52 protein-coding genes and 1 riboswitch (1 of these 53 running past the window's edge) are annotated in these 56,795 nt (G+C 70.9%); of the genes, 26 read left to right on the top strand and 26 right to left on the bottom strand.

Annotated features, from left to right (window positions below; all coding sequences use genetic code 11):
* The 5 genes from FLV34_RS24290 to FLV34_RS24270 form a co-directional block, all read left to right on the top strand.
* Positions 1 to 21, top strand: the 3' end of a protein-coding gene (locus FLV34_RS24290) for an STAS domain-containing protein (RefSeq protein ID WP_147944127.1). It extends 345 nt beyond the left edge of the window; only the last 21 of its 366 coding nucleotides appear in the window; the start codon falls outside the window, past its left edge; its stop codon occupies positions 19 to 21.
* A 65-nt stretch (positions 22 to 86) separates the two neighbouring features.
* Positions 87 to 1,139: a quinone-dependent dihydroorotate dehydrogenase gene (locus FLV34_RS24285; RefSeq protein WP_142650614.1), complete on the top strand. Its 1,053-nt coding sequence runs from the start codon at positions 87 to 89 to the stop codon at positions 1,137 to 1,139.
* Positions 1,140 to 1,169: 30 nt separating this feature from the next.
* Complete coding sequence (locus FLV34_RS24280) at positions 1,170 to 1,367, top strand: heavy-metal-associated domain-containing protein (RefSeq protein WP_142561071.1); 198 nt, start codon at positions 1,170 to 1,172, stop codon at positions 1,365 to 1,367.
* A 155-nt stretch (positions 1,368 to 1,522) separates the two neighbouring features.
* On the top strand, positions 1,523 to 1,993 hold the full coding sequence (locus FLV34_RS24275) for a hypothetical protein (RefSeq protein WP_142650615.1): 471 nt from the start codon (positions 1,523 to 1,525) through the stop codon (positions 1,991 to 1,993).
* 308 nt (positions 1,994 to 2,301) lie between these two features.
* Positions 2,302 to 3,384 carry a DUF4037 domain-containing protein gene (locus tag FLV34_RS24270; RefSeq protein WP_142650616.1) on the top strand — a complete coding sequence of 361 codons (1,083 nt, stop codon included), beginning with the start codon at positions 2,302 to 2,304 and terminating at the stop codon, positions 3,382 to 3,384.
* A gap of 100 nt (positions 3,385 to 3,484) precedes the next feature.
* On the opposite strand, the gene FLV34_RS24265 is transcribed toward FLV34_RS24270, so the two are convergent.
* The 4 genes from FLV34_RS24265 to FLV34_RS24250 form a co-directional block, all read right to left on the bottom strand.
* Entirely contained in the window at positions 3,485 to 5,140 is a 1,656-nt protein-coding gene (locus tag FLV34_RS24265; protein ID WP_147944126.1) for a beta-N-acetylhexosaminidase, read from the bottom strand.
* Positions 5,141 to 5,303: 163 nt separating this feature from the next.
* Positions 5,304 to 6,251, bottom strand: coding sequence for an N-acetylmuramoyl-L-alanine amidase (locus tag FLV34_RS24260; protein WP_142650618.1), 948 nt, complete (start codon positions 6,249 to 6,251; stop codon positions 5,304 to 5,306).
* 66 nt (positions 6,252 to 6,317) lie between these two features.
* Complete coding sequence (locus FLV34_RS24255; protein WP_030508794.1) at positions 6,318 to 6,584, bottom strand: hypothetical protein; 267 nt, start codon at positions 6,582 to 6,584, stop codon at positions 6,318 to 6,320.
* 115 nt (positions 6,585 to 6,699) lie between these two features.
* Complete coding sequence (locus tag FLV34_RS24250) at positions 6,700 to 7,803, bottom strand: LacI family DNA-binding transcriptional regulator (RefSeq protein ID WP_142650619.1); 1,104 nt, start codon at positions 7,801 to 7,803, stop codon at positions 6,700 to 6,702.
* Between the two features lie 219 nt (positions 7,804 to 8,022).
* Between FLV34_RS24250 and FLV34_RS24245 the strand changes: the two genes are divergently transcribed.
* Complete coding sequence (locus tag FLV34_RS24245; RefSeq protein WP_261985879.1) at positions 8,023 to 8,745, top strand: TetR/AcrR family transcriptional regulator; 723 nt, start codon at positions 8,023 to 8,025, stop codon at positions 8,743 to 8,745.
* Positions 8,746 to 9,109: 364 nt separating this feature from the next.
* Here the strand turns inward: FLV34_RS24245 and bldC are convergent, their stop codons facing one another.
* On the bottom strand, positions 9,110 to 9,313 hold the full coding sequence (bldC, locus tag FLV34_RS24240) for a developmental transcriptional regulator BldC (RefSeq protein ID WP_013133571.1): 204 nt from the start codon (positions 9,311 to 9,313) through the stop codon (positions 9,110 to 9,112).
* A gap of 420 nt (positions 9,314 to 9,733) precedes the next feature.
* On the bottom strand, positions 9,734 to 10,600 hold the full coding sequence (locus tag FLV34_RS24235) for a hypothetical protein (protein WP_142650620.1): 867 nt from the start codon (positions 10,598 to 10,600) through the stop codon (positions 9,734 to 9,736).
* A 134-nt stretch (positions 10,601 to 10,734) separates the two neighbouring features.
* Here FLV34_RS24235 and FLV34_RS24230 point away from each other — a divergent pair, with 134 nt between their 5' ends.
* Both FLV34_RS24230 and FLV34_RS24225 read left to right on the top strand, forming a co-directional pair.
* Entirely contained in the window at positions 10,735 to 11,853 is a 1,119-nt protein-coding gene (locus tag FLV34_RS24230) for a Glu/Leu/Phe/Val dehydrogenase (RefSeq protein WP_260617447.1), read from the top strand.
* 151 nt (positions 11,854 to 12,004) lie between these two features.
* A complete protein-coding gene (locus tag FLV34_RS24225; RefSeq protein WP_079315184.1) occupies positions 12,005 to 12,235 on the top strand; it encodes a DUF3073 domain-containing protein in 231 nt (76 codons plus the stop codon).
* A gap of 713 nt (positions 12,236 to 12,948) precedes the next feature.
* Here FLV34_RS24225 and purM read toward each other — a convergent pair.
* Together purM and purF are read right to left on the bottom strand one after the other, a co-directional pair.
* Entirely contained in the window at positions 12,949 to 13,977 is a 1,029-nt protein-coding gene (purM, locus tag FLV34_RS24220; RefSeq protein ID WP_142650622.1) for a phosphoribosylformylglycinamidine cyclo-ligase, read from the bottom strand.
* The gene (gene purF / locus FLV34_RS24215; RefSeq protein ID WP_147944125.1) at positions 13,974 to 15,410 is read right to left on the bottom strand and encodes an amidophosphoribosyltransferase; all 1,437 of its coding nucleotides are present in this window, start codon (positions 15,408 to 15,410) and stop codon (positions 13,974 to 13,976) included. Before purF ends, purM begins: the two co-directional genes overlap by 4 nt.
* 183 nt (positions 15,411 to 15,593) lie before the next feature.
* On the opposite strand from purF, the gene FLV34_RS24210 reads away from it, so the two are divergent.
* A complete protein-coding gene (locus FLV34_RS24210; protein ID WP_147944124.1) occupies positions 15,594 to 16,241 on the top strand; it encodes a DUF4190 domain-containing protein in 648 nt (215 codons plus the stop codon).
* A gap of 86 nt (positions 16,242 to 16,327) precedes the next feature.
* Here the strand turns inward: FLV34_RS24210 and FLV34_RS24205 are convergent, their stop codons facing one another.
* Positions 16,328 to 16,768: a sterol carrier family protein gene (locus tag FLV34_RS24205; RefSeq protein WP_142650625.1), complete on the bottom strand. Its 441-nt coding sequence runs from the start codon at positions 16,766 to 16,768 to the stop codon at positions 16,328 to 16,330.
* A gap of 58 nt (positions 16,769 to 16,826) precedes the next feature.
* On the opposite strand from FLV34_RS24205, the gene FLV34_RS24200 reads away from it, so the two are divergent.
* On the top strand, positions 16,827 to 17,288 hold the full coding sequence (locus FLV34_RS24200) for a hypothetical protein (protein ID WP_147944123.1): 462 nt from the start codon (positions 16,827 to 16,829) through the stop codon (positions 17,286 to 17,288).
* 41 nt (positions 17,289 to 17,329) lie between these two features.
* Here the strand turns inward: FLV34_RS24200 and FLV34_RS24195 are convergent, their stop codons facing one another.
* Positions 17,330 to 18,754, bottom strand: a complete 1,425-nt coding sequence (locus tag FLV34_RS24195) for an MFS transporter (protein ID WP_147944122.1) — start codon at positions 18,752 to 18,754, stop codon at positions 17,330 to 17,332.
* A 109-nt stretch (positions 18,755 to 18,863) separates the two neighbouring features.
* Between FLV34_RS24195 and FLV34_RS24190 the strand changes: the two genes are divergently transcribed.
* The gene (locus tag FLV34_RS24190) at positions 18,864 to 19,559 is read left to right on the top strand and encodes a TetR/AcrR family transcriptional regulator C-terminal domain-containing protein (protein ID WP_142650628.1); all 696 of its coding nucleotides are present in this window, start codon (positions 18,864 to 18,866) and stop codon (positions 19,557 to 19,559) included.
* Here FLV34_RS24190 and FLV34_RS24185 read toward each other — a convergent pair.
* Positions 19,466 to 20,917, bottom strand: a complete 1,452-nt coding sequence (locus tag FLV34_RS24185; protein WP_147944121.1) for an MFS transporter — start codon at positions 20,915 to 20,917, stop codon at positions 19,466 to 19,468. The genes FLV34_RS24190 and FLV34_RS24185 overlap by 94 nt on opposite strands.
* A gap of 378 nt (positions 20,918 to 21,295) precedes the next feature.
* On the opposite strand from FLV34_RS24185, the gene FLV34_RS24180 reads away from it, so the two are divergent.
* Positions 21,296 to 22,120 carry a collagen-like protein gene (locus FLV34_RS24180; RefSeq protein WP_222709602.1) on the top strand — a complete coding sequence of 275 codons (825 nt, stop codon included), beginning with the start codon at positions 21,296 to 21,298 and terminating at the stop codon, positions 22,118 to 22,120.
* Positions 22,121 to 22,280: 160 nt separating this feature from the next.
* The gene (locus tag FLV34_RS24175) at positions 22,281 to 22,937 is read left to right on the top strand and encodes a class I SAM-dependent methyltransferase (protein WP_142650630.1); all 657 of its coding nucleotides are present in this window, start codon (positions 22,281 to 22,283) and stop codon (positions 22,935 to 22,937) included.
* Positions 22,938 to 22,974: 37 nt separating this feature from the next.
* Here the strand turns inward: FLV34_RS24175 and FLV34_RS24170 are convergent, their stop codons facing one another.
* Positions 22,975 to 23,154: a helix-turn-helix domain-containing protein gene (locus FLV34_RS24170; protein WP_142650631.1), complete on the bottom strand. Its 180-nt coding sequence runs from the start codon at positions 23,152 to 23,154 to the stop codon at positions 22,975 to 22,977.
* A gap of 59 nt (positions 23,155 to 23,213) precedes the next feature.
* Complete coding sequence (locus FLV34_RS24165; RefSeq protein WP_187280712.1) at positions 23,214 to 24,383, bottom strand: CdaR family transcriptional regulator; 1,170 nt, start codon at positions 24,381 to 24,383, stop codon at positions 23,214 to 23,216.
* A 108-nt stretch (positions 24,384 to 24,491) separates the two neighbouring features.
* Here FLV34_RS24165 and FLV34_RS24160 point away from each other — a divergent pair, with 108 nt between their 5' ends.
* Positions 24,492 to 26,600 carry a M6 family metalloprotease domain-containing protein gene (locus FLV34_RS24160; RefSeq protein WP_261985878.1) on the top strand — a complete coding sequence of 703 codons (2,109 nt, stop codon included), beginning with the start codon at positions 24,492 to 24,494 and terminating at the stop codon, positions 26,598 to 26,600.
* 2 nt (positions 26,601 to 26,602) lie between these two features.
* Here the strand turns inward: FLV34_RS24160 and FLV34_RS24155 are convergent, their stop codons facing one another.
* The 6 genes from FLV34_RS24155 to FLV34_RS24130 all read right to left on the bottom strand — a co-directional run bounded on the left by FLV34_RS24155 (position 26,603) and on the right by FLV34_RS24130 (position 32,760).
* Positions 26,603 to 26,836 (bottom strand): hypothetical protein, encoded by a 234-nt coding sequence (locus tag FLV34_RS24155; protein ID WP_147944118.1) that lies wholly within the window; start codon positions 26,834 to 26,836, stop codon positions 26,603 to 26,605.
* Positions 26,837 to 27,010: 174 nt separating this feature from the next.
* The gene (purL, locus tag FLV34_RS24150; RefSeq protein ID WP_142650634.1) at positions 27,011 to 29,263 is read right to left on the bottom strand and encodes a phosphoribosylformylglycinamidine synthase subunit PurL; all 2,253 of its coding nucleotides are present in this window, start codon (positions 29,261 to 29,263) and stop codon (positions 27,011 to 27,013) included.
* Positions 29,264 to 29,947: a phosphoribosylformylglycinamidine synthase subunit PurQ gene (purQ, locus tag FLV34_RS24145; protein WP_142650635.1), complete on the bottom strand. Its 684-nt coding sequence runs from the start codon at positions 29,945 to 29,947 to the stop codon at positions 29,264 to 29,266.
* A gap of 180 nt (positions 29,948 to 30,127) precedes the next feature.
* Positions 30,128 to 30,577: an ATP-binding protein gene (locus FLV34_RS24140; RefSeq protein WP_142621993.1), complete on the bottom strand. Its 450-nt coding sequence runs from the start codon at positions 30,575 to 30,577 to the stop codon at positions 30,128 to 30,130.
* Positions 30,578 to 30,751: 174 nt separating this feature from the next.
* Positions 30,752 to 30,997, bottom strand: a complete 246-nt coding sequence (gene purS / locus FLV34_RS24135; RefSeq protein ID WP_142561095.1) for a phosphoribosylformylglycinamidine synthase subunit PurS — start codon at positions 30,995 to 30,997, stop codon at positions 30,752 to 30,754.
* A 188-nt stretch (positions 30,998 to 31,185) separates the two neighbouring features.
* Positions 31,186 to 32,760, bottom strand: a complete 1,575-nt coding sequence (locus FLV34_RS24130) for a PucR family transcriptional regulator (RefSeq protein WP_168066365.1) — start codon at positions 32,758 to 32,760, stop codon at positions 31,186 to 31,188.
* Positions 32,761 to 32,875: 115 nt separating this feature from the next.
* On the opposite strand from FLV34_RS24130, the gene FLV34_RS24125 reads away from it, so the two are divergent.
* From FLV34_RS24125 to FLV34_RS24100, 6 genes are all read left to right on the top strand, one after another.
* Entirely contained in the window at positions 32,876 to 34,192 is a 1,317-nt protein-coding gene (locus FLV34_RS24125; protein WP_142650637.1) for an MFS transporter, read from the top strand.
* Between the two features lie 20 nt (positions 34,193 to 34,212).
* The gene (locus tag FLV34_RS24120; protein WP_142650638.1) at positions 34,213 to 35,826 is read left to right on the top strand and encodes an amidohydrolase; all 1,614 of its coding nucleotides are present in this window, start codon (positions 34,213 to 34,215) and stop codon (positions 35,824 to 35,826) included.
* Between the two features lie 206 nt (positions 35,827 to 36,032).
* Entirely contained in the window at positions 36,033 to 37,124 is a 1,092-nt protein-coding gene (pdhA, locus tag FLV34_RS24115) for a pyruvate dehydrogenase (acetyl-transferring) E1 component subunit alpha (protein ID WP_260617451.1), read from the top strand.
* Positions 37,121 to 38,095, top strand: a complete 975-nt coding sequence (locus FLV34_RS24110) for an alpha-ketoacid dehydrogenase subunit beta (RefSeq protein ID WP_142650640.1) — start codon at positions 37,121 to 37,123, stop codon at positions 38,093 to 38,095. The genes pdhA and FLV34_RS24110 overlap by 4 nt, the downstream gene beginning before the upstream one ends.
* A gap of 17 nt (positions 38,096 to 38,112) precedes the next feature.
* Positions 38,113 to 39,543 carry a dihydrolipoamide acetyltransferase family protein gene (locus FLV34_RS24105; RefSeq protein ID WP_142650641.1) on the top strand — a complete coding sequence of 477 codons (1,431 nt, stop codon included), beginning with the start codon at positions 38,113 to 38,115 and terminating at the stop codon, positions 39,541 to 39,543.
* 539 nt (positions 39,544 to 40,082) lie between these two features.
* Positions 40,083 to 40,376, top strand: coding sequence for a Dabb family protein (locus tag FLV34_RS24100; protein ID WP_142650642.1), 294 nt, complete (start codon positions 40,083 to 40,085; stop codon positions 40,374 to 40,376).
* 166 nt (positions 40,377 to 40,542) lie between these two features.
* Here the strand turns inward: FLV34_RS24100 and FLV34_RS24095 are convergent, their stop codons facing one another.
* Positions 40,543 to 41,001 carry a MarR family winged helix-turn-helix transcriptional regulator gene (locus tag FLV34_RS24095; RefSeq protein ID WP_147944117.1) on the bottom strand — a complete coding sequence of 153 codons (459 nt, stop codon included), beginning with the start codon at positions 40,999 to 41,001 and terminating at the stop codon, positions 40,543 to 40,545.
* Between the two features lie 133 nt (positions 41,002 to 41,134).
* Between FLV34_RS24095 and FLV34_RS24090 the strand changes: the two genes are divergently transcribed.
* Together FLV34_RS24090 and FLV34_RS24085 are read left to right on the top strand one after the other, a co-directional pair.
* On the top strand, positions 41,135 to 42,298 hold the full coding sequence (locus FLV34_RS24090; RefSeq protein ID WP_142650644.1) for an MFS transporter: 1,164 nt from the start codon (positions 41,135 to 41,137) through the stop codon (positions 42,296 to 42,298).
* A gap of 311 nt (positions 42,299 to 42,609) precedes the next feature.
* Complete coding sequence (locus tag FLV34_RS24085; RefSeq protein WP_147944116.1) at positions 42,610 to 44,121, top strand: sodium:solute symporter family protein; 1,512 nt, start codon at positions 42,610 to 42,612, stop codon at positions 44,119 to 44,121.
* Between the two features lie 109 nt (positions 44,122 to 44,230).
* Here the strand turns inward: FLV34_RS24085 and FLV34_RS24080 are convergent, their stop codons facing one another.
* Entirely contained in the window at positions 44,231 to 46,054 is a 1,824-nt protein-coding gene (locus tag FLV34_RS24080) for an acyl-CoA dehydrogenase (protein WP_147944115.1), read from the bottom strand.
* Between the two features lie 148 nt (positions 46,055 to 46,202).
* Positions 46,203 to 46,274, top strand: a riboswitch (guanidine-III (ykkC-III) riboswitch).
* A 5-nt stretch (positions 46,275 to 46,279) separates the two neighbouring features.
* On the opposite strand from FLV34_RS24080, the gene FLV34_RS24075 reads away from it, so the two are divergent.
* A complete protein-coding gene (locus FLV34_RS24075) occupies positions 46,280 to 46,537 on the top strand; it encodes a hypothetical protein (protein WP_142650647.1) in 258 nt (85 codons plus the stop codon).
* 41 nt (positions 46,538 to 46,578) lie between these two features.
* A complete protein-coding gene (locus FLV34_RS24070; RefSeq protein WP_142650648.1) occupies positions 46,579 to 46,956 on the top strand; it encodes a VOC family protein in 378 nt (125 codons plus the stop codon).
* Positions 46,957 to 46,959: 3 nt separating this feature from the next.
* On the opposite strand, the gene FLV34_RS24065 is transcribed toward FLV34_RS24070, so the two are convergent.
* Positions 46,960 to 47,409 (bottom strand): hypothetical protein, encoded by a 450-nt coding sequence (locus FLV34_RS24065; RefSeq protein WP_147944114.1) that lies wholly within the window; start codon positions 47,407 to 47,409, stop codon positions 46,960 to 46,962.
* An 86-nt stretch (positions 47,410 to 47,495) separates the two neighbouring features.
* Between FLV34_RS24065 and FLV34_RS24060 the strand changes: the two genes are divergently transcribed.
* Positions 47,496 to 47,945, top strand: a complete 450-nt coding sequence (locus FLV34_RS24060; protein WP_147944113.1) for a GNAT family N-acetyltransferase — start codon at positions 47,496 to 47,498, stop codon at positions 47,943 to 47,945.
* Here the strand turns inward: FLV34_RS24060 and FLV34_RS24055 are convergent.
* Both FLV34_RS24055 and FLV34_RS24050 read right to left on the bottom strand, forming a co-directional pair.
* Complete coding sequence (locus FLV34_RS24055; protein ID WP_147944112.1) at positions 47,913 to 49,964, bottom strand: molybdopterin-dependent oxidoreductase; 2,052 nt, start codon at positions 49,962 to 49,964, stop codon at positions 47,913 to 47,915. The two genes, FLV34_RS24060 and FLV34_RS24055, sit on opposite strands and share 33 nt — an antisense overlap.
* A gap of 35 nt (positions 49,965 to 49,999) precedes the next feature.
* Complete coding sequence (locus FLV34_RS24050) at positions 50,000 to 50,437, bottom strand: RpiB/LacA/LacB family sugar-phosphate isomerase (protein WP_142650652.1); 438 nt, start codon at positions 50,435 to 50,437, stop codon at positions 50,000 to 50,002.
* A gap of 49 nt (positions 50,438 to 50,486) precedes the next feature.
* Here FLV34_RS24050 and FLV34_RS24045 point away from each other — a divergent pair, with 49 nt between their 5' ends.
* Positions 50,487 to 52,892 carry a lysylphosphatidylglycerol synthase transmembrane domain-containing protein gene (locus tag FLV34_RS24045; protein ID WP_260617449.1) on the top strand — a complete coding sequence of 802 codons (2,406 nt, stop codon included), beginning with the start codon at positions 50,487 to 50,489 and terminating at the stop codon, positions 52,890 to 52,892.
* 398 nt (positions 52,893 to 53,290) lie between these two features.
* Here the strand turns inward: FLV34_RS24045 and mgrA are convergent, their stop codons facing one another.
* Together mgrA and FLV34_RS24035 are read right to left on the bottom strand one after the other, a co-directional pair.
* The gene (gene mgrA / locus FLV34_RS24040; protein WP_147944111.1) at positions 53,291 to 54,316 is read right to left on the bottom strand and encodes an L-glyceraldehyde 3-phosphate reductase; all 1,026 of its coding nucleotides are present in this window, start codon (positions 54,314 to 54,316) and stop codon (positions 53,291 to 53,293) included.
* Entirely contained in the window at positions 54,313 to 56,370 is a 2,058-nt protein-coding gene (locus FLV34_RS24035; protein ID WP_261985877.1) for a S9 family peptidase, read from the bottom strand. The genes mgrA and FLV34_RS24035 overlap by 4 nt, the downstream gene beginning before the upstream one ends.
* Positions 56,371 to 56,795: the final 425 nt, after the last annotated feature.

The raw sequence follows: 56,795 nt of genomic DNA, 5'->3' as shown, positions 1-56,795 counted from the left end.
GCCCGTCCCCGGCCCGACTGACATGGCGTACGGCACCGGACCCTGCGGGCCGAAGTGCGAGGCGACCGGGCGATAGTCTTTCCGTGATGTATCGACTCGTGTTCACGCAGGTCCTGAGCCGCCTCGACGCGGAGGCCGTCCACCACCTCACGATCAGGCTGCTCCGCCTGCTCGGGATGTTCCCGCCCCTCGTGCGGCTGCTGCACCGTTTGCTCGCGCCGAAGGCGGAGTCGCTGCGCGTCCAGGCGTTCGGCGTCCACTTCGCCTCGCCGTTCGGGCTCGCCGCCGGGTTCGACAAGGACGCCGGGTGCGTCGAGCCGCTGTCGGCGCTCGGATTCGGGTACGTCGAGGTGGGCACGATCACCGCGCACGCCCAGCCGGGCAACCCCCGGCCGCGGCTGTTCCGCCTGATCGAGAGCCGGGCGATCATCAACCGGATGGGATTCAACAACGCCGGGGCGGCGGCCGCCGCCAAGCGGCTGCGCCGCGTGCGCCACATCCCGGCCGTGGTCGGCGTCAACATCGGCAAGACCAAGGTCGTGCCCGAGTCCGAGGCCGTGCGCGACTACGTGGACAGCGCCCGCAGGCTCGCGCCGCTCGCCGACTATCTCGTGGTCAACGTCAGCTCGCCCAACACCCCGGGCCTGCGCGACCTGCAGGCCGTCGACCGCCTGCGCCCGCTGCTGTCGGCGGTGAAGGAGGCGGCCGGGCGCACCCCGCTGCTCGTGAAGATCGCGCCCGACCTGGCGGACGAGGACGTGGACGCCGTGGCCGAGCTCGCCACCGAGCTGGAGCTGGCGGGCGTCATCGCGACCAACACCACGATCAGCCGCGAGGGCGTCGCGAGCACCGAGACCGGCGGCCTGTCCGGACGGCCGCTCAAGGCCCGCTCACTGGAAGTGCTGCGCCGCCTGCGCCAGAAGGCCGGAGACCGGCTCACGCTCGTCTCGGTCGGCGGCGCGGAGGACGTCGACGACGTCTGGGAGCGGCTGCTGGCCGGTGCCACCCTCGTGCAGGGATACACCGGCCTCATCTACGAAGGTCCCCTGTGGCCGTCGCGGATCAACCGTCAGCTCGCCCGCCGGCTGCGGCGGCACGGCTACGGCTCGGTCCGCGAGATCGTCGGCCGCACCGCATAAGTCCCCATTCCCCTGGAAACGGAGAGCGCCATGAGCGTCAAGACCTACACCGTGCAGGGCATGACCTGCGGCCACTGCGTGAGCTCGGTCAAGGAGGAGGTCGGCGAGATCCCCGGCGTCACCGGCGTCGAGGTCGACCTCGACAGCGGCCGGCTCGACGTTTCCGGCGACGTCGCCGACGACGCGGTGCGCAAGGCCGTCGAGGAAGCCGGCTACACCCTCGTCTGAGCCACGCCCGCGCTCGGACGGTCGCTCACGCGGTGCGTTCGCCGAGGTCGTCGCCCGGGGTAGGGCGAATCACGATCATGCGCTCCGAAAGTACGAGATCATGCATGAGCGGAGTCTCGCAGCCCGCCCCGACAAAGCTAAGCGAGCGACCCCTCATGAGCGCCATCTACGACCAGGCCGACGGCGAGCGGATCGCCGTGGCCGACAGCGGTGATTCCGTGAGCATCATCAACCGCTCCGGAAGGATCGTCGTCGGTAAGAAGGACGTACGCAGGCTCGCCGAGCGGATCCTCGCCGCGGCGGGCCGGGTGGCCGTCGTCCTTTTCCCGCCGGCCCTGCGCAAGGACACGCTGTCGGTCGCCGGCCCGTCCGGGCGGTGGAAGGTCCGCGTCTCGCCGAAGAACGGCGCCCGCGTCCTCGTCGAGGTCGATCCGCAGGGCATCGGGCCGGCCGAGGCCTACGAGCTCGCCGCCGCCGTCGCGGTGGCCGGGCGCCACATCGGCGACGCGGAACAGGCGGACCAGCGCCTCACCGCGAGGATCCGCGAGGTGATCGACACCTATCAGGGCCTCGACCCGGAGAAGATCGCGGCCGCCATCGTCGCCGAAGTCCTCGACGGAGCATGACCCCCCGCCCTCCGCGTCCCCCGAGCGCCTGTCCCTCCGCCCTCCGCATCCCCGCGCGCCCGACCACAACGCGCCCGCCGCGCCCCCACACGCCTGACCCCCGCCCTCCGCATCCCCGCGCGCCCGACCACAACGCGCCCGCCGCGGCCCCGCATGCCCCGCCTCCGCGCCGTGCCCGCCGCGCCCCCACACGCCTGATCGTGCCGTTGCCAGCCCCGTCTTCACCGGCTCCTGCGTCCCGCGCGGACGCCCGGTGACGTGGGAAAGCCGGTTGCTCCGCCCGACGGTGCCTGTGGAGGATGCCGGTCATGCGAGACGGGAACGTGCGTGGGCTGGAGCTGTCGCGGCGGTTTTACCTGGAGGCGGTGGCACCGCTGCTGGCGCGGCACTTCGGCGGCCTCACGCACTCGGCGGCACTCCTCGGTCCGGGCTCGGAAGTGCTCGGATACGACACCGTGCGATCCACCGACCACGACTGGGGCCCACGGCTGCAGCTCTTCCTGAGCCCCGAGGACGCCGCCGCCCACGGTGAGGCCGTACACGCCATGCTCGCCGGGAGCCTGCCGCCGCGGTTCCTCGGCTATCCCACACACTTCCGCTCGGTCGGCCGGACCCGGCACATGGAGACGACGGACGGCCCGATCCGGCACGGAGTGGTGGTGGCCGACCTCGCGGCATGGCTCACCGGGCATCTCGGGTTCGACCCGATCGCGGGCGTCGGCCTGTCCGACTGGCTGGCGACGCCCACCCAGACGCTCGCGGAGATCACGGCGGGGGAGGTCTTCCACGACGGCCTGGGGCTGCTCCAACCGGTCCGGCGGCGCCTCGCCTGGTATCCCGGCGACGTCTGGCGCTACGTCCTCGCCTGCCAGTGGCGGCGGATCTGCCAGGAGGAGGCGTTCGTGGGCCGCGCCGGTGAGGCCGGTGACGAACTGGGCTCGGCCGTCACCTGCGCCCGTCTGGTGCGCGACCTCATCCGGCTCGCCCTGCTCATGCACCGCCGCTACCCGCCGTACGGCAAGTGGCTGGGCAGCGCCTTCGCCGCCCTGCCGTGCGGCCCGGATCTGGCACCCGTGCTCATGGCGGCCGTGTCGGCCACCGGCTGGCGGGAGCGTGAGCGCCACCTGGCCGGCGCCTACGAGGCTCTCGCGGCCCTGCACAACGACCTCGGCCTCACCACGCCCGTCGATCCGCGCACGCGGCGCTACCACGGCCGCCCCTACCGGGTGCTGCACGCCGAGCGCTTCACCGAGGCGCTGCTGGGGACCATCGCCGATCCCGAGGTGCGGCGGCTGCCTCTCACGGGTGCCGTGGACCAGTACATCGACAGCACCGACATGCTGGGCGACCGCTCCCGCGTACGCCGCATCGCCGGCCCGGCACGGCCCTAGAGCCCGAGCCGGGGGCTCAGTGGACCGGGCCAGGACGTGTAGAGACCAGGCCGGGACCCTCAGAGACCACGGCCGGGACCGTGAACCCCGGGCGGGGGTCTCAGAGACTGGGCCGGGTGGAGTCGGCGGACAGGCTGAGCTCGTGCAGGTGGCGCATCACGTCCTGGACGTCGACGGCGCCGGGGCGGTGACGCCGCCATCCGGTGCCGCCCCGCTGCCAGGGCCGGGGGCCGGACAGCGGGCGATACTCCACGCCGAACGCGTCGAGCCGGGCCAGATGGGCCTCCAGGCGGGGGAAGAAGTCCTCGGGCGCGGCAGGGCCGCCGGTCCACGCGACTTCGGCCGCCGCGCAGCCCCGGGGCCAGGCGCGGTAGTCGAGCGTACGGCCGTCGGGGATGCGCTCGCTCCAGAGCTGGAACTGCGCGCCGATCACCCGGGCGCGCTCCTCCTCCGGCCACTCGGACGGCGCGGGCGCGAAGGCCACTACGTCGGCCACGGTGATCGCGTCTCCCAGCCCGGCCGGCTCCTCGGGCGAGGCCGCCTCGGCGTAGTCGAAGTACATCGGGAAGACCGGCGTCGCCACCACGTCGTGACCGGCCGCCGCGGCCCGGCGGGCGACGTGCTCGCCGCGCCAGGGCATCACGACCGTGTCGGGCCGCAGCCTGCCGCTGACGAACGCCTCGTCCCACACCACCGCGCGGCTGCCCTGCTCGGCCAGCGCGTCGGCGAGCCGCCGCAGGAACCACGCGTGGAGGTCACCGGTGGTCTCCAGGCCCAGCGACGCCTGGTAGGCCGAGATCTCGGCCGACGCCGCCCAGTCGTCGAGCACGCACTCGTCGCCGCCGATGTGGAAGTAGGGCACGTCGCCCAGGGCGTCGGTGATCTCGGCGAAAACGGTGGTCAGGAAGTCGACGGTCGCCGGAAGCGGGGACAGGATCGCGGGCGAGATGCCCCACCGGTCCAGCACCTCGTAGCGCTCCTGCGGCCGGGACGCCAGCGCGGGATAGGCGGCCAGCACGGCGGAGGCGTGCCCCGGCACGTCGATCTCCGGAACGACCATCACCTCCCGCGCCCGGGCGTACGCCGCGATCTCCGCGAGGTCGGAGAGGGTGTAGTGACCGCCGTGGGGGACGCCGTCGAAGGCGGGCGCCTCCCCCTTGTGGCTCGTGATCGTCTGTGGACGGTGCGAGCCCACCTCGTGCAGCAGCGGGAACGCCCTGCTCTCCACCCGCCAGCCCTGGTCGTCGGCCAGGTGGAGATGCAGCCGGTTGAGCTTGTGCAGCGCCATCAGGTCGATCATCCGCAGCACCTCCCGCTTGGGCAGGAAGTTGCGGGCCACGTCGAGGTGCGCGCCGCGCCAGGAGAACCGCGGGGCGTCCTCCACCCGCCCGCAGGGGACCGTCCAGGACGTCCCGGGCGCGACGGCCGACCGGAACGCCTCGGCCGGCAGGAGCTGCCGCAGCGTCTGCGCGGCGTAGAAGGCACCCGCCCGATCACCCGCCGCGATGCGCACCCCGTCGCCCGCGATCGTCAGCTCGTACGCCTCGGGACCGAGCCGGGGGTCCTCCTCCACCCGCACGGCCGCCGTCGCGGCGTCGCCGGGCCGGAGGTCGAGCACCCGGAGGTCGAGCACGGGGAGCGCGAGCCGTACGGCGTCGGTGAGCGGGGCCGGGCCCGAGACGGCGGAGCCGGGCGCGATCTCGGCCGACCCGGGGCCCGTCTCGGCACGCCTCGGCAGGGGGAGGAGATGCTTCATTCCGCAGATGATGCCAAACCCCGCCGACAGTCCCGCCACCCGGTCCACAGCCCGCCGGAGCCCGCCTGCAAGCCCGTCCCAGAGCGCGTCCAGAACCCGCTCAGAACCCGCTCAGAACCCGCTCAGAACCCGCCGAGAACCCGCTCAGAGCCGCCGGGACGCGTCAGCGGGTCGAGGTGAGGTAGTTCTCCAGGCCCTTCGCCAGCGCCCGCGCCATCTTCGCGCGGAACGCGGGGTTCTTGAACTTGGCGGCGTCCGTGGCGTTGCGCATGTTGCCGCACTCGATGAAGATCTTCGGCACCGTCGACAGGTTGAGCCCGCCGAGGTCGCTGCGATAGTTCAGCGCCTGCTTGCCGATGTAGTTCGAGTACGGCAGGCCGGTGCCGCTGTGGAAGGCGTTCCGCACGTCCACGCCGAGCCTTGCCGAGTCCTTCACGACCGGATCGACCGGGCCGCCGATCTTCTTCGGCATGATGACGTGGAACCCGCGGAGGTTCGCCCCCGCGCCGTCGCCGTGGATGGAGATCGCCGCGTCCGCCTTGGCCTTGTTGCCGATGGCGGCCCGCTGGTTGATGCAGGGACCCCACGGGGTGCTGCTCGTACGGGTGAGCTTGACCGTGGCCCCCTGGGCCCGCAGCAGCTTGGCCAGCCTGGTGGACACGTCCAGGGTGAAGGCCGCCTCGGTGTAGCCGTCGTTCGTCGAGGTGCCGGTCGTGTCGCAGGCCTTCTTCTGGTTGGCGATGTCGACCAGCTGGTTGATCTCCCTGGTGTGGCGGAAGTTGCCGCCGTTGTGGCCCGGGTCGATCACCACGACCTTGCCGGCCAGGGGCCGTGCCTCCACCTCGGAGGCGGCCGCCGTACGCGTGGCCGGGGCGGCCGTCCCGGCGGAGGCCGTGTCCGTCGCCTGGTCCTCGGCCGAGGCCGGCCGGCCGAGCTGGGACGAGGCGGTGGAGGCTGAGGTCCCCGTGCCGGAGACCTCAGCGCCGGAGACCTCAGCGCCGGAGACCTCAGCGCCGGAGACCTCAGCGCCGGAGACCTCAGCGCCGCCGCAGGCGACGGCTCCGACCCCGCACAGGGCCAGGGCTGCGGCGGCGAGTGGTCGTCTGATCACGGTCGAATCCCCTTCCCGGAGGTGTGGTCACCCCAACCTAACCGGGACGGAGTCGTGATCAGACCGTTATGCCGGAAACCTGGCCGCCCACGCCGGCTCGGGGACCTCCTGCCGATGCAGGAGAGCGGCCAGCTCACGGGCGTCCTCGGCGTCGAGGCCCAGCACCACGCGCGGCCGTCCCCAGGGGTGGTCGATCGAGTGGGCGACATAGCTCGCCACCGACTCGGCGACGTCCTCGCTGCCGAGCCCCCGGCTCTCCCTCCAGTGCGCCCAGGCCCGCTCCAGTTCGCCGGCGGCCCGTTGGGCGCAGGAGACCAACTCAGGATCACGCATGAATCCCCCCGATTATCCGGTCGCCGGCCTGCGGGCAGCCCTTCCGCGACCCGCCGGGGGCCGGCGCCACGGCTGAAGTCAACACCGGCCGCGAGGGGACACGTCGGTGATTGACCTAGCTTTGGCCACCGCTTGGAGCGGGCCCGGTGCTGCGCCGTACGACGAGCTGCGGGCTCACCTGCCGCAGCCGGGCGGTTTTGCCGGGCTCGGTTATGCGGTCGCTCAGCAGCGCCGCGGCCGAGCGGCCCATGGCCCGCCGGGGCTGGTCGACGCTGGTCAGCGAGATGTGGGTGACCGCCGCGAGGTGGGTGTTGTCGTATCCGACGACGGACACGTCCTCGGGCACCCGTAACCCCAGCTCGCTCGCCGCGGTCAGCACGCCCATGGCCACGATGTCGTTCGCCGCGAAGATCGCCGTCGGCCGGGGGTCGCGCTTGAGCAGCGCCAGCGCCGCGCGCCGGCCGCCCTCCTCGCTGAAGTCGCCGTGCTCGACCATGATGTACGGCGCCAGCGCGTGGCGGCGCATGGCGACGAGGTAGCCCTCGCAGCGGCAGCGGGCGGCCGACGACGGGGCGCCCTCGATGTGGGCGATGCGCTGGTGGCCCAGCTCCACGAGGTGGTCCACGGCGAAGCGGGCGCCGAGCTGGTCGTCGTCGACGACGATGTCCACGCCCTCGAGTTCGACGTCGCGCTCGCCGACCACCACGGTGGGCGTGTAGGCCGACGCCTCGGCCAGCGTGTCGCTGGACGGCGCGACTCCGAGCAGGACCAGGCCGTCCACCCGCAGTTCGAGGAACGCCTCGACGGCCTCGTCCTCGAACGCCGGGTCCCAGCGGCCGCTGCCGATCAGCAGCCGCAGCCCGTCGCCGTGCAGGCTCTCCTGCAGGCCGTCGAGGAACTCCGCGTAGAAGGGGTTGTGCAGGTCGGCCACGAGCGCGCCCACCAGGTGGGTGCGCCCCTCGACCAGGCTGCGGGCGACCGCGTTCGGGCGGTAGCCGAGCTCCCGGGCGGCCTGGAGGACCGCCTCCCTGCGGTGCTCGCTCACGTGCGGGGAGCCCCGCAGCACGAGAGACACCAGCGACTTGGAGACTCCTGCCCGCTCGGCCACGTTGCGGATCGTCGGGCGGGGCCGAGGGCTGAACCCATCGGACAGTCCGCCGGTGGGGATCGTGACCCCGACGTCTTTCCGGGCAGTGGTCTGCATGGACGGTCCTGACATGGTTCTCCCCACGATGCGTGGACGTGCACCTGACACACCAAACGATCGAGTTGCCCTGAGGGTACGGGTTGATCGCGGTTAGACAGGAACCTTCCTCTAGATCGGGCGTTGGGAAGGTTAGCGTTACCACGCGTGGGCGCGCAGAGCCGGGAGGGAGCCGAAGGCGCCCCGGAATTCGGCCACGCCTCTCTCAGGTGGGGATTCGCTAGGGTGCGAGGTGTGAGTGCCACACGCCAAGCGGAAGACGGGGCACGGCCGGCGCGACGCAGGCTCAGTGTGGACCGGCGGCGTGAGGAGCTCATCGCCGCCGCGCTGGAGCTCTTCAGCAGACACGACGCCGAGGACGTCTCGATCGACGACGTGGCGGCCTCCGCGGGCGCGTCGAGGGCGCTCGTCTATCACTACTTCGGCGGCAAGCAGGAGCTCTACGTGGCGGCCCTGCGGAGCGCGGCGGCCGAACTGCAGGCACGGTTGCAGGCGCAGGGCGAGGGCGGGCCGCTGGAACAGCTCGGTGCGGGCCTGACGCGTTACTTCGACTTCGTCGAGGAGCACGCGGCCGGCTTCGCCGCGTTGCTCAGGGGAGGCCCGGCGAACCGCACCGGGGAGATCGGCGAGATCGTCGACGGGGTACGGCAGCGCATGCTGCGCATGATCGTCCATCAGATGGGGGTCGACGCGCCCGGTCCGGTGTTGCGCGTCACGCTGAGATCGTGGGTCGCCTCGGTGGAGACGGCCGGCCTCGACTGGCTGGAGCACCGCGACATGGCGCGGGCCGAGCTGGAGCGCCTCCTGGTCGACCAGATGGTCGCGCTCCTGCGGGCGGCGAGCGGGCAGGATCCGGGGGTGCGGGTGCTTCTGGAGACCCTGCTGCCCACGTACGCGGCTTCCGAGCACGCGTCACCTGAAAGCGTGGCGTTCGGCGACCGAGCACCCGGCATCTGAGAGCTCGGCGTCCGAGAACGCGTCATGCGAAAACGTGCCATGCGAAAACGTGCCACGCGCGAACGTGCCATGTGACAACGCGTCACCTGCGAACGCGCCGTCCAAGGACCTGGCTCCTGAGAGCCGGGCACCTGGGAGCCCGGCTTCCGCGAACCGTGAGGCCGTTCCCTGAACCCTCACCGCGTTCAACGGGGGGAACCGCCGGGGGTGAACGGAGATCGTACGCGCGGGGAGGCGCCGGGCGGGCGGCGCCGACCCCAGATCCCCTCCCATGACCGGTGGGCGGTCATGGGAGTGTGGTGGACGCGCTCACATCCCCGACGCGAGCGCGCCGTCGTTCCCCCCGTGGCGTGACGGCCACGTCCTACTCGGACCGCTGCTGCGGAATCCCCGCGAGCAGTGCCCGGACCTCGGTCTCCCGGTAACGCCGGTGACCGCCGAGGGTGCGGATGGACGTCAACTTGCCCGCCTTCGCCCACCGGGTGACGGTCTTGGGGTCGACACGGAACATCGTGGCGACCTCCGCCGGGGTGAGCAGTGGCTCGGCCTCGGGTGTACGAGCTGACATTTGTGCGGCCTCTCCTCCGTGTGGACCGCCGGCAGCGATCCTGCGACTTGTCTGGCGCAAGTGCCCCTTCCGTCAAGCCCTGCCCGGTCGCGTCGGCCGGAGCGGCGTTGTCCGCCTCGACGCCGCTGCGCTCGGGGAAATCCTGTCGGTCGCGGCACTGTCACGGATGTCCGTCAATGATCCAAAAACGTGCGGTTTCTAGGACCATTTACGGCATCACCCGATGTGACCATACAGCCACGTAGTGCGATTGGCGAGCCCTCTGGGCACAACGTCTCGACCACGGGTTGATGTCACGCTCGGTGATTCTAGCGACACGTTTCGTGGTATCGCAGTGAAAACGGCAAACTACTCAGTTCGTAGATGTGAGATCGACGCAGCCATGACCTGAATTGGCAGGTCAGGGGATGTTCATGACCGTCAGTTTGCCGACTCCAGGGCGCGAATCGACCTCCAGCGGAGAATCACGCGCTGATACATCGCGAAGGCAAGTTCCTCCTGACCGTTGTCCAAACCCGCGAGGGCGGTCGCCACCTCGGCGACGGACTGGTCGCCCTGGAGAGTGCGGTCGTCCATCAGATGGACGAGGCCGCCGTAGTCGAGCTCCACCAGCGAGTGGGGGTGGAACTCCTCCAGCCAGCGGCCCACCTCCTCGACCTCGGTGAGGGCCGCCACCTGCCCGACGTGCCTGCGGATCACCACCAGTGCCCGGGCCACCCGGCGCCGGGCCTGCGCCATCGAGGTGACGTACAGCATGTTCCTGGGCGGCGCGGCGGTGGTCTGCGCGCCGGCCTCGGCCGGCTGCTCCGAGCCCAGCACGAGCCAGCGCTCGGCCGAGTCGAACGGCACGAACCACGCGATCGGCACATGCCAGGTGCTCGTACGGATGTGGGTGCGCAGGGACTGCTCTCCCCGCTTGAACCGGTCGAAGTCGTCGGCGGTCTGCTCCGCGATGGCCTGCGGCACGAACCGGGAGGCCAGCTTGACCGGGACGCTCCCGCGGAACGACGCGAACGCCAGCCACGACCGCAGCCTGCTCTGCCATGGGCAGACGTACAGCGTCTCCTCCACCCGGCGCAGGTAGGCGTTGGGGCTTTCCCGCTCCGGCGCCGGCAGTGGCGGGACCGACAGCAGCCGGCGGACCGCCTCGCCGTGTTCGACCTCGAGCGCGCCCGCCCGGCGCGGCCGGTCGCGCGAGTCCGCGTACCGGGCCCACCGAGCCTGATCTTGCGGGGTGAAAGCGGTCAGCGGCTCGTACACACGGAGATAGGCGGCGTAGGGGAGCACACCAGAATCGTGCCACGTCGCGGGACACCTGTGCAGCACCGTCCCGGGTTTTCATGATCGTTTTATGGGGTCGTCCGATAAGCTGGAGGCCGATCGCCGCAACGAGGCGGCGTACACGATCAGGAGTCACCACCGTGACCGACGTTTTCGGGCTGTCCCACAAGGATTCCAGCTCCGGCGGCGACACGAACCCCGCCCAGCCGGTGCGACACGAACAGGTCGTCTTCTGCTCCGACGAGCGTAGCGGCCTGTACGCCATCATCGCGATCTACAGCACCGCCCTCGGACCGGGGCTCGGCGGCACCCGGTTCTATCCCTACCCGAGCGAGCAGGCCGCGCTCGCCGACGTGCTCAACCTCTCCCGGGCCATGGCGTACAAGAACGCGCTGGCCGGTCTGGACCTCGGCGGCGCCAAGGCCGTCATCATCGGCGACCCCTCGGCCGACAAGAGCGAGGCTCTCCTGCGGGCCTACGGCAGGTTCGTCCAGTCGCTCGGCGGGCGCTACTACACCGCCTGCGACGTGGGCACCTACAGCGAGGACATGGACGTGGTGGCGCGCGAGTGCTCCTACGTCACCGGCCGCACGCAGGAGCACGGCGGCGCCGGAGACTCCTCCATCCTCACCGCCTTCGGCGTGTTCCAGGGGATGCGGGCCGCCGCCGACCACGTGTACGGCGCCTCCTCCCTGCGCGGCAGGCGGGTCGGGATCGAGGGGGTCGGCAAGGTCGGCCACCGCCTGGTCGAGCACCTGCTCCAGGACGGCGCCGAGGTCGTGATCTGCGACGTGAACGAGCGGGCCGTCGAACAGGTGCGGCAGCGCCACCCCGAGGTCGAGGTCGTGCCCGACGCCGCCACCCTCGTGGCGTCCGACATCGACGTGTACGCGCCCTGCGCCCTCGGCGGCGCGCTGGACGACGAGACCGTCCCCCGGCTCAAGGCGAAGATCGTCTGTGGCGGGGCCAACAACCAGCTCGCCCACCCCGGCGTCGAGAAGCAGCTCGCCGAGCGGGGCATCCTGTACGCCCCGGACTACGTCGTGAACTCCGGCGGGGTCATCCAGGTGGCCGACGAGATCGAGGGCTTCGACATGGACCGCGCCCGCGCCCGGGCGGCGAAGATCTTCGACACGACCTTGAAGATCTTCCACTCGGCCGAGGAAGAAGGCGTCCCTCCCGCCGTCGCAGCGGATAGGCTGGCAGAGCGGAGAATGTCAGAAATCGGTCGGCTAAGGGGTATTTGGCTCCGGCGCTGACCGCCGCCGCTCGTACGACGTACCGAGCGGCGCACAAACCAGGTACGGTAATAGGCGAACGAGAGACTGACGCCTGAAGTCAGGTGGCGTCGGTGCGCGGTGCGTTAGTGACGAGGGGTCGGGCACGGCCCCGCATGAGGGGGTCGAGCCAATGGGGCGCGGCCGAGCCAAGGCCAAGCAGGTCAAGGTCGCCCGTCAGCTGAAGTACAACAGCGGCGGGACGGATCTTGAGCGCCTGCGCGCGGAGCTCGGAGTCGTGGACGCCGACGATTCCGGCCACAGTGACGAGCATGACCCTTACGACGAGTTGGCTGATCGCTACGCCGATTACGCGGCCGTCGACGACGACGACGGCGATGACGACCGCCGTGGGCGGCGTTGACCCGGTTCTGATCGCCAGGTGAGTGACCCGGCGGGGGACGTTCCCGCCGGGTTCTCTCAATGTCCGCGAGTCGCTCTCCCGTCCGCCCCTCGCCTCGGGGGTGCGGGGACGGGCGCGGAGGGAGCGCCGGTCGGCCGCACCATTGCGGATGGCCGTAATCAGGGACCGTTGCGGACGGCCGCATAAGTGGCCGGACCCGGTCACCGCCGGTCGGTGTGTCATGGGCGTGTTCCCTCATCGCCGGCTCGGCCGGATCGCGGGCTGCGGTCTCCTGGAAACCGCTTGGTCCCCGTGGTGGCGGGCCGTTGTGGCCGCCGCCACATCGTGCTGCCCGGACACGCGTGCTGCCCGGACACGCGTGCTGCCCGGACACGCGTGCTGCCCGGACACGCGTGCTGCCCGGACACGCCCGGCGGCGGACCCTGTTCGATCGGCTCCGCTGCGGCGGCTGTGGCGGCGTCGTCCCGGAAGTGACGGATCTCACGTCGATGACGGACGCCCGCCGGCCGTAGGCGCGGGCCGGGCGGACCGCCGCGACGCGGGCCGCCCGTTCGACGGCGCTCCCAACGGCGCTCCCAGGGGGTCGGCCGCGGCTGTCACGCCGGCGAGCCGTCACACTACGACACCTTCCGGTGCCCGTTCGGCCGGCCGCGGCCGTCCCGTCACCGCGCCGGCGAGAACGCCCTACCGGCCGGCGTTCGTCCGGCCCGGCCTTACTGGCGGAAACGGGCCCGTCCCTCGCCCTCGACGACCTCGCCCAGCACCCAGGCGGGCAGGCCGCGACCGTTGAGCAGCGCGAGCGCCTTGTCGGCCTCCGCCGCCGGGACGATCGCGCACATGCCCACGCCGAGGTTGAACGTCTTGTCCATCTCCTCCTGGGGCACGCCGCCGTGTCCGCCCAGCACCTCGAAGATCGCGGGCGGGGTCCAGGAGCCCCGGTCGAGCAGGGCGTCCACCGTGCCGGGCAGTGACCTGGCCAGGTTGGCGGCCAGCCCGCCGCCGGTGATGTGCGCCAGCGCGTGCACCTCGGTCTCCCGGATGAGCGCCAGGCAGTCGAGCGAATAGATGCGGGTGGGCTCCAGCAGCTCCTCGCCGAGCGTACGGCCCAGCTCGGGCAGCTCCTGCTCCAGGCGCAGCCCGGCGGTCTTGATCACATGCCTGACCAGCGAGTAGCCGTTGGAGTGGACCCCGCTGGAGGCCAGCCCGAGCACCACGTCGCCCGGCACGACCCGGTCGGGGCCGAGCATCTCGTCGGCCTCGACTACCCCGGTGCCCGCGCCCGCGAGGTCGTACTCGTCGGGGCCCATCGCGCCGGGGTGCTCGGCGGTCTCCCCGCCGACCAGCGCGCAGCCCGCGAGCCGGCATCCCTCGGCCACGCCGCCGACGATGTCGGCGATCCGCTCGGGCACGACCTTGCCGCACGCGATGTAGTCGGTCATGAACAGCGGCTCGGCCCCGCAGACGACGAGGTCGTCCACGACCATGCCGACGAGGTCGATGCCGATCGTGTCGTGCTTGCCGAGCTGCTGGGCCAGCATGACCTTGGTGCCCACACCGTCGGTGGACGTGGCCAGCAGCGGCCTGCGGTAGCGCAGGAACGCCGAGGCGTCGAAGAGCCCGGCGAAGCCGCTGGCGTCGTCGACGACCTCCGGGCGCCGGGAGCGCGCCACCCGCGACTTCATCAGCTCGACCGCGCGGTCACCGGCCTCGATGTCGACGCCGGCGTCGGCGTAGCTGGTCATCGCTGAGCCTCCAGCACGAACTTGCCCACCCTGTCGTCCTCGATCGGAATGGGGTACTCGCCGGTGAAACACGCGCGGCAGAGCCGTTCGGCCGGCAGCGTGGTCGCCCGGGTGAGCCCCTCCAGGGAGATGTACCCGAGGGAGTCGGCGCCGAGCGAGGACCGGATCTCCTCGACCGACAGCGACCCGGCGATCAGTTCCGCCCGGGTGGCGAAGTCGATGCCGTAGAAGCACGGCCAGGCGACCGGGGGCGAGGAGATCCGCACGTGGACCTCGGTGGCCCCGGCCTCGCGCAGCATCTTCACGATGGCCCGCTGGGTGTTGCCGCGGACGATGGAGTCGTCCACGACCACCAGGCGCTTGCCCTCGATGACCTCGCGCAGCGGGTTGAGCTTCAGGCGGATGCCGAGCTGGCGGATGGTCTGCGACGGCTGGATGAACGTCCGGCCGACGTAGGAGTTCTTCACCAGGCCCTGGCCGTACGGGATGCCGCTCTCCTCGGCGTAGCCGATGGCGGCGGGCGTGCCGGACTCGGGCGTCGGGATCACGAGGTCGGCTTCCACCGGGTGTTCGCGGGCCAGCACACGGCCGACCTCGACCCGGGTGGACTGCACGCCGCGCCCGGCGATCGTGGTGTCGGGGCGGGCGAGGTAGACGTACTCGAACAGGCAGCCCTTGGGCTCGGCGGGCGCGAAGCGCTGCGTGCGGACCCCGCGCTCGTCGATGGTCAGCAGCTCGCCGGGCTCGATCTCGCGGATGAACGACGCGCCGACGATGTCGAGCGCGGCGGTCTCGGACGCGACCACCCAGCCGCGCTCCAGCCGGCCCAGCACGAGCGGGCGGATGCCCTGCGGGTCGCGGGCGGCGAACAGCGTCGTCTCGTTCATCCAGACGAGCGAGTAGGCGCCCTTGACCTCCGGAAGCAGCTCGGCCGCCACGTCCTCGACCGGGCGCGAGGAGTCCTGCGCCAGGAGGGCGGTGAGCACCTCGGTGTCGGTCGTCGCCCGGATGGAGCCGGGTGTGAGCCCTTCCGCGAGGTGGGCGGTGTTGATCAGATTGCCGTTGTGGACGAGCGCCAGCCCCTTGCCGTCACTGGAGTTCAGCGTCGGCTGCGCGTTCTCCCAGACACTCGATCCGGTGGTGGAGTAACGGCAGTGGCCGATCGCCAGATGCCCCCGCAGGGTGCCGAGGATCGACTCGTCGAAGACCTGGGCCACCAGGCCCATGTCCTTGTAGACGAGAATGCGGTTGCCCTCGCTTACCGCGATGCCCGCGGACTCCTGTCCGCGGTGCTGTAAGGCGTAGAGCCCGTAGTAGGTGAGTTTGGAGACGTCCTCCCCGGGCGCCCATACACCGAAGACGCCACAGGCGTCCTTCGGAGCGCGGTCCTGGGGGTCGAGGTCATGGCCCAGCCGGCCGTCGCCCTTCAACACGTACTTGAGTCTATTTGGGCGTTGGCGCTGCTCAAACCCGGGCATGCCCTTCAGCCGCCGCAAGCATCACCCGCCCTTTGCCGTGTCACCCCTGCTCACACGCGGATTTCGGGGCAGCCTGGGCTTCCGGGCAGGCCCTGAGAATCGGATTTCGGGCCCGGAACCGGCAGGGGAGGGATGATCGTGGCGACACCCGACGACCCCGGGGGGCCGCGGGAGCCGTACGGCCCGGGGGCTCCGGAGGAGCGGGAGCCGTCGGCCGGGATGCCGGAAGAGCCCGCCGGCCCGCCGTACGGGGGACCGCCCTATGGCCGTCCTCCCTACGAAGGGCCGTCTTACGGGCAGCCGCCGTACGGGCAGCCGCCGTACGGGCAGCCGCCGTACGGGCAGCCGCCGTACGGTCAGCCTCCGTATGGTGAACCTCCGTATGGGCAGCCGCCGTACGGGGGGCCGCTGCCGCCGCCTCCGGGGCCCGGCGGACGCCCCGGCGGGCCGTGGGGGCCGCAACCGGGCGGCGGGCTCGGGACGGCCGCGCTGGTGCTCGGGATCTGCTCGATCGTCCTGTTGCTGGTCTGCGGGATCGGCACGCTCGTGGCGATTGTCGGGATCGTCATCGGCATCGTGGCGATCGCCAAAGACTCCAACCGGGGCAGGGCGATCGGAGGGCTGGTGCTGAGCACGCTGACCCTGCTGCTCGCCCTGATCATCAGTGTGGCGCTCTACAACTGGTTCACGACCAAGCACGTCGGCGAGTGCTTCGACCGCCGGCTCTATCCCACCCAGGAGGACGCGCAGCGCTGCGTGCAGGACCGGCTCTCCGGGATCCAGTGACCCGTGTTCCCAGAGAGCCCGGTCACCAGAGAGCCCGGTCACCAGAGAGCCCGGTCACCAGAGAGTCCGGTCACCAGAGAGTCCGGTCACCAGAGCGGGAGCAGCGCGGACAGGTCGGCCCGTGCGCCGCTGGCCGCGATCTTCCCCGCGGCGGTGGCGTCGGCCCACGACAACCGGCCCATGGCCAGTTCGAGCCAGGTGCGGGGGTCGGTCTCGATGACGTTGGGCGGGGTGCCCCGGGTGTGCCGGGGCCCCTCCACGCACTGCACCGCCGCGTGCGGGGGCACCCGCACCTCCACCGACCGTCCCGGCGCCCGCGCGGCCAGCTCTTCGAGCAGGTGCCGTACGGCGGCGCGGGCGGCGGCCCGCAGCGGCGTGAGCCCGGCCTCGTAGGCGTCGAGCACGGCCAGCACGCACGCGTTGCCGGCCATGCTCTCGGGGCCGTCGAACGGCGGCCTGCCCAGATCGGCGAGCTGGGCGTCGAGCGCTTCCCTGATCTTCCCTGGGTCGATTCTGCGTGCCGGCACCGGCCCATTGTCCCGGATCCCGCCCGATGTCGCGCGAAATGGTCGCCCGTCTCCGTACATGAGAGGGGGTGTACGCACCAGATCCGGCCCGAGCCTGATCGGCGGAAAGGTCCTCACCACGCCTTCCTACGCCGTGACCAAGGACTCCCACGGCGTCGTGCTGGTCACGATCCGCGACTTCCGTGACGTCGCGGGGCTGCGGAAGCAGCTACGCGACCTCGGGGTCCCCGCCGTCGTCGACTACGTGCCCGCGGGCAAGCGGTGCCGGGGGCCGCGCGGCAGCAATGTGGAGAACATCCCCCGGGGCCTCTACACCACGCCGATGAACATCCCGGGGGAGAAGGAGGGCTGGCAGATGCGGATCGACACCCGGCTGTTCGAGCCCGGCCAGACGATCGTCTGGACCGTCACCGCAATGCCCGATGGGGGAAGCAGCACCAGCACGATCCTCATGAACGACCCGGTGACGCCGTGCGTGCTCGTGCCCGGCGAAACCCGCGATAACGTGATCAAGGAGTAGGACATCCCCGTACGGCTCGGCGCGGAGCCGTACGGGGGGACTCATGCGACGGGCTCGGCGACGGCGGGTTCGCTGGGCTCGGCGGAGGCGGAGGCGGCCCGGGTGCGGCGCAGGGAGTAGACGCTGACCGGGACGCCGACCAGCACGATCGCGGCCGCGATCACCAGCGTGAACCGGTAGGCCTCAAGGAAGGCGTGCAGTGGAGCGCCGCCGACCGCGCTCTGCCTGGCGCTCAGGATCGCGCCCAGGATCGTGATGCCGAGCAGGCCGAAGACCTCGCGGGAGACGTTGAGCACGCCCGAGGCCACGCCCGCCCGCGCGGGGGGCATCGCGTTCAGCACGACGTTGGTCAGCGGGACGAGCAGGCCGGCGCCCGCGCCGTACAGGAGGAACCAGGGGAGCAGGTCGAGGTAGTGGGAGCCCTCGCCCGCGCTCGACAGCCCGCCGATGGCCACCGCCATCAGGCCGAGGCCGGCGGCGACCGTGCCCGCGCTGCCGAAGCGCTCGGCGATCCGCGGTGAGACGCTCGCGATCACCGCCATGAGCAGCGCCATGGGCACGAAGCCCGCGCCCGCCTCCGTCGGGGAGAACCCGAGGGCGCTCTGGAGATAGAGCGCGGTGAAGAAGTAGATGCCGAAGACGCCGAACGACCACAGGCCCATCGACAGCAGGCCGCCGCTGAAGACCCGCTCACGGAACAACGTGAGGTCGATCATCGGCTGCGCCGTACGGGACTCGACGACCAGGAACGCGACGGCGGCCACCGCGAAGGCCGCGAACGCGCCGAGGATCGGCGCCGAGGTCCACCCACGCGACTCGCCCTCGATGAGCGCGTAGGTGAGGGCGAACAGCGCCACGGCGGAGGTGGCCAGGCCCGGCAGGTCGAGAGAGGAGCGCCCGGCCGCGGCCCGCTCGACCCTGATCGAACGCAGGCCGATCACGGCCGCGATCACGCCGATCGGCAGGTTGATCAGGAAGATCCAGCCCCAGTCGGCGTTCTCGCTGAGGAACCCGCCGGTGAGCGGGCCGATCGCGAGGGCCAGGGCGCCGACCGCGCTCCAGATGCCGACGGCCGTCGCCCGCTCGCGCGCGTCGGGGAAGATCCGCGGCAGCAGGGCCAGCGTCGACGGGGTCAGCAGTGCCGCGCCGAGCCCCTGCCCCGCGCGCGCCGCGATCAGCGTCTCCTGGCTCCCGGCGAGGCCCGCCGCCACCGACGCGAGCGTGAAGACCGCCAGGCCGCCGAAGAACGCCGTACGGGGGCCGAAGACATCCGCCAGGCGTCCCCCGGCGAGCAGCAGGCCGGCGAACACCAGGATGTACGCGCTCACGATCCACTCAAGGCCGGAGATCGTCAGCGCCAGGTCGCGCTGGATCGTCGGCAGAGCCACGTTGACCACGTTGTTGTCCAGGTAGGTCATGAACGTCGCGAGCGACACCGCGACCAGCGCCCACCATCGTCCGGACATGCGTCCTCCTCATGTACGAGGTACATGTACGGCGTACATGTACGGTGCATAGGAGACCTTGTACGGCGTATAGTTGTCAAGTGCCGATGAGGTAGGGAGGCTGCGGGCCATGGCGCACGCGGAGCGGCTGAGCCGCCTGAGTCTGATCGAGAAGGCCCTTGAGCTGGCCGACGCCGAGAGCCTGGAGTCGGTCACGGTGCGGCGGCTCGCCCAGGAGCTCGGGGTGACGCCGATGGCGCTCTACTGGCACGTCAAGAACAAGGACCAGTTGTTCGTCTGCCTCGCCGACCATCTGCTCGCCCAGGTCACTCCCGAGTTCGACCCGGCCGCGCCGTGGAACGAACGGCTGCGGGTGATGGTGGAGGCGCTGATCCGGGTGATGCGGCAGCACCGCTACATGCCGGGGCTGTTCGCGATGGTCGAGAAGCAGGATGTGTCGAACTTCAACCGCGCGACCGACACCGCGCTCGACCTGCTCTCCCAGGCGGGCTTCACGCTGAGCGAGGGCTACGCCATCTCCACCTACCTGCTGCACGGCGCCATGGCCCTGGTCGACAACGAGCCCGGCTGCCCCGGAGCGGCCAGCGCGATGGAGGCGGCCGAGCTGCGCAGGCAGAAGCGGCTGACCCTGGAACGGCTCCCCGCCGACGAGTTCCCCCGGATCGTCGAATACGCCAGGGAGATGGAGGCCGAGCCCGACCTCGACGCCTACTACGCCTTCGGCCTCGACCTCCTGATGTCCGGAGTCGAGGCGATGGCCGCGAAGAGGACGCCCAGCAGCGCGACGCAGAACAACACGAGATAGGTCGTGCGGAACCCCGTCATGAGCTGCCGCAGCGCGACCGGGGACGCCTGCGACAGGGTCCCCGCGTAGACCTGGTCGCGCAGCGCCGGCGCGACGGACGCGGTCAGCATGCTCAGCGTCGTCGCCACGCTGAGCACGACGCCGACGTTCATGACCATCATGCGGAAGCCGTTCACCACCCCGCGGCTCTCCTCCGGCAGTGCGCTCATGACCTGCGTCGTGTTGCCGGTCAGGAAGGCGCCGCTGCCGCATCCGCACACGAAGAGCCCGATCCCGATCACCCAGTACGGCGTGGCCGGGCCGGCCGAGACCGTGAGCACGAGCAGCCCCGAGGCCGTGAGCACGCACCCGCCCACCGACAGCGCGTACGGGCTCACCCGGCGGCCCAGCGCGCCCGCGAGGGGAGAGGCGAGGGTCATGCCCACGGGCACCGGCAGCACGCCCACCCCGGCGGCCAGTGCGTCGGAGCCGCGCGCGGCCTGGAAGTAGAGGCCCGCGAGCAGGATCAGCGACGAGCGCGCGAGCGCGTTGGCGAACGACGCCAGATTGGCGAACAGCAGCATGCGCCCGCCGAAGAGCGTGAGGTTCAGCACCGGGTTGCGCGCCCTGCGCTCCACGGCGAACAGCGCGGGGACGAGCGCGGCGGCGGCCACGCCGGGCAGCGGCTCGCCCTGGCTGATGGCGATCAGCACGGCCGACAACGCGGCGAACACGACCAGGTTCCCCAGCGCGTCCACGGACTGCCGGGGGCCGGCCGGGACCTTCCGCAGCACCGTCGCGCCCCACACGAGCGCGACCACGCCCGCCGGGACGTTGATCCAGAAGATCCATCGCCAGCCGAGCGTGTCGGCGATCAGGCCGCCGAGGGTCGGCCCGGCGAGCTGGGCCACCGAGAGCGTGGCCATGTAGACGCCCATCCCCTGGCTGAGCCGATCGGGCGGGAAGGCGGCGGTGACGATCACCGTGCCGTTGGCGAGGATCATGGCCGCGCCGAGCCCCTGAAGCGCCCGCAGGGCGATGAGCACACCGACGTCCGGCGCGATCCCGGCCAGCAGCGACGCCCCCGTGAACAGGGCGAACCCGACGAGGTAGACCTCTCGCCTGCCGAGCAGGTCGGCGACGCGGCCGAAGAACACCAGCGTCGCGGTGCTGATCAGCAGGTGCGCGAGCAGGATCCAGCTCGACGCCAGCGGCCCGGCGTCGAAGTGCCGTACGACCGAGGGGAGCGCGACGTTCAGCGTGCTGGAGCTGAGCCCGATGAGGACGAGGCCGAGGCCGGTGACGGAGCAGACCCTCCAGGCGTACCGGAGGGCCTTCGCATGCTCGGGGGAGCCGGGTTCCAGGGGGGTGTCGGCCATGCCGTCGATTGTGGCGTGCGCCGTACGTCTGGATCTTCCTGGGGTGATCACCGCGGCCCCGAGGCGGTTTGGAACGTTCTTGACCGCCCGGGCTTACGGATAGCGGAGATGCGCATACGTGATGTTTCGCAGGACAACCTCCATATCCCTCGGCGCGTGATTAACGTACGCAACTTCTGTATTCCGCGCACCTTCGTGCGCCTCAGAAAGGGAAGTCCCGTGGCTATCAAGTTGCCGGGCGGACGCACCATCGGCCTGATGACGGCTGGTGCTCTGGCTGGATCGGTCCTGGTTCTGGGTGGCGCTGCCACCGCTTCGTCGGCGAGCGACGCGCCGCTGTACGCGTGTGTGAACAAGAGCACGCGGTATATGCGGCTGGTGAACGCCACGACGAAATGTAAGCCGACCGAGACGAAGGTGTCGTGGAACAGGACCGGTCCACAGGGTCCGGTGGGGATCGGCGGCACCGGTCCGCAGGGCCCCAAGGGCGACACCGGTGCTCAGGGCCCCCGCGGCTTCCGCGGTCCCCAGGGTCTGCGCGGCCCGGCCGGTCCGCAGGGTCCCAAGGGCGACACCGGCGCCCCGGGCAAGGACGGCGCCCCCGGCAAGGACGGCAAGGACGGCGAGCGCGGTCCCGTCGGTCCGCAGGGCGAGCGTGGTCCGGCCGGTCCGCAGGGCCCCAAGGGCGAGAAGGGCGACCGCGGTCCCGCCGGTCCCGCCGGTCCCGCCGGTCCGCAGGGGCCCAAGGGTGACAAGGGCGACCGCGGTCTCCAGGGGGAGCGCGGTCCCGCGGGCCCGGCGGGTCCCAAGGGTGACACCGGTCCGCAGGGGCCGAAGGGCGAGAAGGGCCTCAAGGGCGACGCCGGCGAGGACGGCAAGAGCGCCTGCGACATCTGGAAGGGCCACGCCTGCACCTCCAAGGACGAGGCCGACTTCCTCAAGTGGCTCAAGAGCCAGGGTGGCAGCGGCGGCGCGCCCACCCTGAGCACCCGGACGTCGAGCCAGAACATCTCCGGAAACAGCGGCACCGCCTCCTGCGCGAACGACGAGAGGGTCACCGGAGGCGGCTTCAAGGTCAGCTCCAGCAGGACCGTCACGGGCAGCTACATGAGCGGCAACGGCTGGACCGTCGAGCTGACCGGCAACGGCGGTGGGAGCGGCAGCAACGGCATCGTCTACGCCGTCTGCGCGAAGATCTCGTAAGTGCGCCGAAGCGCGCCGGTGGAGTCCGTGGGGGCTTCGCCGGACGCGCCGCACCTGCTTGCCGTACGCGACGAGGCGTTGGCGTACGGCACTGCGAAGGCCCTTCCGGAGGGGTTACCGGAAGGGCCTTCGTCGGTTTTGGGCACTAGGGTGCTCGGTCATGACCGAGCCCTCCTATCTGCGGGTCGCCCGGGCGGCCTACGACACCGTCGCCGCCGACTACGCCGATCGCCTTCGCCACCGGCTGGACGACGAACCGTTCGAGCGCGCGATGCTCGCCGCGTACGCCGAGATCGTGCGGGCGTCGGGCGTTCCGGGGCCGGTGGCCGACGTCGGCTGCGGGCCGGGCCGGATCACGGCGCACCTGCACGCGCTCGGCCTGGAGGACGTCTTCGGTGTCGACCTGTCGCCGGGCATGATCGAGGTGGCCCGGCGCGACCATCCGGGCTTGCGGTTCCAGGAGGGGACACTGGCGGCCCTCGACATCGCCGACGAGACTCTCGGCGGCGTCGTCGCGTGGTATTCGATCATCCACACCCCGCCGGAGGGACAGCCCGCGGCGCTGGCCGAGTTTCACCGGGTGCTGGCCCCGGGCGGGCATCTGCTGCTCGCCTTCCAGGCCGGCGACGAGCCCTTCCACGCGACGGAGGTCTACGGTCACCAGGTCGCGCTCGACTTCCACCGCCTGTCGCCGGACCGCGCGGCGACCATGCTGGCCGAGGCGGGGCTGCCGGTGGTCGCACAGTTGGAGAGCGCACGCCGCGAGTTCGAGCGAACCCCCCAGGCATACCTCATCGCCCGCAAACCGCCCCGGTGACGAGACCAAAGAGCCCGCCAACCGAGGCCGGGAAGTCTCAGGCGACCTTCACCGAGTGATCTCCGAAGTCGGCCACCACGTCGAGCCTTCCGCCCAGAGCCACTACATAGGAACGAAGCGTGTCAAGCCCCCCAATCTGACCATGCTCGATCTGGGAGACTCGTGCCTGGCTCACGCCCATCCGTTCCGCCATTGCATAGATCGAGAAACCAGGCATGCACCTCGGCGTGCAGGGTAATCTCCCAGGTCATGCAGGCAATATAAGACATCCTTATATCACTGGCTGGTGATTTCGGTTTCCAGGGGGAGGGGGGACGGGCGGTAGCGGCCGGAGAGGCGGGCGAGCTTGAGGCTGAGATGCAGGCTCAGCCGCTCCTCGCCGTCCCGGAGGTCGGTCTCCGCGAGCTCCTCGACGCGGCGGAGGCGGTAGTAGAGCGACGTACGGTGCAGGCGGAGCCGGCGGGAGACGGCCTGGGCGTTGCCGGCGAGGTCGAGGTAGATCTCCAGGGTCTCCAGCAGCGGCCGGTGCTGGGCCTCGCCCAGCATCTTGGCCACCCCCGGATGGAGGTTGCCGTGCGGCACTCCGGACAGCATGCGGTAGACGCCGAGGCGGTCCCACTCCGCGGAGCGGCCGAACTCCGGCACGTTCGCGACGACCTCGACGGCGTGCAGCGCCTCCTCGTACGAGCCGGCCGCGAGGGAGAGCGAGGGCCGCGGCGAGCCGACCCCGACCAGGACCGGCGTGCCGAGGGCCGCGTGCATCTCCTCGGGAAAGGCGGTGGTGCCCGCGGTGAGCAGCACGGCGTGGTCGAAGCGCACCAGATGCAGGGGATGGTGCCTGGCCAGGCGCCGCCGCAGGACCAGCAGCCCGCGCTCCAGAGTCAGCCGCAGGGTCTCGTCGGTCCCGCCGCATGCGGGCCGGGCGACCGCCACGGTCACGGGCGCGTTGTGTGGGAACGCGCCCGCCTCGATCAGAGGCCTGTCGGCGTCGGGCTCGCGGAGCAGCAGGCCGGTGACGGCCTCTAGTTCGCGACGCGAGGCGAGCTCGGTGACCAGGCTCTCGTGGAACAGGGTGAGGGCGAGGGCGGGCGCGGCCTCCGCCGCGATCGCGATCTCCTCCTCGGTCATGGCCGGGGCCGCGTCGATGAACCAGAGGAAGCCGAGCGGCAGGCCGTCGTGCCGTGCGGGGACGCAGACCCGGGGCAGCAGCCCCAGCTCCGGGGCGCCGGGCGTGCGCAGCGGCCTGGTCGCCTCGTGGATGCCCGCGGCGCGGAGGAAGGCGCGCACGTCGGGGGTGGTGTGGCGGCGGAGGATCGAATGGCGGCGGACGTCGTCCATCGGCCCGTCCTGCTCGCTGTACGCGACGACGCGCTGGCGGCCGTCCTCGAGCAGCAGGGGTCTTCCGAGGCGAAGCGCGAGGTCGTCCACGATTCGCTGCAGATCCACCACTCGGCCTCCACCTGGGCGCTTCGACATTTGTAGGAGAAGGCCCTGCTGGTCTTCCTTACAAGTGACCGATGATCTCCGTCAATAGTCTCTATAGCGTCATAATTCGTGAAACTCTCAAAAACACTGTTCCCGGGCATAGTGGCGGCCATCGCGCTCGTCCCGCTCGCGCTGGCGGCGGCTCCCGCCTCCGCGGCCCCCGGCGGAGACCCCGATCACCCCTGGCGGCGTGACCACTGGCCCCAGGTCCAGCCCTGGCAGCGCGACCAGCCGGACGAGATGCAGGCCCTGCGTGGCCGCGCGTCGCGCGTGGTCGCGCCGATCGACCCGCAGAACTGGAAGAACCCCGACCACATGACGTGGGCGGACTACAAGAAGATCCCGGGCACCGACTGGGCGAACCCCGCCGTGAAGGGCTCGACGCGCACCTTCAAGGGTGCGCTCGTGCTGCTGGACTACCCCAACCAGCCGTTCGTGGTCACCCAGCCGCAGAACTCGACCGTGTTCGGCAACCCCAGCTCCCAGGCCCACGACATCCCCCGTGACCAGGTCGCCAAGTTCTACCAGGACTTCCTCAACACCCCTAACGAGCTCAACAGGGGCCACACCCTGCACGAGTACTGGATGGAGGACTCGGGCGGCCGGTATGGCGTCGACCTCACGGCGTTCGGCCCCTACACCATGCCGGGCAAGTCGTACGAGTACGCGATGGAATACCAGCGCGACGCGTGCCCGGCGGGGGACAACTGCAACAGGAACCTGCGTACGGACGGCAAGGCCGCCTGGGTCGCCGACGTCGGCCAGGACGTGGCGAGCCGGTTCGACTTCGTCTTCTACCTGAGCGCCGGTCAGGACGAGTCGTCGACCTGGCAGGAGTTCGGCATGATGAAGTTCCCCACCAAGGAGGACGTCACCGACGACTTCGGCCCGCCCGACCCGAACCTGCCCAACTGGTCTCGGACCCGCTACGTGGACTGGACGTCCTGGGCCGCCGGCTCGACGTTCTGGCCCAACGCGAACATCGGCGTCGACTCCGTCCAGGCCGAAAGCTCCGGCCAGGGGGTGTTCGCCCACGAGTTCAGCCACATCCTGGGCGTCCTGGACAACTACAACAACCCGTACGGCAACCCGCCGGTCCGGTCCTACACCGGCATCTGGGAGATGCTCAGCCGCGGCAGCTTCAACGGCCCCGGCGGCCCGCACAGCCGCTGGCTGATCCCGCCGACGGCGGGCGCATCGATGGGCGCCCAGCACATGCTGCGCAACAAGATCAAGCTGAACATGGTGGACGAGCAGAACGTCCTGCGCCTGTCGCGTGAGGCGCTGCGCGACTCCGGCATGGTCGTCGCCAAGGTGACCGCGCGCGAGGTCCAGCCGGGCAAGAAGGACCTGACGGGCGTCAACATCTCCTTCGACACCGGCGACAAGTCAACCGGGTCGTGCACCCAGCAGACCGACCCGCTCTGCGACGGCGGCGGCTACGACAACTACACCGTCGAGGTCGTCGACCGGATGGGCAGCGACTCCTTCACCCCCGACTCCGGCGTGCTCCTGGCCAAGACCAAGAACCAGGACCGGGCGCCGTTCGAGTGGGTGATCGACGCCAACCCGCAGGACATCGACATGACCGACTACGTGCTGCCCGACGGCACCGAGGTCCCGATCACGATCGGCGACTATCGGCAGCTCGCCGACGCCCTCTTCCACGCCGGCACCGACTCGGGCAGCCAGTACGAGTACGTCGACGAGGCCAACCGCCTGCACTTCTACATCACCGACGTGCAGCGCGACGCCAAGGGAATCCTGTCGTACACGGTGGCGATCAAGTCCCTCGACGGCGCGGGCCCGCAGAAGCGGGGCGTGAAGCTGCTGCCGGGCGCCGGCGTCCCCGGCGCCGAGAAGGGCGTGTCGATGTGCAGCTTCCCGCTGTTCAACACCGGCAAGGCCGCCTCCGCTCAGGGTCAGCACCCCGAGGACGTCAGCGCCTACCTGAACAGCGACGTCTACCGGCTGAAGGCCGAGGTCGAAGGGAACGGCTGGACCACGATCACGCCCAACGCCCTCGCGGCCGTCGACTTCGGCGGCAAGGAGACCGTCACCGTCTTCGCCCAGCAGTCCGCGGGCGGCAGCCGTCACGCCACGGTGAAGCTCACGGCCACCTCCGAGAGCGACCCGTCCAAGACGATGACCGCCACCTGCCACGTCAACGGTCACTAGGGTTAGCGCCCGCCCTCCCGGCCACCCCTCCCGCCGTGTCGGCGGCGCCCTGCGCCGGCGCCGTGACCACCGGGCCGGGGTGCGCCGGAGGGTTCGGCCAGGCTGAAGGCGACCGCGTCCGTGCGCTCGTCGATCGCTCCGGGCAGGTCCGCGGGCGGCACCGTACGTACGTCGAGATCGTGCGCGAGCCAGGGGAACAGGTTCGACGTCTGCTCGATGTCGGGGGACGACGACACGCGAACCCGGCGGCAGCGAGGCCGCGACCGGGGCCAGCACCTGCGACGCGGAGGCGCCCGGAGATCCGCCGTACTCCCGTCGGCACGGCTCGGCACGCGTCGGCGACGACCGTGACAGGCGAAGGCCCTTCCGGACGACTATCCGTCCGGAAGGGCCCTTTCACTCGATCGAGATCAGCCGAAGACGCGCGGGAGCGCGGACGCGTGCACCCCGCGAAGCTCCTCGACCGGGACCTCGAGGACGCCCTCGACCGTGAGCGCGGAACCGCCGGTGACGCCGAGTCCGGAGCAGGGAACCTCGTAGCGGGCGCACAGGTCGGCGAAGGCGTCGAACGCCTCGGGCCGCACGCACACCAGCGCCCGCGCGGCCGACTCGCTGAACAGCTCGACGAAGGCGTCCTCGCCTGGCAGGGTCACCGTGCAGCCGACGCCCTGGGCCAGGCACGACTCCGCCAGGGCGACGGCGAGACCGCCGTCGGACAGGTCGTGCGAGCCTTCGAGCAGCCCGCGCGCCGCCGCCTCGGTCAGCACCGCGGCCAGGCCGCGCTCGGCCTCCAGGTCCGCCTGCGGCGGGAGGCCGCCCAGGTGCCCGTGGGCGACGTGCGCCCACTCGGAGCCGCCGAACTCCTCGCGGGTCTCGCCCAGCAGGAGCACCCGCAGGTCCGGAGCGGTGAAGCCCTGCCTGACCCGCTGGGCCACGTCGTCGATCACGCCGAGCACGCCGACCACCGGCGTCGGGTTGATCGCGGTGGAGCCCGTCTGGTTGTAGAACGACACGTTGCCGCCGGTCACCGGCACGCCCAGGGTCCGGCAGGCGTCCGCGAGCCCGCGTACGGCCTCGGAGAACTGCCACATGACCTCGGGGTCCTCCGGCGAGCCGAAGTTGAGGCAGTTGGTGACGGCGAGCGGCTTCGCGCCGGTCACCGCCACGTTGCGGTACGCCTCGGCCAGCGCGAGCTGGGCCCCCGTGTACGGATCGAGCTTGGCGTAGCGGCCGTTGCCGTCGGTCGCGAGCGCGATGCCCCGCGTGGTCTCCTGGGCGCCCGGCATGACCTCGGAGATGCGCAGCATCCCGGCGTCGGCGGGCTGGGCCAGGACCGTGTTGCCCCGGACATACCGGTCGTACTGGGAGGTAACCCACTCCTTCGACCCGAGGTTGGGCGAGCCGAGCAGGGTGAGCAGGGTCTCCCGCAGGTCCTCGGGCCTCGGCAGGCGCTCCGGGCCGTCGGCGTTGAGCGCCGCCTGCCCGGCGGGCTCGTGGAACGGGCGCTCGTAGACCGGGCCCTCGTCGGCGGCCGTGCCCGGCGGGATGTCGACGATGACCTCGCCGTCCCACGTCATGACGAGCCTGCCGGTGTCGGTGACCTCGCCGATCACGGTCGCCGGCACGTCCCACTTGTCGCAGATCGCCATGAAGGCCGGGATGTCGTCGGGCGTGACGACCGCCATCATGCGCTCCTGCGACTCGCTCATGAGGATCTCCTCGGGCCGCAGCGTGGGATCGCGCAGCGGGACGAGGTTGAGGTTCACCTCCATGCCGCCGGTGCCCTTGGCGGCCAGCTCTGTCGTGGCGCAGGACACCCCGGCCGCGCCGAGGTCCTGGATGCCGACGACCACGTCCGCCTGGTAGAGCTCAAGGCAGCACTCGATCAGCAGCTTCTCCATGAACGGGTCGCCGACCTGCACGGCGGGCCGCTTGGCCTGCGACTCGTCCTCGAAGGTGGCCGACGCCAGCACCGACGCGCCGCCGATGCCGTCCGCGCCGGTCCTGGCGCCGAACAGCACGACCTTGTTGCCGGGGCCCGGCGCGGTGGCCAGCTTGATCTGGTCCTTGCGCAGCAGGCCGACGCACAGGGCGTTGACCAGCGGGTTGCCGATGTAGCAGGGGTCGAAGACGACCTCGCCGCCGATGTTGGGCAGGCCGAGGCAGTTGCCGTAGTGGCTGATGCCCTCGACCACGCCCGGCAGCACGCGGCGCGTGTCGGGCTGGTCGGCCCCGCCGAAGCGCAGCGAGTCCATGACCGCGATCGGCCGGGCGCCCATCGACATGATGTCGCGCACGATGCCGCCGACGCCGGTCGCGGCGCCCTGGTGCGGCTCGACGTACGACGGGTGGTTGTGCGACTCGATCTTGAAGGTGGCGGCCCAGCCGTCGCCGATGTCGACCACGCCGGCGTTCTCGCCCATGCCGACGAGCAGGGCCTCCGACTTGGGCGCCTTGGTGCCGAACTGCCGCAGGTGCACCTTGGACGACTTGTAGGAGCAGTGCTCGCTCCACATGACCGAGTAGATCGCCAGCTCGGAGCTGGTCGGACGGCGGCCGAGGATGTCGCGTACGCGCTGGTACTCGTCCTCCTTCATGCCCAGCTCGGCGTACGGCTGGCGCTCGTCCGGCGTCTCCAGCGCACGGCTCACACTGTCGAGCATTTACGCGTTCACCAGTCTCTTCAGGATCGAAGTGAAGAAGCCGCGGCCGTCGACGCTCGGCGCGCCGGTCAGCTCCTCGACCGCGTGCTCGGGGTGGGGCATGAGGCCGACGATGTTCCCGGCCTCATTGGTGATCCCGGCGATGTCGTTGAGCGAACCGTTCGGGTTGCCGCCCGCGTAGCGGAAGACCACCCGGCCCTCGCTCTCCAGCGCCGCCAGCGTCTCCGCGTCGGCCACATAACGGCCCTCGCCGTGCTTGATCGGCAGCACGATCTCCTGGCCTTCGGCGAAGTCCGCCGTCCATGCCGTACGCGTGTTCTCCACGCGGATGAGCTGGTCGCGGCAGATGTAGTGGAGACCCTCGTTGCGGGTCAGCGCGCCCGGCAGCAGGTGCGCCTCGCAGAGGATCTGGAAGCCGTTGCAGGTGCCGAGCACGGGCAGCCCGGCCTGGGCGGCCGGGATCAGCTCGGTCATGAGAGGGGAGAACCGGGAGATCGCCCCGCAGCGAAGATAGTCGCCGTAGGAGAACCCTCCGGGCAGGAAGACGGCGTCGACTCCCTTGAGGTCGTGATCGGCGTGCCACAGGGGCACCGCCTCCGCTCCGGCCAGCCGTACGGCTCGCGCGGCGTCCTGGTCGTCGAGTGTTCCGGGGAAGGTGACGACGCCCACCCGGGCAGCGCTCATGACAGTTTTCCCTCCAAGGGTTCCCGCCAGGGCGGACGCCACCGTCATCGGGCCGGACGGCGGTCTGTGGCGGTACACCTCAGGGTATCGGAGCCGCCAAATCGGCTCCGCGCGCGGAGTCCTGCTTCCGATCACACGTCACGCCGGGCCCGGGCCCGGCGTGGTGCGGAGCCGTGATTCTCAGACCCCGGCGAAGTGGCAGTCGAGGGTGAGGTGGTGGGCGATGGCGTCCTCATCCCAGTCGAGTTCCTTGCACAGGCGCACGATCGTGCCGCGCCCGGGCGTGATGTCGAACGAGAGATCGTCCACGACGGCACGCATGATCAGGATGCCCCGGCCGTTCTCGGTCTCCGCCGGCGGATATTGGCGGGGGATCATGTGCAGCCCCTCGCCCTCGTCCGCGACGCGCAACTCGCAGCGGCCGTTGCCGATGGTGGCCATGACCTCGTAGCGGTTGGCGGGACCACCGTGCCGCACCGCGTTGGCGCACGCCTCGGACGTGGCCAGGAGTATGTCGGAAACGCACTCCTCGGTCACCCCGAGAGACCGCAGCGCGTCTCCTACCACCCGGCGAACCATCGGGATGCCGATCGCATCCCGTGGCATCGCCAGAGAGAACTCAATGTCCACCGGACCCCTCCCCGGTGTCGAAGGTCACCAAGAGAGGCTTCCCCGATGAATCAGGGCTAACCGCAAAATCACGTCCCCGTTATTCAGCGCGCACCGGATAGGTGGCTTCGAGACGGACCGATGCCTGATTAGGGGTGGACACGCCGCCGGAATAGCGATGTGAAATGTGTCACTTCACCCTTCGACGCGGATGGTGAAGTCCTCGATCACCGTGTTGGCGAGCAGGGTTTCGGCCATCTTGCGGACGTCCGAAAGCGCGGCCTCGTCGGCCGGGCCGTCCAGCTCCAGCTCGAACCGCTTGCCCTGACGCACTCCGGAGACCCCGGAGAAGCCGAGTCGCGGCAGCGCCCGCGCGATCGCCTGGCCCTGCGGGTCGAGGATCTCCGGCTTGAGCATGACGTCGACGATGACGCGCGCCACGATGTTCCTCCAATTCGAGTGAGGCCCGCCGATTCGGGGAAATCCGCCCGTTCGGGGGTCCGTTTGGGGTCAAGCCTAGTGCCGCGCCGCCGGCTCGCCCCCGACGGGCCGGGACGCCCCGCCTCGCGGCGGACCGGGGCGGGCGTGGTGCCGCGCCGGCTCGGCTCCGGCGGGTTGAAGGGGCCGGCTCAGCTCCTGCGGCCCGGCGGGACGAATTCGTCCAGAGACAGGGCGAGCCACAACTCCAGGCGGTCGCGCGCCTTGCCGAGGTCGCGCCCGCAGACGCGCTCGGCCGTCCGCAGGCGGGCCCGCATGGTGTTGCGGTGCACGCCGAGGCGTCGTGCCGCGACCTCGACGTTGGCGCCACAGTCGAGGAAGGTTCTGACGGAGGAGGCCAGAGCGCCGCCGTGCCGCCGGTCGTGCTCCCGCAGCGGCTTGAGCACCACGTCGGCGAAGCGGGCCGCTCCTTCGGGGTCCAGGGCGTCGCGCAGCAGCGCCCACGGCTCGAGGTCGTCGACGTGCGTGTATCCCGGGCCGCCGGCGAGAGCCGTCGCGTGCCGTACGGCGGAGGCGATCTCGCTGATGTCCCGTGCGCCGCACGCGCCCGCGCAGATGTCCAGGCCGGTGAGCGCGCTCAGCCGTTCGACCAGGGCGGGGCCGAGCCGAGGCTCGGTCTGTGGCACCACCAGGAGCAGCCCGCCGGCGCGCGGGCAGACGAACACCGTCTCCTCGGCGGCCGGGTCCCCCATGACGTCGCTCAGCGCGTCCAGCGCGGGATCGGCCAGCGGCGGCGCCTCGCCCCGGGCCACGGCCACGATCACCTCGTACGGCGGGGGTGGCATGGGGCAGATCTCGGCGAGCCGGCCGGTCGTGAATAGCGGTGCCGCCCCGCCGCCCGCGGCGCGATCATCGGCGGCGCCGGCCATGCCGTCGAGGACGGCGCTCAGCACGGCGGCGCGCTGGGCGTGCGCCCGGGCACGGGCCTGGTGCAGCCCCACCAGCTCGATCGCCAGCAGGCTCGCCGCCTGGTTGGCCAGGATCCTGGTGTGCCACTCGGTCGACGCGCCGTGGAGGGCGAGCCAGCCGCGGGGCGGCCCGGTGAAGCCGAGGCTCTGCACCTGGAGCACCCGGTCGCCCCGGTCGATCATCATCGAGCCGCGGGGGCCGGTGAGCTGACCGACCGCCTCCGCCGCCTCCGCATGCCACGGCCGGACTCCCTCGGGATGGGACACGCGGGGCCGCCCCCGGGGATCGAGCAGGAGCGTCTCGCAGCCGGTATGTTCGGCGAGCGCGCGGAGGATGCCGAGCGAGCCGTGCCGCAGCGCGGCCCGGGCCATCGCCTCCTGCGCCGCCGCGGCCCGCCGCTCGCCGCGGACCCGTTCGTCGGCGTGCCAGCGGGCCACGGCCTCCGCCACCGCGATGAACGGCGTCCTGCCGGTGATCTCCAGCAGGGGCAGCCCGAGCCGGTCCGCCGCCTCGACGATCTCGCGGGGAATCTCGGCCAGGTGCTCGTCCAGCGCGAAGGCAAGGGCGGCGCAGCCCGCCCGGCTCAGCCGCTCGACGTACTCGCCGCGTTCCCGCGCGGACGCGGGCAGCCCGAGCCCGACCGTCATGACCAGCTCGCCGCCGCGCAGCCAGGGCACGGGATCGGCCAGCTCGGTCGCATGGGCCCACCTGACGTGGTTGCCCTGTCCGCTGTGGCCCGCGATCAGGCGGATCTCCAGCATCGGCATGGTCAGCACGTCGGCGACGGTGAGCGGCATGACGTCTCCTGTGCACTTCGCCCGAGAAAGCCCCGACGATAGTGCAAATCGCCCACATTGCTCCTGTTTGGCCTGATCGTACGGTCTGTCCAACCCCCAACCCACGGAGGACCTCATGGACCGACGAACCCCCCGCCGGGCCGCGTACGCGGCCTTCATCGGAACCACGATCGAGTGGTACGACTTCTACGTCTACGCGACGGCCGCGGCCCTCGTCTTCGGGGACGTCTTCTTCCCGGCGTCCACCGATCCGCTGGTCGGCGTCATGGCGGCGTTCGCGACGTACGCCGTCGGGTTCTTCGCACGTCCCTTGGGCGGCGTGGTGTTCGGTCACTTCGGCGACCGGCTGGGCCGCAAGTCGGCCCTGGTCGTCACGCTGCTGATGATGGGCGTGGCGACCTTCGCCGTCGGGCTGCTGCCCACCTACGCCTCCGCCGGAGCGGCGGCGCCCGCGCTGCTGGTGCTGCTGCGGTTCGTCCAGGGCCTCGCCGTGGGAGGTGAATGGGGCGGGGCCGCGCTGATGGCGGTCGAGCACGCCCCGGAGGGGAAGAAGACCTTCTACGGCTCGTTCGCCCAGCTCGGCAACTCCGCGGGCGCCCTGCTCGCGACCGGGGCGTTCAGCGTGATGACCTCGTTCGGCGACGCGGCCCTGCGCGGCTGGGCCTGGCGGGTGCCGTTCCTCGTCTCGGCGGTCCTGGTGCTCGTCGGCATGTTCATCCGGCTGCGGGTCGAGGAGTCGCCGGTATTCGAACAGGTCAAGCAGCGGCGCGCGAGCGCCCCCGCGGCCGCCGCGGAGCTGCCGATCAGGGCCGTGCTGCGCTCGTCGTGGCGGCCCGTGCTGTTCGGCATCGGGGCGCTCCCGGTGGCCATCGGCGGCTACTACATCGCGACGACCTTCCTGCTCGCGTACGCGACCGGCGCGGACGTCGGAGTCGAGGAGCAGGTGGTGCTCAACGGGCTCAGCTTCGCCGCGTTCGTCGAACTCGTCGCCACGCTCGCCATCTCGTGGCTCGGAGACCGGGTCGGCGGGCGGCGGGTCGTCATCGCCGGGCTGGTCGCCGTGGCCCTGCTCGCGGTCCCGCAGTTCACCGTCATGGGGACCCGCGACACGGTCCTCATCTTCCTGATGCTCGGCCTCATGCGGCTGGCCATGTCCGCGACATACGGGCCGATGGCCACGCTGCTCGCCGAGATGTTCTCCCCGGACGTGCGCTACACGGGCATGTCGCTGGCCTACCAGGTGGCCGGGGCGATCTTCGGCGGGCTTTCGCCTCTGGCGGCGACCGCCCTGGTGAAGGCCGGCGGCGGCGGGCCCGCGCCCGCCATCGGGCTGCTGATCGGGATGTGCGTGCTCAGCGTGGTCTGCCTGGCCGCCGCACCGCGGCACCGCGACGCCCCGGCCGTCTCCGGCACGCCCGCCGTCTCTCAGTGATCCATCGGTTGGAGGAGTTCTTGTCTGCGATCGTCATCACCAACGCCAGGGTCCGCACTATGGACCCCGGTATCCCCCGATGTGAGGCGCTCGCCGTGCGCGACGGCCGCGTCCTCGCCGTCGGCCGGCACGCCGAGGTGACGGGGGCGGCGGGACCCGGTGCGGAGGTGATCGACGCCGGGGGCCGCACGGTGCTGCCGGGGTTCATCGACCCGCACAACCACTTGTTGTCCACGGCCGAGTCCCTGGCGTCCGCCGACGCGCGTTACCCGGACGTGGCGAGCGCCGCCGACCTCGTGGCGGTGATCGCCGAGCAGGCGCGGCGTACGCCACCGGGCCAGTGGATCAGGGCGTTCGGCATGGACGACGCCAAGTTCCCCGGCGGCCGGCCGTCGCGGTGGGACCTGGACGAGGCGACGACCGAGCACCCGGTGATCGTCTACCACGTCTCCGGTCACCATGCCGTGGTCAACTCCGCCGCGCTGGCATGGCGCGGGATCACCGCGGATGTGCCCGACCCGGCCGGCGGCGCCTTCCTGCGCGACGAGGGCGGTCGGCTCACCGGGATGGTGCTGGACTCCGCGATGGAGCTGCTGCTGCCGACCGCGGTGGACATCGGCTGCCACGGCCCCAACTTCCACACCGATCTCCCGGCGGAGCAGCTGCTGTCGTGGCTCGCCGCCGCCGGTGAGGCGTACCTGTCGGCGGGGCTCACGACGGTGTGCGACCCCCAGGTGTCCCGCCGGGAGCTGACGATCTACCGAGCCGCGCACGCCGCCGGCACCCTGCCGGTGCGCACGGTCTGCATGCCGCTGTCGCACATGCTGGACGACCTGACCACCCTCGGCCTGGCGGGTCCCTTCGGCGACGACATGCTGCGCCTGGGCGCGATGAAGTTCTACTGCGACGGCACGCTGCTCGGCGGCACCGCCCTGTTCAGCGAACCGTACGGCGAGGGCGGCCAGTTCACCGGCTCCACATATCACCGGCCCGAGCGGCTCACCGACCTCGTCCGCCGGGCGGCCGCCGCGGGCTGGCAGGTCGGCGTGCACACCCAGGGCGATCTCGCGATGGCCTACACGCTCGACGCGATCAAGGCCGCGGTGGCCGTGTCGGGAGACGACGCACGGCCGCGCATCGAGCACTGCGGCCACCCCACGCCCGGGCAGGTGCGGGAATTCGCCGCGCTCGGCGTCATCCCGGTCAACCAGCCGAACTTCCTGCACGACAGCGGGAGGGACTTCGTACGGCGGCTGGGGGAGCGCCGCGCCCATCGGCTCCAGCCGATGCGCGAGGAGATCGACGGCGGGCTCCGCCCGGTGCTGTCGAGCGACTCGTTCGTCTCCTCGCTGCGGCCGATGGAGACCGTGGCCAACGCCGTACGGCGGCGCACCCGCGAGGGCGACCCCATCGGCGCCGACCAGGCCGTCACGCTGGACGAGGCGCTGCGCGCCCACACCGCCGACGCGGCGTACGCGCTGCGGATGGAAGACCGCATCGGTTCCCTGACGCCGGGAAAGCTGGCCGACGTCGTCGTCTTGGACCATGATCTCGACCGCGTCGGCGTGGCTGACCTCGCGGGCGTGAACGCGTGGCTGACCCTGCTGGGAGGACGCGTGGTTCACCGCTCGTAGGAAGAGATCCCGGGGTGTGGCGTCTCACCATCCGGGAATCGGAGAAGTGTGGACGGGCGGGCGGGGACTTGCGCTTAGGGGTGTGAGTTCTGCCACGATGTCCACATATGCGCCCGGTCGTCCACCCCAACGGCCGTACGCCCGACGACCCGGCCGTCGCGGGGGTGACCCCACCCGCGGGGGCCCGACACGCACAGGAGTGGCACGTGACAGCCGACGCCCCTCGTGGTGCAGACGCACCTCCGGAGCTCGTCCAACTGCTCACCCCCGAAGGGGAGCGGGTCGAGCATCCCGACTACGAAATCGACCTGACCGCGGAGGAGGTCCGCTCCCTCTACCGTGACCTGGTCCTCGTCCGCCGCATCGACCTGGAGGCCGTCGCGCTCCAGCGGCAGGGCGAGCTCGGCATCTGGGCCTCCCTGCTCGGCCAGGAGGCGGCCCAGATCGGCTCGGGCCGGGCGCTCACCGACGCCGACATGGCCTTCCCCACCTATCGGGAGCACGGCGTGGCCTGGTGCCGCGACGTCGACCCGGTCAAGCTGCTCGGCCTCTTCCGCGGCGTGAGCAACGGCGGGTGGGACCCGGCGGAGCACAACTTCCACCTCTACACGATCGTCATCGGCTCCCAGGCCCTGCACGCGGTCGGCTACGCCATGGGCATCCAGCGCGACGGCGCCGAGGCGGCCACGATCGTCTACTTCGGCGACGGCGCGACCTCCCAGGGCGACGTGAACGAGTCGTTCATCTGGGCCTCGGTGTTCAACGCCCCCGTCGTGTTCTTCTGCCAGAACAACCAGTGGGCCATCTCCGAGCCGCTGGAGAAGCAGACGAAGATCCCGCTCTACAAGAGGGCGTCCGGCTTCGGCTTCCCCGGCATCCGGGTCGACGGCAACGACGTGTTCGCCTGCCTCGCCGTGACCCGCCGGGCGCTCCAGAACGCCCGCGAGGGGCAGGGACCGACGATGATCGAGGCGTTCACCTACCGGATGGGCGCGCACACGACCTCCGACGACCCCACCCGCTACCGCCTCGCCGACGAACTTGAGGCGTGGAAGCTGAAGGACCCCATCGAGCGGGTCAAGGCGTACCTCTTCAAGAACCGGCTCGCCGACCAGGAGTTCTTCGAGAAGATCGACGCCGAGGCCGACGCGCTCGGCAAAGACGTGCGAAGCCGGTGCCTCGCGCTGCCCGACCCACCCCCCAGGGCTATCTTTGATCACGTGTACGCCGGTGCCCACTCACTCCTCGACGAGGAACGCGAGCAGTATCTGACCTACCTGGCGGGGTTCGAACGATGACCACACTGACTCTCGCCAAGGCGTTGAACGAGGGCCTCCGCCGCTCGATGGAGGACGACCCCAAGGTGCTCGTGATGGGAGAGGACGTCGGCAAGCTCGGCGGTGTCTTCCGCGTCACCGACGGCCTGCAGAAGGACTTCGGCGAAGACCGCGTGATCGACACGCCGCTCGCCGAGTCGGGCATCATCGGGACGGCGATCGGCCTGGCCCTGCGCGGCTACCGTCCGGTCTGCGAGATCCAGTTCGACGGGTTCGTGTTCCCGGCCGCCGACCAGATCATCACGCAGCTCGCCAAGATGCCGCTGCGGTCGCTCGGCACGCTCAAGCTGCCGGTCGTCGTACGCATCCCCTGCGGTGGCGGCATCGGGGCCGTCGAGCACCACTCGGAGTCGCCCGAGGCGTACTTCACCCACACCGCGGGCCTGCGGGTGGTCGCGTGCTCCAACCCGGTGGACGCGTACACGATGATCCAGGACGCCGTCCGCTGCGACGACCCGATCATCTTCTTCGAGCCCAAGCGTCGTTATTGGGACAAGGCCGACGTCGACCTCGCCGCTCCCGGCCTGCCGCTCGACCGCGCCCGCACCGTACGGCAGGGCAGCGACGTCACGCTGATCGCGTACGGGCCGATGGTGAAGACCTGCCTGGAGGCCGCCGCGGCGGCGGAGGAGGACGGGCGGAGCATCGAGGTCATCGACCTGCGCTCGCTCAACCCCCTCGACGTGGACGTCCTGACCGAGTCGGTCACGCGGACCGGACGGTGCGTGGTCGCCCACGAGGCCCCCGTCTTCACCGGCTACGGGGCCGAGCTGGCGGCGCGCATCACCGAGCGCTGCTTCTACAGCCTGGAGGCGCCGGTGCTGCGGGTCGGCGGGTTCTCCACGCCCTACCCGCCGTCGCGGCTGGAGGACCACTACCTGCCCGACCTGGACCGCGTGCTCGACGCCGTCGACCGCACGTTCGCCTACTGAGGGGGGAGGCACTTCTCATGCTCCGTGAGTTCAGGCTCCCCGACGTGGGTGAGGGGCTGACCGAGGCCGAGATCGTCAAGTGGCACGTCGCCCCGGGCGACTCGGTGAAGATCAACCAGACGATCGTCGAGATCGAGACGGCCAAGGCCGTCGTCGAGCTGCCGTGCCCGTACGAGGGCACCGTCTCCGGCCTGATGGTCGGCGAGGGCCAGACCGTGGACGTCGGCACCCCGATCATCTCGATCGAGGACGGCGAGGCCGGCGACGCCTCCGCCGCCGGTCGGGAGGCACTGGCGGACGACATGGTGCCGGGCGTGCGGAACGCCGCTCCGGAGGCCGCCCCGGCCAAGGAGGAGCGCCAGCCGGTGCTGGTCGGGTACGGCGTCAAGACGAGCGCCACCCGCCGCCGCCCCCGCAAGCAGGCCGCGCCCGCTGTATCCGTTCCGCCGGCGGCCGTGTCCGTTCCGCCGTCCGCCGTGTCCGCCCCGCCGGTCGCCCCCGTCGCCGCCGCTCCCGTCGCTCCGGCCATCGCGGCGGCAGGCGCCGTTGGAGCACAGGGCAACGGATCCGCGACGTCCGCGCGGGCGCGCGTCCTGGCCAAGCCGCCGGTACGCAAGCTCGCCAAGGACCTCGGCGTCGACCTGGCGACCCTCACGGGCACCGGCCCCCAGGGGTCGATCACCCGCGCCGACGTGGAGGCCGCCGTGGCGGCGCCCGCCCCCGCCGCGACCGCCGTACGGCGCGAGGCGGGAGTCCGGGAGGAGCGCATCCCGGTCAGGGGGGTCAGGAAGGCGACCGCGCAGGCCATGGTGGCCAGCGCGTTCTCGGCCCCGCACGTGACCGAGTGGCTGCAGGTCGACGTGACCGAGACGATGGAGGCGGTCCGGCGGCTGCGTACGCTGCCCGAGTTCGCCGAGGTCAAGGTCTCGCCACTGCTCCTGGTGGCGAAGGCTCTGATCACCGCGGTGAAGCGGCACCCCATGGTCAACGCCACGTGGACCGGCGAGGAGATCGTGGTCAAGCACTACGTGAACCTCGGCATCGCCGCCGCCACCGATCGCGGGCTGATCGTGCCGAACGTCAAGGACGCCGACGCGATGTCGCTGCCCGAGCTCGCCCGGGCGCTGGGCGAGCTCACCGAGCGGGCGCGGGCCGGCAAGTGCCGGCCCGCCGAGCTGAGCGGCGGCACGATCACGATCACCAACGTCGGTGTCTTCGGCGTCGACGCCGGCACGCCGATCCTCAACCCGGGAGAGGTGGCGATCCTCGCCATCGGCCAGATCAGGGACATGCCCTGGGTGGTCGACGGGCAGCTCGCGGTCCGCAAGGTCACCACGCTGGCGCTGTCGTTCGACCACCGCGTGGTCGACGGCGAGCTCGGTTCGTACGTGCTGCGCGACGTCGGCGCCATGCTGGAGGACCCCCTCCGCATGCTCGCCTGGAGCTGAGCGGAGACCACTCAAGTCGGATGCAGGATCCGGACCAGTGAGGCGCACGCTCGGATTCCTGCTGTTCGGGTGTGATCCTCATACCGCGTGACCGGCAGGACACCACCGCGAACCGTGTCCTCCCGGAGATCGAGCGCCGGATCGTCCCCGTGGCCTGGCAGGACGGTGGTGGGCTGGCCGCCGGGTCACGGGTGACCACGGCCTCGGAGGGCGAGCGCGTCGCCCCGGATCCGGACGGCGCGCGGGCGCCGGTGGAGGAGAGCGCCGGGCCCTTGCGGTCGGGCCGGGCTGGTCGTCGCCGCGTCCCGGGGTCCGGACGGGACCCAGGGAGCTGCCGTCGGGCGGTGTCGAGCGCTTCGGTGATCTTGCGGGTCATGTCGGCCATGGTGGGGCCGGGCTCGCCCTTCTGCGCCCGGGCGGCGCGCCCGGCCGGCCCCCGACACCCACCGCGTCCGCGCCCGCGTCACCGATGATGAGAGGATGAGCGCCGTGAAGAGCGCGGCCGCCCGGCCGCGTGCGTCTCATTCCAGGGGGAGTGCATGTTCCGCCACGTCGTGCTGCTGAAGTGGACCGAGGACGCCACCGAGGAACAGCGGGCCGAGGTGGCCAGGCGGCTGAGCACGCTGCCGGACGCCATCCCCGAGCTGCGCTCCTACCAGATCGGCCACGACGCGGGCGTCAACCAGGGCAACTTCTCCTTCGGCGTGGTCGCCGACTTCGACTCCGTCGAGGACTACATCGTCTATCGCGACCACCCGGTCCACCTGGCGGTGATCAAGGAGTGCATCGCGCCGATCCTCGCCGACCGCGCGGCCGTGCAGTACGAGCTCTAGGGGCGCGAGGGCGTGCAGTACGTGTAGGGCCGCGAGGGCGTGCAGTACGCCCTTAAGCGCCGCGCGGGCGCGTTTCCGGCCCGCCCTCGGTGGGCGCGGCCGGGGTCAGGCCCGCGCGTCCAGTGACTCGGGCGTCTGCACCCGGCGGTCGTCAGACCGCGTCGTGTCACGCCCGCGCGTGCAGTGATTCGACCGCTTCGACCAGAGGGGCGAGCTGGGGGTCCCGGGCCGCCTGGTCGAGTGCCTCCCGCAGGGCGGCGTCGTTCGTGGGACGGGCCTCGGCGAGCAGCGCCAGGCCCGCGGGGCTGACGTCGGTGTAGATCCCGCGGCGGTCGGTGGGGCACAGATAGCGGGTGAGCAGTCCCCGCTCTTCGAGCCGGGTCACCAGGCGCGTCGTCGCGCTCTGGCTGAGCACCACGGCGTCGGCGACCTGCTTCATCTGCAGGTGGCCGTCGGGGCCGTCGTGCTGCCGGCTGAGCGTCTCAAGCAGGGAGTATTCCCGCACGCTCAGGCCGTGCTTGGTCTGCAGGGCGCGCTCGATGTGCGCCTCGATCTTCTCGTGCAACAGGGAGAGGGCGCGCCAGCCCTGCGCGAGCGCGGTGAGGGCGGGATCCGTGGCCGTCATCGGCTCTCCCTCCGTTCCAGGTGACGCAGTCGAGGATACTCCACTCCCGAAATAGCCCGCGCTTGCAACTATCCCGCGCCTGCAACTATTGTTTGCGCCTGTTAATTGCTCATGCAATCGTTGGGGGACGCTCATGCCTCTCGCACTCCTGGCCCTCGCCATCGGGGCCTTCGGGATCGGGACCACCGAGTTCGTGATCACGGGGTTGCTTCCGCAGGTGGCGTCCGAGCTCGCGGTCTCGATCCCGACCGCCGGCCTGCTCGTCACGGGGTACGCCCTGGGTGTCGTCGTCGGCGCTCCGCTGATGACCGTGCTGGGCACCGCGATGTCCCGCAAGCGCATGCTGATGCTGCTCATGGCGCTGTTCATCGCCGGAAACCTGCTCTCGGCCCTTGCGCCGAACTTCGGGGTGATGCTGGCAGGCCGCGTGATCGCCTCGCTCGCGCACGGCGCGTTCTTCGGCATCGGCTCCGTCGTCGCGGCCGAACTGGTCGCCCCGCACCGGAAGGCCGGCGCGATCGCCCTGATGTTCACCGGGCTGACTGTGGCCAACGTCGTCGGCGTACCCCTGGGCACCCTGGTCGGCCAGGTCGCCGGCTGGCGGACCACCTTCGCGATCGTCGCCGGGCTCGGTGTCGTCGGCTTGCTCGGTGTCGCCGCGCTCGTGCCCGAGGTGCCGCGCCCCGAGGGCGTACGCCTGCGCCATGAGGTGGCGGCGCTCCGCGACGTCCAGGTGCTGCTCGCGATGGGCATGACCGTGCTCGGGTTCGGCGGCGTCTTCGCGGCCATCACCTACATCGCGCCGATGATGATCCGGGTCACGGGCTACCCCGAAGGGGCGGTGACCTGGCTGCTGGTCCTGTTCGGCCTCGGCATGGTCGCCGGCAACCTCGTCGGGGGACGGTTCGCCGACCGTGCGCTGATGCCGATGCTGTACGTCTCGCTGGGCGGCCTCGCGATCGTCCTCGCCGCCTTCACGCTGACCGCGCACAGCAAGATCCTCGCCGCGGTGACCGTCGCCCTCGTCGGGGCGCTCGGCTTCGCCACCGTGCCGCCGCTGCAGAAGCGCGTGCTCGATCTGGCCCACGGCGCGCCGACGCTGGCCTCGGCGGTCAACATCGGCGCCTTCAACCTCGGCAACGCCCTGAGCGCCTGGCTCGGCGGCCTCGTCATCGCGGCGGGCCTGGGCTACACCGCGCCCAACTGGGTGGGCGCCCTCCTCACCGCCTCCGCGCTCGTGCTCGCCGTCCTCTCGGCCGCCCTCGAACGCCGCTCCGCCGTGGTCGCGGCCGTCTGACCTGCTGGACGATCACCGATGCCAGGCGGTGACGGGTCCGTTCTGTGCCGCTTGCTGGAATCTCATTTCGCCGCACACTTTCACCCGCCACCCTGTGCGAGATCAAGGCCGTTCCTGATAACGATTCAGATACGCGAAGTTCGTTCAGAAACGTGAACGGTCTGTGACCTGTGTCACGATGTCTGTCCCTTCTCCCGTACGCCCGTGACCTGCGTACCCGCCATTGACGCGGGGCGGGAGGCGGGCGCATCGTAACGAGGCCAGGCGGTTGTCGGTCCGGGTGCCGCTGTTCACCCGGAGGTACGACGCGCGTGAACCCATTGGACTGGTACGTTCTGGGCGCCTATTTCGTCGTCATGGTGGCGATCGGCGTCTACTCGCACCGGCGTATCGGCAACATCAGTGACTTCTTCACCGCCGGGGGCAAGATGCCCTGGTGGCTGGCCGGCATCTCGCACCACATGTCCGGCTACAGCGCCGTCATGTTCACCGGGTATGCCGGAATCGCCTACCTCTACGGCGCCACCTCGTACGTCACCTGGGCCTTCCCGATCGCGATCGGCATCGCGATCGGCTCGGTGCTGTTCGCCCCGAGACTGAACCGGATCCGGTCGAAGCTCAGGGTCAGCTCGCCGCTGGAGTTCCTCGCCAAGCGCTACAACGTGCCGACCCAGCAGGCGCTCGCCTGGTCGGGCGGCCTGCTGAAGATCGTGGACGTCGGCGCGAAGTGGGCCGCGATCGCCACGCTGCTGTCGACGTTCACCGGCCTGTCGCTCAACCAGGGCATCCTGATCACCGGCGTCGTCACCGCGATCTACTGCACGGTCGGCGGCCTGTGGGCCGACGCGCTCACCGACTTCGGGCAGTTCGTCATCCAGCTCCTCGCCGGCGTCGTCATGCTGGTCGCCGTCCTCGCCAAGCTCGGCGGCATCGGCGCCATCGGCGGGATGTGGGATCGCCTGCCGGAGGGGCACGCCCAGCCGCTCAACGGGCCCTTCACCGTGACGTTCCTGCTCGCGTTCCTGTTCATCAAGACGTTCGAATACAACGGCGGCATGTGGAACCAGGCCCAGCGCTACATGGCCGCGCCGAGCGCGGCGGAGGCGGCGCGCGGCGCCCGGCTGTCGGCCGTGCTGTGGGCGATCTGGCCGCTGCTGCTGTTCTTCCCGATGTGGGCCGCGCCGCTGCTGGTCCAGGCGACCAAGCCCGACGCGAGCGACTCGTACGCGCTGCTGACCACCCAGCTCATCCCGCACGGCCTGCTCGGCCTGGTGATCGCGGGCTTCTTCTCGCACACGATGGCGATGGCCTCCTCCGACGCCAACGCGATCGCGTCGGTCTTCACCCGCGACGTGATCCCGGTGCTGTCCCACGCGGCGCGGGCCTGGAACACCAGGGCCGCACTGGTCGCGGCCCGGGTCACCACGGTGGCCTTCATCGCGCTGTCGATGGCGGTGGCCACTCAGGTGAACAGCCCGGTGCTGAAGGACATCATCACGGTCGTCATCAAGTGGGTGGCCGGGCTCATAGGCCCGATCTCGATCCCGCTGCTGCTCGGCATGCTGCCGTTGTTCCGCAGGTCGGGCCCGACGGCGGCGCTGGTCTCGTGGGCGGCCGGCCTGTTCGTCTTCTGGCTCACGAACTATGGCATGAGCGGCGTCTCGACCGCCGTGGCGACGGCCGCGCCGGTGGCCACCTCGCTGGTGCTCTTCACGATCATCGGCTTCATCCGCCCGGAGAGCACCCCCGAGCGCGAGGAGTTGCTCCAGACCGTCAACACCGACGAGGACAGCGCGGCCCGGCCGCTCCCCACTTCGGCCTGAAGGCACCCGTGCCTCCATCGGCCGCCGCACCGCTTCCCGCGTTCACCTGACCGGCCCGGGAAGAGGTGCGGCCGCCTCGCCGGCACATGGGCGGCGGCCGCACCGACGGTCAGAAGGACTCTTCCGGCAGTTCCATGAGGTCCTGGCCGGTGGCGGCGAGCACGCGGCGCTCGGCGGCCAGCCGGGGGAGCACGGTCTGCGCGAAGAACGAGGCCGCCGCGACCTTGCCCGTGTAGAACGCCTTGTCCTCCTCCGAGGCGGACAGGGCGTTCAGCGCGACCTCGGCCTGACGCAGCAGCAGCCAGCCCAGCACCAGGTCGCCCAGCGACATGAGGAACCGGGTGGTGTTGAGGCCGACCTTGTAGACCTCCTGCGGCGTCTCCAGGGAGGCGATGGCCCACCCGGCCATCGTGTCGGCCATCGCCTTCACCTCGTCGGCCGCCTCGTCGAGCAGGCCGCGCTCGACCTTCAGCCGTCCGTTGCCCGCCTGCGAGGCGGCGAACGCCTTGATCTCGCCGAGCAGCGATCCCAGCGCCGCGCCCTGGTTCCTGAGGACCTTGCGGAAGAACAGGTCCTGGCCCTGGATCGCGGTCGTGCCCTCGTACAGCGAGTCGATCTTCGAGTCGCGGATGTACTGCTCGATCGGGTAGTCCTGCAGGAATCCCGAGCCGCCGAGCGTCTGCAGCGAGCGGGCCAGCAGCTCGTACGACCGCTCGGAGCCGACGCCCTTGACCAGCGGGAGCAGCAGGTCGTTGAGCGCCTCGGCGGCCTCGTCGCGGCGGCCCTCGAACTCCGCGATCTGGATCTGGTCCTGGATCGTCGCCGTGTAGATGACCAGCGCCCGCATGGCCTCGGCGTACGACTTCTGCAGCATGAGCTCGCGGCGTACGTCGGGGTGGTGGGTGATCGTGACGCGCGGGGCGGTCTTGTCGCCCGCGCGGGTGAGGTCGGCGCCCTGCACGCGGTTCTTGGCGAAGTCGAGCGCGTTGAGATAGCCGGTGGACAGCGTGGCGATGGCCTTGGCGCCCACCATCATCCGGGCGTTCTCGATCACCATGAACATCTGCCGGATGCCGTCGTGCACGTCGCCGACCAGGTAGCCGATGGCCGGGTGCTTCTCACCGAGCGTGAGCTCGCAGGTCGTGGAGACCTTCAGGCCCATCTTCTTCTCGACGTTGGTGACGTAGACGCCGTTGCGCTCGCCCAGCTCGCCGGTCTCCAGGTCCACCAGATATTTCGGCACGAGGAACATCGACAGGCCCTTGGTGCCGGGCTTGGCACCCTCGGGCCGGGCCAGCACGAGGTGGAAGATGTTCTCGGTCATGTCGTGCTCGGCACTGGTGATGAAGCGCTTGACGCCCTCGATGTGCCAGGTGCCGTCGGGTTGCTGGATCGCCTTCGTACGGCCCGCGCCCACGTCGGAGCCGGCGTCGGGCTCGGTGAGCACCATGGTCGCGCCCCAGTGCCGCTCGACGGCCAGCTCGGCGAACCGCTTCTGCTCGGGGGTGCCGAGCTCGAAGAGCAGGCGGGCGAAGGCCGGGCCGCAGGCGAACATCCACACGGCGGGGTTGGCGCCGAGCACCATCTCGGCCATGGCCCACACCAGGCTGCGCGGGGCGGGCGTGCCGCCGAGCTCCGGCTGGAGCTCCAGCCGCCACCACTCGGCGTCGACCCAGGCCTGGTAGGAGCGCTTGAAGCTCTCCGGCATGGTCACGCTGTGGGTGACGGGGTCGAAGACGGGCGGGTGGCGGTCGGCGTCCTCGAACGAGGCGGCCAGGGGGCCGGTGGCCAGCCGGTTGACCTCGTCCAGCACGGTTCGCGCGGTGTCCTCGTCGACCTCGGCGAACGGGCCGGTGCCGAGGATCTCCCTGCGCCCGAACACCTCGAAGAGGTTGAACTCCAGGTCGCGGACGTTGCTCTTGTAGTGACCCATCTGTGTGCGCTCCTAGAACCGAACCCCGGGGGTAACGTACTGGTCGGTAACTCTAAACGAATGCTACCCGCGAGTAACCGGCGATATCCATGGTCTGCGCCACACATCGCACGGTTTGGTGACGCACAACAGGTATGGTCCCGTTGTGAGAAGGCCGCGATCCGCGGTCGTCCCGGACGAGGTGCCCGCCGTACCCGGCCCAGCGAAGACGGTGGGCGGAAGGACATGGACCAAGTTCTGCAGATCGCCGGCGCCGTTCTCATCCTCGGCGCGTTCCTGCTCTCCCAGATGAACGTCCTCGACAACCGTTCGAAGATCTACCTGGTGCTCAATCTCGTCGGCTCCGCGGTACTCGCGTGGCTCGCGTACGCGGGCGACGACTGGGGATTCCTGCTGCTGGAGGGCGTCTGGGCCCTGGTGTCGGCGGTGAGCCTCGTCCGGGAGCTGAGGCCCCGGCGGACGGCCCGGCGCGCGTCCACGTAACCTTCTTGACACCTTTGCTGGTGTCGCGCTTGGCTGGGCGCATGATTGAGATCCACACGACGACGATCGACTGCGCCCGGCCGTACGAGCTGGCCCAGTGGTGGAGCGAGGCCCTGGGCTGGCCGCTCGTCGACTCCGAGCCGGAGGACGACGAGGTCATGCTCGACCGTCCGGGCGGCCCTCCGCACCTGCTTTTCATCCGGGTGCCCGACGGCAAGACCGTCAAGAACCGCCTGCACCTCGACCTGAGACCCACAGGGGACGGCACCCGCGACCAGGAGGTGGAGCGGCTGCTCGCGCTCGGGGCCAAGCCGTACGAGGACCATCGGACGCCGGACGGCGCCGGATGGGTCACCCTGCTCGACCCCGAGGGCAACGAGTTCTGCGTCTGCCGCAGCGCGGCGGAACGGCGGGCCTGACGCTCAGGCGCCCTTGGCCCGGCCGCGCATCGAGAACGTGAGGACGGCGGTGATCAGCAGCACGAGCGCGCCGCCCCACAGCGCGTCGAAGGCCGCGCCGAAGATGCCCTCGCGGTCGATCACCAGCTGCACCGGATACATGAGGGCCGCCGCGCCGAGGCCCGGGTAGAGCGAGAAGCGCCAGGGGTGGCGCAGCGCCCACAGGCGGGCCTGCCGGGTCACCCGGTCGCCGACGTCGGGCTTGGAGATCGCCCCGATCGCCGCGACGAGGGCGAACACCGTGATCCCCGCGCACAGGGCCCACGTCAGGTCGGCCGGGCCGGGCAGGATGACGCCCAGGATGAAGCTCGTGGCCGCGACCGCCCCACCGGACGTCGCCGCGGCTCGCCAGGGCGCGCCGCGCAGGGCCGCGCCGGCCAAGGACATCTCGTCCATGCGGGTCAGTTCGTTCATGACTACAGCGTGCCTTTTCGGGCGTTTCCGCGGCATCGGGGAAGTCCCTGAGCCGCCCCTGACACCCCCCGGTTAGGCTCCCCGGCATGGATCTGCACTTCCGTACGGCCCGGCGTGAGGACGTCCCCGTCATCGTGGCCATGATCAACGAGGACGCGATCACCGCTGCCCGCCCGTCTTCCGGGGAGCCGGACTACTACGCCGCCTTCGAGGCGGTGGACACCGACCCGCGCAACGAGCTGATCGTCGTGGAGTCGGACGGCGAGGTGATCGGAACCATGCAGCTCACCTACATTCCCGGGCTGTCGCGGTGGGGTGGCGAACGCGCGCTGGTCGAGGCGGTCAGGGTCGCCGTGCCCCACCGCAACCGGGGAATCGGCCGGGAGATGATGCGGTGGGCGATCGAGCGGGCCCGGGAGCGCGGCTGCGCGCTGGTGCAGCTCACCTCCGACAAGGCCCGCACCGAGGCCCACCGCTTCTACGGCTCGCTCGGCTTCACCGCCTCACACGAGGGGTTCAAACTCCTCCTCGTCTGAGAGCGGCGCGACGTCGACGAAGTTGTCGTGATAGATGGGGCCCCGGCCCATGTCGGCGTCCCGCTCCTCCACCAGCGCGTTGGGGTTGGCCCCGCCCGCCAGCTTCGGCCAGTGGCCCTTCGGCGCCGCCACCACGCCCTGCGCCACCCGGTCGCTGACCTCCACGTACGCCCGGAACTCGCCGTTGCCGTTGAAGACCCGGGCGGCCTGCCCGTCCACGAGGCCCCGCGACGCGGCGTCGGCCGGGTTGACCATCACCCGCGGGCCCTTCGAGCGCTTGCGCAGCTCCGGGTTGTTGGCGAACTGCGTGTTCAGGAACGTGTGCGCGGCCGGGGTGATCATGACGAGCGGGTGCGGCCGGTCGGCGGGAGCCGTACTGGCGGTGAACGAGGGCACGTAGCCCGCCACCCGAGGCAGCCCGGCGGCCTCGGCCTTCGCGGAGGCGAACTCCAGCCGCCCGCTCGGCGTCGGGAAACCCTCGGTGAACGGCACGAACGGCTCGGCCACCCGCAGCCGCGCCCACCCTTGCTTGCGGCACTCCTCCACGGGGATCCCCACCTGGGCGAGCGTCTGCTCGGCCAGTTCGAGGTCGCTGTCGTAGAGGGACGGCTCGGTCAGGCCCATCAGCCGGGCGAGCCGCCGGAAGGTCTCGGTCGTGGACAGGCACTCGCCCGGCGGCTCGACGGCGGGCTCGTTCCACACCATGTACATGTGCCCGTAGCCGTGGTGCACGTCGAGGTGCTCGATCTGCATGGTCGCGGGCAGCACGTAGTCGGCGTAGTCGACGGTGTCGGTCGGGAACTGCTCCATCACCACCGTGAACAGGTCCTCCCTCTCCAGCGCCGCCCTGATCCGGTTCTGGTCGGAGGTCGACCCCATCGGGTTGGCCGCGTAGACCCACAGGCACTTCACCGACTCGTCCAGCCCGTCGGCCAGCCGGGTCATCGTGAGCGTACGCACGGGGTGGGGGAGCAGGTCGTCGCGCGGGTCGGGGCCCTTGGGGGCGTGTCCCGAGGTGGAGTAGGCCACGCCGCCGCCCGGATAGCGCCAGTCGCCGGTGACGCCGGGAATGCAGGCGATCATCCGCATCGCGGCCCCGCCGCCTCCGTGCCGCTGGACGCCCATCGTGGCCCGGATGCCGGTCGGCCGGGTGTGCGCGAGCCGTACGCCGAGGGCGCGGATCCGCTCCTCGGGCAGGCCGGTGATCTCCGCCACCAGCGCCGGGGGATGCCTGCGGATCTCGGCCTCGAACTCGTCCCAGCCGGTCGTGTGCTCCTCGATGTACGCGCGGTCCTCCGCGCCCTCCTCCAGCACGACGTGCAGCAGGCCGAGGGCGAGCGCGGCGTCGGTGCCCGGCCGGATCGGCAGGTGCTCGTCCGCCTGGTCGGCGGTACGCGTGCGGATGGGGTCGATCGCCACGACGTACGCTCCGGCGGCGCGGGCGTCCTGGACGAACTTCCACATGTGGTGGCCGCTGGTCAGCGTGTTGGTGCCCCACAGCAGGATGAGCCGCGACAGGGCGAACGTCTCCGGGTCCATGCCGCCGGGAGTGCCGTTGACGTAGCGCAGCCCGTCGTTGCCGGCCCGCGCGCAGATGTTGAGGTCGTGCCGCGACGCGCCCAGGGCGTTCCAGAACCGCCGCCCGGCCTGGCCCGACTCGCCCTGGACATAGCCGAGCGTCCCGGTGCCCTGGTAGGGCCAGATCGCCTCGCCGCCATGCTCCTCGACGATCGACGCCAGCTTGGCCGCGATCTCCGACAGCGCCTGGTCGAGGCTGATCCGCTCGAACCGCCCGGATCCCTTCGGCCCCACCCTCTTCAACGGGTGGAGGATGCGGTCGGCCGACCGCACCTGCTCCAGATAGCGGTTGACCTTCACGCACAACGCCCCGCGCGTGTAGGGGTGGTCGCGGTTGCCGCGCAACCCGACGGCCTCGCCGTCGCGCACGGTGACGACCCAGGAACAGGTGTCGGGGCAGTCGAGCGGACAGGCGCCGAGGACGGGTAGCGACGTGCTCATGGCATCGACGTTAGCGTGCGGCCCACAATCGGTCTCTACCGGATTTCCCCCACGTGGGCGATGTTCGCCGCGTCCTCCGGATCGGTGCTCGGCGACCCGGAGAACCAGGCGTCCAGGATCTCCGTCAGCACCTGCCGGGAGGTGAGGCGGAGGCTGAGCGCGAGCACGTTGGCGTCGTTCCACGTGCGGGCGCCCGCGGCAGTGGCGGCGTCGGTGCACAGCGCCGCACGCACGCCCGCTACCTTGTTTGCCGCTATGGACGCGCCGGTGCCGGTCCAGCAACAGACCACGGCCTGGTCCGCGCGCCCCTCCGCGACGTCCCGCGCCGCGGCGGAGCAGCACCATGCCCAATCGGCCCGGTCGCCGGGGGCCAGTGCTCCATAGAGTGTGACTGAATGGCCGCGCCGTTCCACCTCGGCCGCAAGCTCCGACGCGATTCCGTCGAGGCTGTCCGAGGCCAGGGATATACGCATGCCGTCAATTGTGGACACCGAGTGCGAAGATCGCACAGAATCGCTGGTGGTGAGAGGCATCAAGGAGCAGGACATAACGCTGGACACTCCTGGCCAAGGAGCTGTCCTCGTCGTCGAGCCTCTGCTGCCGCAGCGGATCCGCCGGCCTTCCGACGCACTCCGGTTTCTCCTCACGCTGCTGGCCCTCGCCGCCGTCATCCTCATGGCGCTGGCGCTGCAACGCACGCTCAACGGCCTTGAGACCGACGTACAGGCGGGCACCACCCGCGCCCCCGACGTGCTGTCGGCCGCCGCCGGGCTGCTCGGCGGCGTCTCCGTGCTGATCGTGCCGGTCGCGTTCGCCGTCGAGCGGGTCTTCCACCGCGACGGCATGCGCGTCACCCAGGGACTGATCGCCGCGATCCTCGCCCTGCTGGTCTCCTACGTGCTCGGCGAGTCGCTGGTCCACTCCGGCCCGGCCGATCTCAAGCAGCTCCTCACCGGTGGCAGGGACGTCGAGCCGCTCAACACCGTGCTCACCCCCGCCATCGCGTACGCCACGGCGGTGCGGATGGGACGGCGCCCGAACTGGCGGGCGCTGATGTGGGTCGCGCTGGCCCTCGACGTGTTCGCGCTCTTCACCGCCACAAAGGTCACCGCCCTCGGCGTGATCATGACGTACGTCGTCGGCCTCGCCGTCGGGTTCGGCACGCTCTACGGCATCGGCAGCGCGAACACCAGGCCGCCCGGCAGCGCCGTGCTGGCCGCGCTGCGCAAGCTCGGCTTCATGCCGGTCAGCGCCAGGCGGGTGGAGGACGACAGCTCCGGCAGCCGCCGCTACCTGGTCGGCCTCGTCGACGACCGGCGGATCGACGTGACCGTGCTCGACCGCGACCGGCAGGTGGCGGGCGTCGTCTACCGGCTGTGGCGGCGTTTCCTGCTCAACAACGAGACCCGGCGCAGGGCCATCCGCTCGCTGCGCGCCGAGCTGGAGCGCGAGGCGCTCATGGCGTACGCCGCGCAGGCCGCCGGGGTGCGGCTGCCGCGCCTGCTCGGCACGAGCGAGGTCGGCACCGAGGCGGCGCTGCTCGCCTACGAGCACGTGGACACCCGTCCGGTGAGCGACCTGCGCGACGAGGACTTCGACGACGAGCTGCTGGAGCGGATGTGGGAGCAGGTCCGGCTGCTGCACGCCCATCGCTTGGCCCACCGCCACCTCACCGGCGAGAGCATCCACGTCGACGCCGAGCGCAACGTCTACCTCGTGGACGCGCGCAGCGGCGAGATCGCGGCCGGCGACCTGCTACTGCGGCTCGACATCGCCCAGCTCCTCGCCTACCTCGGCACCCGCGTGGGAGCCGAGCGCTCCGTCAGGTCGGCGGCGAAGGTGCTGGGGGAGAACACGCTGGCCGGGGCGATGCCACTGCTCCAGCGGGTCGCGCTGAGCCGGGACACCCGTACGGCCGCCCGCCGCGACCGGAGGCTCCTGCCCGCCATCCGGGAGCAGATCATCGCGCTGAAGCCGCAGGTCGAGGTCGAGGAGGTGCGGCTCGAACGGTTCCGCCCCCAGACCCTTGTGACGATCATCCTCAGCGTGATCGCGGCATACCTGCTGCTTCCCCAGCTCAGCAAGGTCAACCTGGTCTCCGTCGTGACCACCGCCAACTGGGCGTGGAGCGGGGCGGCGCTGGCCGCGGCCGCGCTGAGCTACGTCGCGGCGGCGATCCTGCTGCGCGGGTTCGTCCCCGAGCCGCTGCCGCTCGGCCGCACCATCCTGGCCCAGCTCGCCGGGTCGTTCGTGAAGCTGGTCGCGCCCGCCGCGGTCGGCGGCGTGGCGATCAACACCCGCTACCTGCAGAAACGCGGCCTGCCGCCCGGCGCCGCCGTCGCGAGCGTCGGTGCGTCGCAGCTCGTCGGCCTGGCCATGCACATCATGATGCTGCTGCTGTTCGGCTACCTCACGGGCACGCAGGCCGCGCCGTCCCTCACCCCGTCGCGCGGACTGCTGATGGTGCTGCTCGGCGTGGCCGTGCTGTTCCTGATCATCCTCGCCGTACGGCCGCTGCGGCGGCTGGTCACCTCGCGGGTGCGCGCCATGTTCTCGGGGGTGATCCCCCGGCTGCTCGATGTGGTGCAGTCGCCCAAGAAGGTCTTCGAGGCGGTGGGCGGGACCATGCTGCTCACCCTCAGCTTCGTGATCTGCCTGGAGGCGTGCGTACAGGCCTTCGGCGGCTCGGCCAGCTTCACGGCCGTCGCCGTGGTGTTCCTGGCGGGCAACGCCATCGGCTCGGCCGCGCCCACCCCCGGTGGCCTGGGGGCGGTGGAGGCGTCGCTGTCGCTCGGCCTCACGGTCGCGGGCCTGCCCTACACGGTCGCCACCTCGGCCGTGCTGCTGTTCCGGCTGATGACGTTCTGGCTCCCCGTCCTCCCCGGCTGGGCCTCCTTCGCCTACCTGCAGCGTCAGAACGCACTCTGAACCGTCCTGCCGCCCGGCATCCCATGCCGGGCGGATGGCGAGCCGGCGAGCCGTGGCTCACGAAGCGCTCACAATCCGCGGCTCGCGAACCGGGGCTCATCACGAACCCGGCCACAAACGGGGGGCTCGCAGGCCGGGGTTCACGAACCGGGGGTCGCGAACCGGGTCGCAAGCGGGGGATCACAAGCGGGGGCTCGCGAACCCGGTCCACAAGCGGGGGCTCGCAGGCGGAGGTCGCGAACCCGGTCCACAAGCGGGGGCTCGCAGGCGGAGGTCGCGAACCGGGTCGCAAGCCGGGGCTCACAAGCGGAGGCGCGCGCCGGCGGCGCGCGTGTGGCGCTTCTACTCCTTCGCCAACGCGCAGCCTCTGCCGCGCCCTCCGGCTTGTGGACGGAGGCTCATTCCGCGCTGGAAGCGGCCCAGAGATTGATCCCGCAATCGACCGCGTCCTTGTCGATCGCGTCCAGCTCGTCCTGCGTGAAGTCGAGCCGGTTGATCGCGTCGAGGCTGTCGTCGAGCTGCTCGACGCTGGACGCGCCGATCAGCACCGACGTCACCCGCGGGTCGCGGAGCGCCCAGGCCAGGGCCATCTGCGCCAGCGACTGCCCGCGCTGCCCGGCGATCTCGTTGAGCCGCCGGACATGGCGCAGGCTCTCCTCCGTCAGCAGGGACGGATCGAGCGACTTGCCCTGGGCCGCCCGCGAGTCCTTCGGGATGCCGTTCAGGTAGCGGCCGGTCAGCATGCCCTGCGCCAGCGGGGAGAACGCGATGCAGCCGACGCCCTCGTCCTCCAGCACGTCGAGCAGCCCGCGCTCGATCCACCGGTTGAGCATGGAGTAGGACGGCTGGTGGATGAGCAGCGGCGTGCCCATGTCTCGGAGGATCGCCGCGGCCTGCCGGGTGCGCTCCGGGGAGTAGGACGAGATGCCCGCGTAGAGCGCCCTGCCCGAGCGGACCGCGTGGGCCAGCGCCCCCATGGTCTCCTCCAGCGGCGTCTCCGGATCGAAGCGGTGGCTGTAGAAGATGTCGACGTAGTCGAGGCCCATCCGCTTCAGCGACTGGTCAAGGCTCGCGAGCAGATACTTGCGCGACCCCCAGTTGCCGTACGGGCCGGGCCACATGTCGTAGCCCGCCTTGGTGGAGATCACCAGCTCGTCGCGGTATCGGGCGAAGTCCTGCTGGTAGAGGTGCCCGAAGTTGATCTCCGCGGAGCCGTACGGCGGGCCATAGTTGTTGGCGAGGTCGAAGTGGGTGACCCCGCGGTCGAAGGCCCGGCGGAGGATGGCCCGCTGGGTCTCGATCGGCTTGTCGTCGCCGAAGTTGTGCCACAACCCGAGCGACACCGCGGGCAGCCTCAGCCCGCTCCGCCCGGTCCGGTTGTACGGCATGGGTCCATAGCGGCCCTCGGCAGCCACATAGCTCACTCGGTCACTCCAACTCGGTCGAGGATCCAGGAGAGCGCGAACGCCTCCTCACGCCAGGCGTCATAACGGCCGCTGCGGCCGCCGTGGCCGGCGCCCATCTCGGTCTTCAACAGGAACGGGCCGCCCTGCGCGGTGGCGCGGAGCCGGGCGATCCACTTCGCCGGCTCGTGATAGAGCACCCGTGTGTCGTTGAGGCTGGTGGTCGCCAGGATCGGCGGGTAGGTCCGGCCGTCGACGTTCTCGTAGGGCGAATAGGTCTTCATGTAGGCGTAGACCTCGGGGTCATGCAGCGGATCGCCCCACTCGTCCCACTCGGTCACCGTGAGCGGCAGCGACGGGTCGAGGATCGTGTTCAGCGCGTCCACGAACGGGACCTCCGCGACGATCCCCGCGAACTCCTCGGGCGCCAGGTTGGCGACCGCACCCACGAGCAGGCCACCGGCCGAGCCGCCTCTTGCGATGATCTTGTCGGACCATCCCTCGGCCTTCAGGTGCCGCGCGCACGCGACGAAGTCCGTGAAGGTGTTCTTCTTCCTGGTGAGCTTGCCGTCCTCGTACCACCGGCGGCCCATCTCGCCGCCGCCGCGCACGTGGGCGATCGCGAACACGAACCCGCGGTCGAGCAGCGAGAGCCGGGCCACCGAGAAGTAGGGATCGATGGACGACTCGTAGCTGCCGTAGCCGTAGAGCAGGGTGGGGGCGGGCCGGCTCGTGTCCTTCCGGACCACGATCGAGATCGGCACCCTGGTGCCGTCCGGAGCGGTGGCCCACTCGCGGAACTGCTCGTAGTCGGAGGGGTCGTAGCCGCCGAGCACCACCCGCTGCTTCAGCAGGATCAGCTCGCGCGAGCGCAGGTCGTAGTCGTACACCGACGGCGGGGTGACCATGGACGTGTAGCTGAGGCGCAGCCGGCTCGTCTCGAACTCCGCGTTGCCGGTCGGCGCGACGTCGTACAGCGGCTCAGGGAAGGAGATCTCGTACGGCTCGCCGCCGTCGCCCGGCAGGATCCGGACCCCGGTGAGGCCGTCACGGCGGAAGTGGACGCTGACGAAGTCCTTGAACGCGTCGACGTCGAGCAGCCGCGTGTCGTCCCTGTGCTCGATCAGCGGAGTCCAGCTCCCCGGGTCGTCGAGGGGAGCGGTGGCGAGCTCGAAGTTCACGGCGCCGCCGTCGTTGTGCAGCACGAGGAAGCGGTCGCCCGCGTGCTCAAGCGCGTACTCCACGCCGGTCTGCCGGGGCCGGACCACCGCGAACTCGCCTTCCGGGGTGGCCGCGTCGAGCACCCGGACCTCGCTGGTGATCTTGCTGCCGGAGGCCAGCACCAGGTAGCGCTGGCTGCGGGTCAGGCCGATGCTCACCCAGAAGCGCTCGTCGTCCTCCTGGTAGACGACGACGTCGTCCGTCGAGCCGAGTCTGTGCCGGTGGATCCGGTACGGACGCCATGCCTCGTCAACGGTCGTGTAGAAGAACGTGGAGCCGTCGGCCGACCAGGCGCCGCCGTAGAAGACACCCGGAATCTCGTCCGGGAGCACGTCGCCCGTCTCCAGGTCCTTGAACCGGAGAGTGAAGCGCTCGTCTCCGGAGAAGTCGGTCGAGTAGGCGAGCTTCGTGCCGTCGGGGCTGACCGCGCTCGTGCCCATGGAGAAGAAGGGGCTGTCGCCCGCGAGCTCGTTGCCGTCCAGGATCACCTGTTCGCCGGGGAGCGACGTGCCCGGCTCCAGCTTGGGCGGGCTGTCCCCGTCGGCGGCCACCCGGCACTGGATGCCGTACTGCTTGCCCTCTTCGGTCCGGGAGTAGTACCACCAGGCGCCCTTGCGGGTGGGGACCGACAGGTCGGTCTCCAGCGTCCTGCCCTTGATCTCCTTGAAGATGGTCTCCTGGAGGTCCTGCAGGTGGCCGGTCATCTCCTGGGTGTAGGCGTTCTCCGCCTCCAGGTACGCGATGGTGTCGGGGTCGTCCTTCTTGAGCAGCCACGCATACTCGTCGACCACGGTGTCACCGTGATGCGTGCGCTCGAGGGGGACCTTCTTCGCTACAGGCGGCTTGTCGCTCACCCGCCAAAGTCTATGTTCGGCGTGGTCCCGCCAGGCCTTCTCGCTGCGGGCCTGTGGATAACCCGCGCTGGGGGAACACAGCGGCCGGCGCGTCGCGGTCCCGCCGGGAGTCGGAGGGCCGAAATACATCGGGGGTCCCAGGCGGTCGCTTCGAGTTGGGTCATGGCGGTGCCGGATCCTGGGAATCTTGTGGTGTCGGCGCGGTTCGGCGCACTCCTCTTCGATCACTTCGGTGGTTGTCTTGCGTGTGCGCGGGTTGTCGCCGGCGCTCTCCTCTGCTTTTTGATCTTTCGGATCTGGTGGTTTTGCGCCGGGCTGGGAGTTCGGGTAAGTTAGAGGGGTTGCCCCGGAAACGGGGGGTCGGAATTCCTGTCGGTCGGCGGGTTTCGGGTCAAATGAAGTCCCGGTGGGGCGGATTTGACACG

The organism is Microbispora sp. CSR-4 (genome assembly GCF_008033685.1).
GTDB lineage: Bacteria > Actinomycetota > Actinomycetes > Streptosporangiales > Streptosporangiaceae > Microbispora.
This window is presented reverse-complemented; position numbering and strand designations above follow the sequence as displayed.

Coding starts and splice junctions, on each gene's coding strand:
- FLV34_RS24285 (WP_142650614.1), top strand. CDS start 87: ATGTATCGACTCGTGTTCACGCAGGTCCTGAGCCGCCTCGACGCGGAG.
- FLV34_RS24280 (WP_142561071.1), top strand. CDS start 1,170: ATGAGCGTCAAGACCTACACCGTGCAGGGCATGACCTGCGGCCACTGC.
- FLV34_RS24275 (WP_142650615.1), top strand. CDS start 1,523: ATGAGCGCCATCTACGACCAGGCCGACGGCGAGCGGATCGCCGTGGCC.
- FLV34_RS24270 (WP_142650616.1), top strand. CDS start 2,302: ATGCGAGACGGGAACGTGCGTGGGCTGGAGCTGTCGCGGCGGTTTTAC.
- FLV34_RS24265 (WP_147944126.1), bottom strand. CDS start 5,140: ATGAAGCATCTCCTCCCCCTGCCGAGGCGTGCCGAGACGGGCCCCGGG.
- FLV34_RS24255 (WP_030508794.1), bottom strand. CDS start 6,584: ATGCGTGATCCTGAGTTGGTCTCCTGCGCCCAACGGGCCGCCGGCGAA.
- FLV34_RS24250 (WP_142650619.1), bottom strand. CDS start 7,803: ATGTCAGGACCGTCCATGCAGACCACTGCCCGGAAAGACGTCGGGGTC.
- bldC (WP_013133571.1), bottom strand. CDS start 9,313: ATGTCAGCTCGTACACCCGAGGCCGAGCCACTGCTCACCCCGGCGGAG.
- FLV34_RS24225 (WP_079315184.1), top strand. CDS start 12,005: ATGGGGCGCGGCCGAGCCAAGGCCAAGCAGGTCAAGGTCGCCCGTCAG.
- purM (WP_142650622.1), bottom strand. CDS start 13,977: ATGACCAGCTACGCCGACGCCGGCGTCGACATCGAGGCCGGTGACCGC.
- FLV34_RS24200 (WP_147944123.1), top strand. CDS start 16,827: ATGAGAGGGGGTGTACGCACCAGATCCGGCCCGAGCCTGATCGGCGGA.
- FLV34_RS24195 (WP_147944122.1), bottom strand. CDS start 18,754: ATGTCCGGACGATGGTGGGCGCTGGTCGCGGTGTCGCTCGCGACGTTC.
- FLV34_RS24190 (WP_142650628.1), top strand. CDS start 18,864: ATGGCGCACGCGGAGCGGCTGAGCCGCCTGAGTCTGATCGAGAAGGCC.
- FLV34_RS24185 (WP_147944121.1), bottom strand. CDS start 20,917: ATGGCCGACACCCCCCTGGAACCCGGCTCCCCCGAGCATGCGAAGGCC.
- FLV34_RS24175 (WP_142650630.1), top strand. CDS start 22,281: ATGACCGAGCCCTCCTATCTGCGGGTCGCCCGGGCGGCCTACGACACC.
- FLV34_RS24170 (WP_142650631.1), bottom strand. CDS start 23,154: ATGCCTGGTTTCTCGATCTATGCAATGGCGGAACGGATGGGCGTGAGC.
- purL (WP_142650634.1), bottom strand. CDS start 29,263: ATGCTCGACAGTGTGAGCCGTGCGCTGGAGACGCCGGACGAGCGCCAG.
- purQ (WP_142650635.1), bottom strand. CDS start 29,947: ATGAGCGCTGCCCGGGTGGGCGTCGTCACCTTCCCCGGAACACTCGAC.
- FLV34_RS24130 (WP_168066365.1), bottom strand. CDS start 32,760: ATGCCGCTCACCGTCGCCGACGTGCTGACCATGCCGATGCTGGAGATC.
- FLV34_RS24125 (WP_142650637.1), top strand. CDS start 32,876: ATGGACCGACGAACCCCCCGCCGGGCCGCGTACGCGGCCTTCATCGGA.
- FLV34_RS24110 (WP_142650640.1), top strand. CDS start 37,121: ATGACCACACTGACTCTCGCCAAGGCGTTGAACGAGGGCCTCCGCCGC.
- FLV34_RS24105 (WP_142650641.1), top strand. CDS start 38,113: ATGCTCCGTGAGTTCAGGCTCCCCGACGTGGGTGAGGGGCTGACCGAG.
- FLV34_RS24100 (WP_142650642.1), top strand. CDS start 40,083: ATGTTCCGCCACGTCGTGCTGCTGAAGTGGACCGAGGACGCCACCGAG.
- FLV34_RS24095 (WP_147944117.1), bottom strand. CDS start 41,001: ATGACGGCCACGGATCCCGCCCTCACCGCGCTCGCGCAGGGCTGGCGC.
- FLV34_RS24090 (WP_142650644.1), top strand. CDS start 41,135: ATGCCTCTCGCACTCCTGGCCCTCGCCATCGGGGCCTTCGGGATCGGG.
- FLV34_RS24080 (WP_147944115.1), bottom strand. CDS start 46,054: ATGGGTCACTACAAGAGCAACGTCCGCGACCTGGAGTTCAACCTCTTC.
- FLV34_RS24075 (WP_142650647.1), top strand. CDS start 46,280: ATGGACCAAGTTCTGCAGATCGCCGGCGCCGTTCTCATCCTCGGCGCG.
- FLV34_RS24070 (WP_142650648.1), top strand. CDS start 46,579: ATGATTGAGATCCACACGACGACGATCGACTGCGCCCGGCCGTACGAG.
- FLV34_RS24065 (WP_147944114.1), bottom strand. CDS start 47,409: ATGAACGAACTGACCCGCATGGACGAGATGTCCTTGGCCGGCGCGGCC.
- FLV34_RS24060 (WP_147944113.1), top strand. CDS start 47,496: ATGGATCTGCACTTCCGTACGGCCCGGCGTGAGGACGTCCCCGTCATC.
- FLV34_RS24055 (WP_147944112.1), bottom strand. CDS start 49,964: ATGAGCACGTCGCTACCCGTCCTCGGCGCCTGTCCGCTCGACTGCCCC.
- FLV34_RS24050 (WP_142650652.1), bottom strand. CDS start 50,437: ATGCGTATATCCCTGGCCTCGGACAGCCTCGACGGAATCGCGTCGGAG.